This window comes from Nostoc sp. ChiQUE01b, assembly GCF_034531255.1.
Classification (GTDB): Bacteria; Cyanobacteriota; Cyanobacteriia; order Cyanobacteriales; family Nostocaceae; genus Nostoc.
Map to the genome: position 1 here is coordinate 1 of NZ_JAVRBM010000081.1, position 42,035 is coordinate 42,035.

A 42,035-nucleotide genomic window follows, 5' to 3' on the forward strand; every position below is an offset into this window, starting at 1 on the left:
TATTGAATTCGGGCGGTCGTTTATTGAATTCGGGCGGTCGTTTATTGAATTCGGGTGGTCGTTTATTGAATTTAAGCAGTGGTTAGGGTGGGGTAAAACCCAAATTCTTGAGCCACTTCAGACTTGTGTATACACCGTAGCCTTAATAAGGGGGGAATAAGAGTCTTAAAGTCCCCCAATTTATCGGGGAGCCACTGCGTTGGGCGGCTCTGCCGACTTGAAGCACGTGGCGTGGATTTAGGGGGATCTCCAAGGGTTAGGTGTATATAAAAAACTTTTCAACCCAATCCCTAATCCCCATTACCCCTTATCCCCAGAGGGGGCCCCACCTTCCCCAGTCCCTTTTACACATCCTCTAAGAAATTGGTTCAAAAACCATTTGCGGAATCAACACTTCGTCTTGTAATTGTCCAATACCTAAAAAGCGAGTCTCTTCTTGATAAACTCGCACTATCCCAGTCACATCAGAATTTAGAGGAACTCGCTGACCTTGACACCATTTTTGAGCAGATGTTGCTGGTAAAGTCACAGATGACAAATGTTGTAAGGCTGTATCAGGGGCAAGAGGTTGAAATATCCCGCCTTGCAGCTTAGTTTCTAAGTCGGTGAAAGTGAGACTATCTGTTAAATCGAAACCACTGCTTTGAGTGCGGATCAAAGCCGCAAGAGTGCCACCAGTTTTTAAGATTGCACCTAAGTCACGAGCGATCGCTCTAATATATGTACCACCACCACAGGCGATCGCTACATCCAATTCGGGAAAATCTCCTTCTCTCCAGTCCAAAATATCTATCTGAAAAACTTCCACTGTTCGCACTGGAACTTCCACCGTTTTACCTTGGCGTGCTAAGTCGTAGAGGCGTTTACCATCCACTTGGATTGCACTGTAACTAGGTGGTATTTGCTCAATCTTGCCTTCAAATTGTGCCAGTGCAGGTTTCACCTCTGCTAAACTCAATCCAGCACAAGGTTGAGAAGTGATGATTTCACCTTGTAAATCATCGGTTGTAGTCCGCACACCCAGCCGAATGGTGGCAATGTACGCTTTGTTTTCTGGCAGATATTGCAATAATCTTGTAGCTTTCCCAAGGGCGATCGGTAAAACTCCTGTAGCAGCCGGATCTAAGGTTCCTGCGTGTCCTACACGTTTGAGGCGCAACAATTTTCGCACCCGCGCCACGCAATCGTGAGAAGTCCAGTCAAATGGTTTGTTTAAGTTGAGAAAACCTTGAAATAACACAAAATCATTAGTTAAGTAGGTCGGTGCAATTAAAGATAACTGGCGATCGCGTAGCGTCTTTGACAGGAGAGGGGTGTCATTTGTCATTTGTCATTTGTCATTTGTCATTGGTCATTTGTCATTTGTCATTTGTCATTTGTCATCTGTCATCTGTCATTTGTCATCTGTCATCTGTCATTTGTAATTCTCCTCTGCTCCCCTGCTCCCTGCACCCCTGCTTATTTACCCCTCTTTTGTCACTCTCCGAAAACATTTACCATTTCTGAATTCTAGAGCTTTTGTATAGCAAGCGTAGGCGTAGCCCGCCGCAGGCATCGCGCGATTCTTTTCTAATAACAAATACAAGACCCATTTTTTCCTAATAATATAGCTTGTATTGATTGCCTCATGAGGCTTAAGCGCGATCGCCCTCCCGGAAAGTGACAGAAGAGGGGTATATATCCTTTAGGGGGGCTGCTATTTGTTGTAGAAACATGATAAAGAGTTTATGTTACTAAAATTTGGCATGAAGTTGGCAAAATATATATAGATTGTAATTATTTCTGCTTAAGGCTTTCTTGCTGAACGGATCTGCAAGATTCTTTGGTCGGGCGTTACCTGACTATTACGGTAAATGAGGTTAAGGTAGTGTCGCTAAAGAGCTTTTTGTGACCAATGGAAATATGAAGGCACTGGTGCAAATACGCTCGGCAGATGTCGAAGAAACCGTTGATCGCACGCACTTCTCACTGGGTACTACCAAAACAGTAAAAGGAAAATAATGTCAGCATTTCAGTTTCTTTTGCTCGAAGCCAATTTAACCGATGCAGAAGTCGTGCAAGCCACGCTGAGAGAGGGCGGGATTGACTGTGAACTACTGCGGGTAGAGACTCGCGCTGATTTTATTAGAACACTGGAAACCGACGAAATCAACCTGATTTTAGCAGACTATGCCTTGTCTAGTTTTGATGAGATTGCGGCACTAACGATCGCCTGTCGCCTACGTCCTGATACGCCGTTTATTTTCATCTCTGGCAGTTTGGGCGAAGAATTGGCGATTGAAGCGATCAAACAGGGCGCGACAGATTATGTACTGAAGCAGCGGTTAGGGCGGTTAGTGCCATCGGTACAACGGGCATTGCAGGAAGTACCGGAACTTGACAAAGACACGATTGATCGCAAACAAGCTTTATCAGCTATCGAGTCAGACCTGAAAGATACGCAACTACTGCACGAACTGAGCGCGAGGCTTGTAACCGAGGGCGACATTCAGACGCTTTACCAGGAGATTATAGCTGCTGCGATCGCTCTGACGCGGGCGGATGCCGGAACAGTACAAATTCTCGACGAAGCGACGCAAGAATTGTTGCTGCTTGCCACGCAGGGCTTTGAGCGGAATATGACCGAGTATTTCTACCGCGTGAGTGCGAGTTCCAACACACCTTGCGGCATCGCGCTGAAGAACGGCGATGCTCCTAGAGAACGGCTTCGCCAACGCACCTTCGTTGATTTCGATGTGCCAGAAAGCGAAGACCCCGACGGCTCAATGCGAATGCACGTTGATGCCGGATATCTCTCGGCGCAGTCAACCCCGCTGATCGCTCGATCGGGCAAATTGATCGGCATGGTTTCGACCCACTGGCGCAAACACCGCCGACCGAGCGATTGCGAACTGCGCTTTCTCGATTTACTCGCCCGCCAAGCGGCTGATCTAATTGAGCACCGGCAAACCCAAGTTGCCCTGCGCGAATCGGAAGAGCGATTGCGGCTGGCGACCGAAGCGGCAAATATGTATGCCTGGGACTTTAATTTACGAACGAACATCCCGACGTTTTCGGAAAACGTTGAGCAAGTCACAGGCCATGTGCCGACCAACAATTTTGAGGAGAATCTAGAACAGATTCACCCGGACGATCGCGCCATCGTTCGTCAAGCCTTCCAAGATGCGCAAACGAACGGCGATCGCTTTGATTACGAAATGCGATCGTTCACCCAAGACAGTCAACTCCAATGGTTTCGGGTTACAGGTTCCCTGATCCGCGATTCGCAAGCTGTTCCGGTGCGGGCGATCGGCATTTGCCAAAACATCACCGAACGCAAACAAGCCGAGCAAGCGTTGCAAAAAGCCAATGAGCGGTTCCGAATTGCTGAATCTGCCGCGAATGGATTCGTTTACGACTGGGAGATACAGATTGGCATCGTCACGCGCAGCGAAGGCTTCAACCAAGTTTTAGGCTATGCACCGGGCGAAATTGCCCAAACGCCCGACGGCTGGATTGACCTGATTCACCCGGACGATCGCCAAGTGCTGCAAGTCGCTTCACCTGCGGCAATGCGTGAAGCCCAGAATGCTTTCGCCCTCGAATACCGCGTCCGCCACAAAGTAGGGCATTACATCAACGTACTCGATCGCGCCTTGATCTTGCGCGACGCATCGGGTACTGTCGGTCGCATTGTCGGCTCAACCGTTGATGTTAGCGATCGCAAACGCGCCGAAGCAGCCTTGCGCGAGTCGGAGGAACGGTTTCGCACGCTGGCGAACACGGCTCCTGCTCTCATCTGGTTTAACGACGCGCAGGGCAATAATCGTTTCATCAATCAACATTTTTTGGACTTCACGGGCAAGAGCGCAGAACAGATTCGCGGTGAGGGTTGGCAGGAGCTGGTTCATCCAGATGATGTCGAACTTTACATCGCCGATTATTTTGTGGCAGTCCGCGAACAGCGATCGTGGCACAACCGCAACCGCATCCGTCGGCATGATGGGGTGTGGCGTTGGCACGACAATTATGCTCAACCGCTCTTAGGTGCCGATGGCATTTATCTCGGTCACGTTGGCGTGACGATCGATAATACGGATGCCATCGAAGCCGAAATTGCCCTGCGCGAATCGGAAGCCAAATATCGATCGCTGTTTGAGTCGATGGACGAGGGTTATATTCTCGTTGACGCGATCTTTGACGAGAACGACCAGCCGATTGACCTCCTCTATTTAGAAGCAAATCCGGCAGCGGTAAAGATGACGGGAACCGAACTCGTCGGACGACGAACCCTGGAGATTGATCCCAACTTTGAATCGCGTTGGTTTGAAACCTTTGGCAGAGTTGCGAAAACGGGCATCGGTGAACGCCACGAGTTTTACACCGCACCGCTTGATGTTTGGTATAACTTCTACGTTTTCAAAGTGGGTGAGCCAAACCAGACGCGAGTTGCTGCTGTTTATCAGGATGTCACCGATCGCAAACAAGCCGAAGCCACCCTGTACCGGAATATGAACGAATTGAAGCGGTTGAACCGCGCGATGGTGAACCGCGAGTTACGGATGATCGAGTTGAAAAAAGAAGTCAACGACCTTTGCAAACGGCAACGTGAAGCCGAGCGGTATCCGCTTCAATTTGAACAGGGAGGGAAGAACGATGTCTAAATCGAAGGACAGCAAAAACCGCTCACACTCAAACGTTGAAGCGAACACTGCAGCTTCAGACTTGATGCAGCAGCAACTGCAAGTAGAGGTCGAGCAGCGGTTCGGCGTTTTGCCCAATTTCTTTCGGCTTGCACCCGAAGCGCCCGAAATCACCGTCAACCTGTGGGGCTTTGCCAGTTTTGCCTATCTCGATAATCCGCTGCCCTCCCTGTTTAAGGAAAGACTGTTCGTTTACCTCTCCCGCTTTTGCGACGTGCGTTACTGCATCACGCGGCACCTTGGCTTTCTGATCGGCTTGGGGTTTCCTGCGGGCGATCGCAACGCTCCCGTCCAATCCATCGAACAGGTAATCGACCTACTTGAGCGTCCACTGCCACACCTGGAACAGATAGCGCCGTTTATCGCCCAGCTTCAGCAATGCGAATCGCCGCTGACTGAATTACCAAAAGCAGATTCACCGCTGGAAGCAGCCATCTTTGCCTGTGCCACCCACGCTTTCCTGCAAACGTTGGATGCGCCCAAATGCCTCGCTGCGCTCAAGCGGGTCTTAGACGCAGCCACCTTTCAATATCTGTTGGTTTTCCTCACGTTCATTCAGACGGCACACTACTGGACGAAAATTCAAACGGATCTGCATCTCGAAGCCGACCTTGAGCAGCTGCTGGCAACTCATGACAAACTTGCCGAACTGTTAATGAACGATTCAGAGGCAATGACGTGCGAAACCAGTCAAGCGCTGATGGACGAATTAATCTCGCTGCGCCAGGAAAAGGAACGCAGCGACGAGCGATCGCGCGTGCAGCAGCAGCTCCAGGAAACGAACGAACACCTGCTCCACCAGACCCGCACCGAACTGATTGATCGCATGGGTGAGCTGCAACAGGCAAACGAAGAACTCAGCGATTCCCGCCGCGCTGCCCTCAACGTGATGGAAGATGCCATCCAGTCGAGTGAAGCGTTGCGGGAATCGGAAGAAAAATACCGATCGCTGTTTGAGTCGATGGACGAGGGTTATATTCTCGTTGATGTGATTTTTGACGAGAATGACCAGCCAATAGACATCCTCTATTTAGAAGCAAATCCGGCGGCGGTGAAAATGATGGGAACCGAACTCGTCGGACGACGAACCCTGGAGATTAACCCCAACTTTGAATCGCGTTGGTTTGAAACCTTTGGCAGAGTTGCGAAAACGGGCATCGGTGAACGCCACGAGTTTTACACCGCACCGCTTGATGCTTGGTATAACTTCTACGTTTTCAAAGTGGATGAGCCAAACCAGACGCGAGTTGCTGCTGTTTATCAGGACGTAAGCGATCGCAAACGGCACGATGCAAATCTCGTCTTTTTAGCCGAAGTCAGCCAAGACCTTGCGCGTCTGACGAACATTGACGAGACGATGAATGCGCTGGGCGAAAAAACCGGCAGACATTTCGACTTGTCAGCATGCGCCTTTGCCGAACTTTATGAGTCGGCTGAAATTGCAGTCATCGACCACAGCTGGCATCGCAGCGACGTGCCGAGCCTGCTTGGCACGTATCGTATGCAAGAGTTTTTAACACCCGAAGTTCTGCAACTTTGTCTCGCCGGAGAAGATGTCGTCATCCGTGACGTGTTCGACGACCCCCTGACCGATGGCGAGCAGTTTGCGGCTCTGAATATCGGCTCCTTCCTCAGCATACCGCTTGTACGCGATGGCGAGTGGCGCTTCCTGCTCGTCATCTATCATACCGAACCCCATGACTGGCGCGACGACGAAATCGAACTGACCCGCGAACTCGCCAACCGCATCTGGACGCGGCTTGAACGCGCCCGTGCTGAAGAAGATTTGCGCGAATCGGAAGCAAAATATCGATCACTGTTCGATTCGATGAACGAGGGTCTCGCGATCAACGAGCTTGTCCGCGACGAGAGTGGTCGCCCTGTGGATGTCCGATATCTTGAACTCAACCCAGCCTTTGAGAGACAGACAGGATTTGACCGGAGCAGCGCCCTCGGCCGGTTAGCGAGTGAAGTCTTTCCAGACTATCGCTCCTGGTTGGAGATTGTTGAGCGCGTCCTCAGAACTCGACAGCCGGAACGCTTTGAACGTTTCGTGCCGGACAATGAGACGTGGTTTGCTTTCCACGTTACTCCTTTTGGCCCAGCAGACGGCTTCACGATGCTTTACGACGACATCACCGAGCGCAAGCGGCAAGAACAACAACAGGCGTTTCTGCTCAAGCTCAGCGATGCATTGCGCCCGATTGCCGATCCGGTCGAGGTTCTGCGAATCGCAATGGATCATGTGGCGGATCATTTAGGCGTCGATAGCGCGGTCTATCACGAGTTCGATGCGGACGGTGACCACGTTGTGACGCGCGAGGGACGCACGAACTCGCGCATCGCGATGCCGCCCGTGTGGCGGCTGCGGGACTTCGGGTCGTGCTTTTATGATGATTTGAATGCCGGACGGACGATCTATTACGACGACACGGAAACCGACCCACGGCTGCAAGCCAACCGCGCGGTCTATCGCGCGACGGGAATCCGAGCGGGCGTGGGTGTCGCCTTGATGAAACGCGGACGGCTGGCCGCCGCGCTCGGGATAACTCACAGCGAACCGCACCACTGGGTCGACGCCGAATTGCGGCTGCTCGAAGAGGTGGCCGAGCGCACCTGGGCGGCGGTCGAACGCGCCCGCGCCGAGGCAGCCCTGCGCGAATCGGAAATTGGGCGAGTTCGAGAACAATCTGCCCGCGAACAAGAACGTCAACGCGCAGAGACCCTCTCAGAACTCGATCGCGCCAAAACCCTCTTCTTTAGCAACGTCTCGCACGAATTCCGCACGCCGCTAACGTTGATACTCGCTCCGGTGCAAGATGCCTTGAGCGATTCGGTAAATCCCCTAACTTCTTCACAACGGGAACAGCTACAACTAGCACATCGCAATAGCTTGCGTTTGCTGAAACTGGTCAACACCCTGCTCGACTTCTCCCGCATCGAAGCCGATCGCCTGAAGGCAAACTACGAACCCACCGACTTATCCACCTACACGGCAGAACTGGCAAGTGTTTTCCGCTCGGCGATTGAGAATGCCAATTTGCAGTTAGTCGTCGATTGTCCCCCTTTGCCCGATCCCATTTACGTAGATCGCGAGATGTGGGAAAAGATTGTGTTGAATCTGCTCTCCAATGCCTTAAAATTTACCTTCGAGGGTATGATTTCTGTCTCGCTCAAACCCAAAGCAAACACAGTTGAATTGATGGTCAGCGACACGGGTGTAGGTATTTCCGGTTCCGAACTGCCTCACCTCTTTGAGAGGTTCTATCAAGTCAAAGGCGCGAAGGGGCGCAGCTATGAAGGCTCAGGCATTGGCTTGTCTCTGGTGCAGGAACTCGTCAAGCGGCACGGCGGCGCGATCGCGGTTACGAGCGCAGTAGACCAAGGCACAACCTTCACCGTCACCATCCCCACTGGCATCGCCCATCTACCCGCCGACCAAATTTGGGTTGCCTCGACACTGGCATCGACGGCTGTAACTGCAAATGCTTTTGTTGAAGAAGCCTTACGTTGGCTACCTGAACAAGAGGAAGGGGGCAGGGGGCAGGGGGCAGGGGGAACTGCCCTTGACGAAAGCTCAGAATTTCAACTTCAAAGCTCTAAGGTTCCGGCAGAAAGCTTGCAGGTTCCGGCAGAAAGCTTTGAGGTTCAGGCACAAACCTCGGAAGTTCAAGCTCCGTCCCAGTCTTCCCCCTTGCTCCCTGCTCCCTGCTCCCCTGCCTCTTATGACGCTCAAGGCTCCAAGAGGGCGCGTATTCTCCTAGTGGATGACAACGCCGATATGCGCGGCTATCTCAGGCGGTTGTTAAACCAGTACTACGAGGTGGAAGCTGTAAATGATGGGTTAGCCGCACTGAGGGCGATCCGGCGTGGTGGAAGTGTCACCTATGACTTGGTGTTAGCAGATGTGATGATGCCGAGAATGGATGGATTTGAGTTGCTGCGATCGCTACGGGCTTCACTAAATACCCAGACAATCCCGATTATTTTGCTCTCTGCCCGTGCCGGCGAAGAATCACGGGTGGAGGGTTTAGAAACTGGGGCAGATGACTACTTAATTAAACCCTTCTCGGCACGAGAACTGTTAGCGCGAGTCAATGTCAACCTCCAATTGGCACAGATGCGACGCGAAGCAGTCTACCGCGAACAGGTGATGCAAGCGGTACAAACACTCAATGAACGCTTGGAGCAACAAGTGAAAGCCCGGACGGCTCAACTAGAAGCCATCAACCAAGAACTAGAGGCGTTCTCTTCCTCGGTATCTCACGACTTGCGAACGCCGCTACGCTACATCAGCAGCTTTGCCGAACGGTTGCAAGGCAAGCTCAATCCCACCCTCGTCGATGCATCCAGTTTGCAAACTCTCAACATTATCACGAAATCTGCTCTTGAGGCAGAAAAAATGGTAGACGACCTGCTGGAATTTTCCCGCCTGGGGCAGACAGAAATTGATTTGACTACTGTTAAGATCAGTCAATTGGTGCAGCAGGTACGAGAACAATTGCAGCCAGAACTAATCGGGCGATCGCTCCACTGGCAAATTGAGCCATTGCCAACCGTAGAAGGCGATCCAGCATTGCTGCTGCTAGTACTACAAAATTTGTTGTCGAATGCCATCAAGTACACCCACAATAACCCCGAAGCTGCCATCAAAATTGGTAGCATTGAACAGGAGCAAGAAGTGATTTTCTTTGTCAAAGATAATGGTGCAGGCTTCGACATGAAATACCATGAGCGACTATTCACTATGTTTCAACGGCTACATCCGCAGGAGGAGTTTCCTGGCACGGGAGTCGGGCTTGCCACTGTCCGGCGGATCATTCATCGACATGGGGGACGCATCTGGGCAGAAGGCGCAATCGACCAGGGCGCAACGTTCTACTTTTCGCTGCCAAAACATGAGGCAGAATAATTATGACAGGACTGCGGTTTCTTTTGCTCGAAGACAATCCCCTTGACGCAGAGGTGATAAATGTCACCCTGACCGATGGCGGCGCTAATTTTGAACTGCTTCGGGTGGAAACTCGCGCTGAGTTTGTGAAGGCATTAGAAACCAATGCGTTTGATTTGATTTTGGCAGACTATGCCTTGCCCGGTTTTGATGGCATTTCCGCCTTGAAAATTGCCCAAAAGCTGTGTCCTGACACGCCCTTTATTTTCGTCTCTGGCAGTATGGGCGAAGAATTGGTGATTGAAGCGTTGAAACTGGGAGCCACCGACTATGTGCTGAAGCGCAACCTACGGCGGTTGATTCCTTGTGTCCAACGAGCGCTGCGAGAAGCCAAAGAAAAGCGCGATCGCCAACTTGCCGAAACCCGCCTGCGTCAAGTCGCAGCCAACCTGCCTCATGGCGCTGTGTTCATTGTGGATCGGGATTTGCGCTACCAGCTGGCAGAAGGCGAAGCGCTGGAGCGAGTCGGCATGACTACTGAAAACTTTGTTGGCAAAACACTCTGGGAAGCCCTCGAACCCGCCTTAGCAGCCACCTACGAACCTAACTACCGTCAAGCTCTCAATGGCGAATCGTTTACCGCAGAACACAACAGCCACGGTCGGTACTACATATCTCATGGCATACCCTTACGCAACGATCGCGGTGAAGTTGATGCTGTGCTCGCAATGTCCTACGACATTACCGCTCGCAAACAAATCGAAATTGCCCTCAAACAAAGTGAAGCTCGCTTTCGGTTAATGATGGCAAGTGCAAAAGAATATGCTATTTTGACCGTTGATCCCAACGCTATGATCACCAGTTGGAGTGCTGGTGCCGAAGACTTGTTCAAGTATTCAGAAGCAGAAATCATTGGCCGTGACTGTCACAGCCTTTACACCCGCGAAGACAACCTAAAAGACCGCGTTGGCTGGGAATTCGAGACCGCCCAAACTCAAGGACAGGCAGAAAATGAGTGCTGGCATATCCGAAAGGACGGTAGCCGCTTTTGGGGTAGTGGCTTTGTAATGCCCTTACGCGATGAAGCCGACGACGTGCAAGGATTTATTAAAATCATGCGCGATGTCACCTCACAGAGGCAAGCTGATGAACGTTTTCGGTTGCTCTATGACATCACCAGCGATCTCCTGGCGGTCGAGCAACCGATGACGCTGATGCACAATTTATTCAGCAAACTCGCACCCCTGCTAGGGTTGGACTTTTACTACAACTACATCGTCGAGTCAAAAGACAACTGCTCCATCTTGCATTTGAAAAACTATGAGGGCGTGACTCAAGAGGTGGCTGAGGCGCTCGAGTGGATTGAGTTTGGTGAATGCGTCTGTGGCTGGGCAGCCCAAGAACGACAGCAAATCGTTCTCGACCACGCCGAAATTGCCACTGATCCTCGTGCCCAAACTGTCCGCGACCAGAATGGCACCGCTTATATCAGTCAACCGTTAATTGTCCAAGAACGCTTATTAGGAACCATCTCGTTTGGTAGCTGCACCCGCACTAGCTTTACCTCAGAAGAAATCGATTTGCTGCAATTAATGTCTGAGCAGATAGCGATCGCCCTCGACCGAGCCAACCTCATTGTCTCGATTCAGCAACACGCAGAACAATTGCAACGAGCTAACCAGATTAAAGACGAGTTTTTAGCGGTGCTGTCTCATGAGTTGCGATCGCCCCTCAACCCGATCTTAGGCTGGGCACAACTGCTGCGAAAAGGCAAGCTCAACGCCGCCCGTCAAAGCGAAGCACTGCTAACGATTGAGCGCAACGCCAAACTGCAATCACAATTAATTGAAGACTTACTCGACGTTTCGCGGATTATGCGGGGCAAGCTGTCCTTAACAGTGGCTCCGATTAATTTAATCTCTGTTATTTCTGCTGCCCTGGAAACGGTGCGTTTAGCAGCAGAAGCAAAGAATATTAACTTACGGATTGATCTCGATCCGACTGCACCTATCTCTGGTGACGCTGCCCGCTTGCAGCAAGTGGTGTGGAACTTGCTGACCAATGCCGTCAAATTTACACCAGATGACGGACAAGTAATCATTGAATTAAGGCAAATTGCAGGACAGGTTCAGATCCGGGTGATCGATACAGGCATTGGCATTCAACCGCAATTTCTACCACATGTGTTTGAGTATTTCCGGCAAGAAGATAGCTCGACGACACGCAGATTTGGTGGCTTGGGTTTGGGGCTAGCGATCGTCCGCCAAATTGTCGAACTGCACGGTGGCACAGTCAAGGCAGAAAGCTTGGGTGAGAATCAGGGTGCAACCTTTATAGTTCAAATACCGATCTTGAACCAATCAGCACTAATTGTACTTGAGCGAACCGATGCTGAAACAGCAAGCGCCGAAACTCCCTTAAGCAATCTGCAAATTTTGCTCGTAGATGATGATAGTGATACGCGCGAGTTTGAAACATTTTTGCTAGAACAAAATGGCGCAAAAGTGACAGCCGTAACGTCTGGGCTAGAAGCATTGCAAGTACTTGATAGTTTCATTCCTGATGTAATTATCAGTGATATCGGCATGGCTGATATAGATGGCTACATGCTGATCCGGCAAATTCGTTCGCGCCCACCCAATCAAGGAGGAACGATTCCGGCGATCGCACTTACCGCTTATGCCGCAGATATTGATCAGGAAAAAGCACTGACTGCTGGGTTTCAAGCTCACATTACCAAACCATTAGAACCAGAGGAGTTAGTGAGGAAGATTCTAAACCTGCTAGAACACAACTAATACCAATTCAAAATTCACGCATTCAAAATTTAAAATTAAGAAATCCAGATTTATAGCAGTCGAAACATAGGTTAGGACTATGTTGGTTGCTGAAACCTTTGATAATACTCAGCACTCAGCACTCAGCACGGGCTAAACGCCCCGCTTCCGCTAACAGCACTCAGCACTTTGCTATATAGCAAAAGCCTTGGTGGTTAGGACATCAAGAGATGATAAAACTTAGACACCAAAAGACTTTTCACCCAGTCCCCAGTCCCTTGCTATAGCATTGGTTTCAAAGTTGGCATCTGTCGCACAACAGGCAGCCCTCGTTTAACTGGCAAAGCAGGTTTGGGTTTATCGATTGTGAAACACCTAACCGAAGGTATGGAAGGCAAAATTGCCATCCTTTCAAAGCCAGGTTATGTTAGCACTTTTATTCTCACATTACAAAGAAGGCAGGAGGCAGAGGGCAGGAGGCAGGAGAAAAGAAGTATGAATAAAAACTGTCTTTTCTGGGTCATTGCCCAGTTTAAAACAGGAATTGTATCAAGCGGAAAGTGCCGCGAGATACAAAGCGTCCAAGATCCAATCCCACGTTTTAAAACGTGGGTTCCTCCTGCCTCCTGCCTCCTATCTCCTGCCTGCTTAACTGCTTTAGGAGCAAAAATATGACAGCACATATTCTTTTGGTGGAAGATGAAGTCAAACTGGCGCGATTTGTCGAATTAGAACTTAATAGCGAAGGATATCGGGTAAGTGTCGCCCATGATGGCATCGCAGGCTTGACTTTGGCGCGAGACTCATCACCAGATTTAGTAATTCTAGATTGGATGCTTCCAGGGTTGACAGGTTTGGAAATTTGTCGGCGTTTGCGAGCAACAGGGAGTACAGTACCAGTGATTTTGTTGACAGCAAAAGATGAAGTGAGCGATCGCGTGGCAGGATTAGATGCAGGAGCTGATGATTATGTAGTTAAGCCCTTCAGCATTGAGGAACTATTAGCTAGAATTCGTGCTCATCTGCGCCGCACGCAAGAAACAGACGAGGATTTGTTGCAATTTGAAGATTTAAGCTTAAATCGGCGCACCCGTGAAGTATTTCGGGGAAAACGAAGCATTCAGTTAACAGCAAAAGAATTTGACTTATTAGAATATCTCCTTTCACATCCCCGTCAAGTATTTACTAGAGATCAAATTTTAGAGAAAGTTTGGGGTTACGATTTCATGGGTGATTCTAATATTATTGAGGTTTATATTCGTTATTTGCGACTCAAGTTAGAAGAAAATAATGAAAAACGTTTGATTCATACAGTCCGTGGTGTAGGCTATGCACTACGGGAGTAATCGTAATGACTTGGTGATTTCAAGAAAAAGCAACATATTAAAGATAAAAGAAAATTATGAAGAAAAAATGGGCTGTTAAACGACTGACAGTAAATCTCACAACCGAGGAAATGAAGAAACTTGAACAATACTGTACTCTCACAGGAAGGCCAGCAACAGATGTAATTCGAGAATTGCTCCGAGGTCTTGAGTTTGACAATGCTGAAAACTCTGAGATGGGAACAGTAAACTCAACAATCACTGTTGGCAGTGGATCAAAATCACAGTAACTATCGACTCGAATATAGCGTTTCCTAATCAGAATCAGCTACAGCTTAACCTCACCCCCAACTCCTCTTTTTACCAAAGAGAGGAGTTGGGGGTGAGATTTTAATATGTACTTCATGCACTTGGTAACTTCTATAGGAATCCGGTTTGATTTTTGAACAAAATTAGGTATTTGTAGGGTGCGTTAGCGTTTTGCGTAACGCACCATTCTTAAGGATTCGGTGCCGTACTTTCTGCGCTAACGCAACGCCAGTTGCTACAACGGAGGGAACCTCCGCAACTGGCTCCCCTACGTATCTTTTCAAAAATCAAATAGTAGTCCTATATATCCCGTCAAATTAACATCTTTACGTCTTTTGCCTTTTTGATGTTTTCACAAGCATCGATTATGGGCATCATAATCCCAGTCCGAATACATTAGCTAGCAGCCAGAAAACTATTTGGCAGCAAGTTTTTCATTTACAAATATAGTATCAACCGATGGTATATATTTTTAGACCTTATCTCTTTGTTTCTCGATATAGTTTATACACTGTATTTCTTTTGGGATACTTACAAATTCAATTAGGAGTAATCTGTAGCGTAGGTATTTGGATATTATCAGAAGCTAAATTACAAGCAGCCCAAGCACATCAGACCTGGAAATCACCTTCAGAATTGACTGAGCAAATCACCACAATAAATCCTGAGTCAGCAGAGCAATACTCAAAACCACTCCCTTATCGATTAAAATCAACACCTATTTTGCTGGCAGCACCCGAAAACTTCAATCCTGATTTGCGATTACCACCATCGCTACCCGAACCGCAGCAGAATTCTAGTCCACCAACAACTTCCACCGAACCAACACCGCAGAATTCTAGTCCACCAACAACTTCCACCGAACCACCACCGCAGAATTCTAGTCCACCAACAACTTCCACCGAACCAACACCGCAGAATTCTAGTCCACCAACAACTTCCACCAAACCAAAAACGCCGGATGCAGTTTTGGAAAGTATTGATACGGACTATCACTATGAGACAGACAACTTTGGCCAAACTAATTTTTTCCTTGAGCCAACAGTTCAGTTTCGATTGAGAAATGGCAATAAAATATTTTTCAAGACAGGTTTTAACTTATTTGAGCAACGGGGTGTTGAATCAGTAACTAATTTTCCCTTGCAAGTTGGATGGCAAGGAAAAATTGGACAAGCGACTCTACAAACAGCAGTTGGAGTCGATGTATTCAATCGTTTACCCACAGCTATCAATCTCAATGCTAAGGTGGAGGCTTCCATTTCGCCGCCGCGAGTTTCGTCATCAGGTCGATTGCTATCGGTAGTAGTACTATCAGGTAATTTAGAACAAGGGCCTTATAAATCCAATGCTCGGACTTTAGACAATCAAATTACTGTTTGGCGATTTGGGCCTGATTTATACTGGCAGATTGACCGTGATACCAGCTTGTTTTCGTCATTGCGTTTGGGTAATTACAACGATGGTAATTCCGATGTGCAGTCTTTTAGTAGGTTAGAGCGCAAATTCGGACAATTTTCTTTGGCAGCTAACTTATTTACTTGGAGTTACGATCGCGATTTAGAACGCACAAGCGGTTATTTTTCTCCACCAGATTTTCTAGTTTACAACGGTGAGGTAGCTTGGGAGGGAAATATTACTAATTTCTTACGCTGTCGCCTCGCTGCCAATTTAGGACGGCAGCGACTTAAAGGAGAATTTGACAACGCTAATACTTATCAAACACGCTGTACGGTAAAACTGTCGCCCAGTATAGAAGCAGACTTGGGCTATAGCTTTAGTAATGTCCGCAATCAAGAAACCGGGGGAAGTACCTACGGTGGTAATTCCTTTACAGGACAGTTGCGGATCAAATTTTAATAAAAAAGAATTCAGGAGTCAGAATGGGCTAAACCTTAGCTATCCGCTAACAGGAGTCAGAATTCAGAATGAATATAGAATCAAGCGCTATATATTTTTTGATTTTTTGATTTTTTGAAAATTATAAACTTTGATAATCAAAGTATTCTTAATTTTAACTTCTAACTTCTAACTCCTGGATTCTGAATTCAGAATTCTGAATTCTGTTTTTAAAATCAAAAATGGTATAAAGCCGAAGAATGAAAGCACCATTACCTGATAACGAAACACAGCGAATCGAATCTCTTTTGGAGTATAAGATTCTCGATACTCCTTCGGAAACTGCCTTTGACGACCTCACCCGTTTAGCCTCATATATTTGTGGAACTCCCATTGCCTTAATCAGCTTAATTGATACTAATCGTCAGTGGTTCAAGTCAAAAGTTGGTTTGGATGCCGTGGAAACACCCCGCGATTTGGCATTCTGCGCCCATGCTATTCTGCAACCTGAAGTTTTTGTTGTGCCTGATGCAACAGTTGACGAAAGGTTTGCCACAAATCCGTTTGTCACCTCTGACGCGAATATTCGGTTTTATGCTGGTGTACCACTGACTAATCCTGAAGGATATGCGTTAGGAACACTTTGTGTAGTTGACCATGTACCAAGAACCCTTTCCCCAGAACAATTGGAAGCATTACGAATTCTCGGTCGCCAGGTAATTAAACAACTAGAAATGCGGCGCACTTTAGCAAGTTTAGTTTTGGCGAGTGATACACGCAAACAGGTACAGAAGGGACGCAAACAATTTTTTCAAAGAATAGCTGGAGGGTTTGGGTTAGCATCAGCAATTTTAGTTTTGATTGGTCTGATTTCTTATCAAAATACACGCATATTGATTGATAATAATAATCAGGTACAAAAAACCCAAGAGAAAATCAATAAACTAGAAGAATTACTGTCCGAAATGAAGGATGCTGAGACTGGACAACGCGGTTACATCCTCACTGGACAAGAAAGTTATCTAGAACCTTATCAAGTAGTAATTGGAAACATCGATCGCAAAATTGTAGAACTGAAAAATTTAATCGCAGATCAACCTAACCAACAAAAGCAGCTCGCAACCCTTGAACCTCTGATAGCTGCAAAACTTGTCATACTCAAGCAGACTATATACCTGCGTCAAAATCAGGGATTCGAGGCAGCGTTGCAGGTAATCGAGACAAATCAAGGAAAACATCTCATGGATGATATCCGTAAGATCATCCATGAGATAGAGAATGAGGATAAAAGGTTGCTTCAACAGCAGTCACAAGCTGCAAAAGCCAGTGCTAACAACACGCTTTTGACACTGGCGATCGCTATTTGCCTAAGTTTTCTGATTCTGGCTATAGTCTACTACTTTATTTATCGTGAGGGAAAAGAGCGGAAATTAACAGAGGAAATACTGAATCAAGAACGCAACTTTATCTCAGCAGTCCTTGATACAACCAGCGCTTTGGTGATAGTTCTTGACTCTAAAGGGCAAATTGTTCGCTTCAATCAAGCTTGTGAACAAATTACTGGTTACTCATTTGATGAGGTCAAAGGAAGGCATTTCTGGAATCTGTTTTTACTTCCTGAACAGGTAGAGCCGATTAAAGCAGTTTTTGAGCAGTTGCGAGCTGGTGAAGCGCCCAAAGAATACGAAAACTATTGGGTAACTAAGGATGGCAGTCGGCGGCTGATTGCCTGGACTAACACTACTTTACAAGACTATGAGGGTTACGTTGAATACATCGTAGCCACAGGTATCGACATCAGCGATGTCTACGAAGAACTTCGCTTACGCCAACGAACTGAACAGCATCTCAAAGCAGAGTATGTTACAACCCGCATCTTAGCAGAGTCAACCACAATCAACGAAGCCATGCCCCAAATTCTGCAAGGAATCTGCGAAAGTTTGGGATGGGATTTAAGTGAATTTTGGATGGTAGACCAGCGAGCAAATTTACTGTCTTTGCTAAATTCATGGTATAAAATCTCCTTCCAGATGCAAGAATTTGACATCCTCAGTCGGCAGATTACCTTTACACCAGGAATTGGGCTGCCTGGTCGTGTCTGGGCTAGTCTTGAACCTGTTTGGATCGCTGATGTCGTTAAAGATCAAAGTTTTATCCGCTCTCAAATCGCTGCCGAAGCAGAACTGCACGGAGCTTTCGGTTTTCCGATCCGTAGTGAGAAAAAAGTCATCGGTGTTATTACCTGCTTTAGCCATGAAATCCAGCAAGCTGATCCAGATTTGGCAAAAGTGATGAATTCGATTGGTGAGCAAGTAGGGCAGTTTATTGAGCGCAAACAGGCGGAAGAACAACTTCAACGCCAAAACTTGCGATCGCAACTATTTACTGAAATCACCCTCAAAATTCGTCAGTCTTTGCAAATCAAAGAAATTCTCCAAATCACTGTCACCGAAGTTCAAAAAATTCTCCATAGCGACCGAGTTTTGATTTATCAGCCAAAGGCTGATGGCTCTGGAGCCACCGTGGTTGAGGCAGTAATTTCTGGCTGGCTGGCAATTAAAGACAAAGAGCTAGTCGATGCTTACTTTCAAGCCGAATACATCCAGCAGTACTATCTACAACAGTACCGTCAAAAACCGAATCTGGGGCTTGCTGACTTGGATATAGCTGAAGTCCAAAAAAACCATTTTGAATTACTGCAACAATTTGGAGTCCAGTGTAATTTAGTCATACCCATTCTTGTCAAAGAAGAACTTTGCGGTTTGCTGATTGTCCATCAGTGCGGCAGTTCTCGCCAATGGTCTAGCTTTGAAACTCATCTTTTACAGCAAATAGCTGACCAAGTAGGTATTGCCTTAGCCCAAGCCCAAATGTTAGATGCAGAAACTCAACAGCGACGAGAACTCGAAATTGCTCGTCACCAAGCTGAATTAGCTTCTCAAACCAAAAGTGCCTTTTTGGCTAACATGAGCCATGAAATTCGGACTCCCATGAATGCTGTCTTGGGAATGACAAGCTTAATGTTAGAAACTCCCCTAAACTTCGAGCAGCGGGATTTTATGGAAACAATTCGCATTAGTGGTGATGCTCTCTTAAGCCTGATTAACGAAATTTTGGATCTGTCCAAACTTGAGGCTGGGGAAATGGCACTAGAAACTCTAGATTTTGACTTATCTACCTGTGTAGAAGAGGTGTTGGAATTATTGGCTCCCTCAGCTCATCATAAAGGATTAGAAATTGCAGGATTAATTTATAGCAACGTCCCCACCCAACTCCAAGGCGATGCTGGCCGCTTGCGACAAATTCTCATGAACTTGATTAGCAATGCGATCAAGTTCACCAGCAATGGAGAGGTAGTATTACGAGCAGAATTGCGTACGCTTTCCCCCACTACAGCCACCATCTATTTTGCCATTACAGATACCGGTCTTGGCATTACCCCTGAAGATCAATGCAAACTCTTTAAGCCATTTACTCAAGTAGATGCTTCCACCACTCGTAAATATGGCGGTACAGGTTTGGGATTAGCCATCTGCAAGCAACTGGTAAGCTTGATGGGAGGAGAAATGGGCGTAGAAAGTCGCTTAGGGAAAGGATCTAAGTTTTGGTTTGAAGTAACTCTCGCCAAGCAACTTGACCCTATTTCCTTAGAAGGCGAAGGCGAACTTTTGCTGAATCGACGCTTGTTAGTGGTGGATGATAATGCTACTAATCGCAAAATCATCCACCATCAAGCTACCCGTTGGGGGATGCTGGTGGATCAGGCTGCTTCGGCTACTACTGCTCTGAAAGCTATTCAGGAAGCCGCCAAGCAAAAAAATTTCTATGACGTTGCTGTGATTGATATGCAGATGCCAGAAATAGATGGCATGACTTTAGGAGAACAAATTAAGGCAAATTCAGCGATCGCTGGGCTACCTTTGATTATGCTTACCTCTACTGATCGACGCGATGAAATCCAGCGATCGCTAAAAATAGGATTTGCAGCTTATTTAGTCAAACCTATTAAGCCGTCCCGACTCTTCGATACCATCATGACTATTTTAGGAACGCAGCCAGAAGAAGAGTCAGAAGTCAGAATTCAGGAGTTAGAAGTCAAAAGTCAGAATTTAAAACTGAAAAATTCTGAAAACAACCGCAACTATTATTTTCCTGACTTACCCAAACTGAGAATTCTCTTAGCTGAAGATAATTTGGTGAATCAAAAAGTTGCCTTGAAGCAACTCCAAAGCCTGGGTTATAGTGCTGATGTTGCTGGTAATGGGAAAGAAGTTTTGCAGCTATTAGAAAAAATTCCCTACGATTTAATTCTGATGGATTGCCAAATGCCAGTTCTCGACGGTTTAGAAACCACAAAAGAAATTCATCGTTGGCAAGAAAGCGACTTTGCCAGTGGTTATCGTCCTGTGGTAATTGCAATGACAGCTAATGCCATGAAAGAAGACCAACAAATGTGTCTAGATGCCGGAATGGATGACTATTTGAGCAAGCCAGTAATCAAAGAAAAATTGGCGGGAGCACTAGAGCGTTGGGGAAATGTGATATTCGAGGCAAAAGAAACAACTGCCACAGAGCAAACAGTTTGTAGAACAGATGTCGGTGTAGTTAACCTCCCAATTGATTGGGAACGCTTACACCAACTCTCAGAAAATAACCCAGAATTTGAATTGGAACTACTGCAAATATTTGTTGAGGATATTCAACCTCGTCTAGAGTTAATTAAAATAGCGATCGCAACTCATGACTTTGAGCAAATAGCGCTCCAAGGGCATCAAATTAAAGGTGCTAGTGCCAATATGGGAGTTACAACCATGCATCTGGCAGCAGAAAAACTAGAACAACTAGCGATAAACCAAGAGCGTCGAGGTACAACTAACTTAATCTTAGAGTTAGAAGACTTTGTTAAACGCATCCAAGAATTTTTGAACTGTAAAGATAGTAACGCCAAAAACTGAAAAAATAATAATATTTATTAATAAACTAACGGCAGCAGTTTTTTCTGAGTAAGTTATGAAAAACACTTATCTTCCATTTTTCACTACTTATTTCCTATTTTACAGATATATAGGACTAATATTTGATTTTTAAGGGAGCTAGGTACACCTTTATTCCTTCTTCCCAGTCCCCAGTTTCTACGATTAATTCACCAAATCAAATCGGATTGCTATAAATTGTGAACGATTGGGAATAATAACAAAGTATATTCATTCGGTGAGTTAGCCGCATCATAAGCTAAGGATTTTTAGCCTAAATGTCAGTTAAATGCATTACCTCTTATATCAAGTTCGGCAAATCACTTACGATATGTCATTGCGTTGGCGTTAGCCTTCCTGCAGGGTATGTAACGTACTCCTTTCCTACGGAACGCTCCGCGAACAAAGAAGCAAGCTACGCGGCAGCGTCTCGTAGAGAAGTGGAATGTTCGCCTTTAGCGTTCCCGAACGCGAGTGCGTCTTTGTCAGGAGAAGGGTAGCAATTCGCTTGCGTTTTGGGATTGCCGCGCTTCTCCTAGCAAAAACGTTGCGCGAACGTTCGCAATGACACAAGTATTAAGTTGAACATGATATTATTCCAATTGATTCCCGAAAAGCGAGGTTTTCCTAATGAGTCAGATGAGTAGAGACGATGTACGAGAAAGACTTGGCAATATCGATCAGATCCGCGATATTATTCTTGGAACACAGCTAAGAGAGTACGAAAATCGATTTAGCAAACTGGAGTCAGATATATCTCTCCTGCAACAACAGACGCGATTGCATGTCGAGCAACTCAAGTCCAACTTTTCGGCTGAACTAAAAGTGGGGTTTGAGTCGCTGGATAAAAAGCTGAAGTCACTTAACATGGCAACTCAAGAAGAAACTCTTGACTTACGACAACAGGTTGATAGACTTAATAAAAAGTTCTCTAGCAGCGTTCAGTCGCTTGATGAAACCCTAGATAGCCAAACTACCTCGATTCGAAATGAAATCTTTCAAAATAAAGTCCAATTACAAGATGATGTTACCGCATTACGGGATCTGATTTTAGAAGAAATAGATCGACGCTTTTCGCAGTTGACAGACACGAAAGTTTCTAAAGACGATATGGCTGAAACTTTGTTTGCTTTAGGAATGCGTCTGAAAGAAACTGAATTTATTCCTAAATTACGAGAAGCAGCCAATGAACGCAGCGACGAATATACTGCTGTACCGCTTCTAGAAACTACAAAGTTGTCAAAAGTCAGTGTTAACTCACTCTAACAGTACCGCAGAATTACATTCGTAATTAAGTCAAAAGGCAAAGAGAGATGAGGAAAATGAGGGAGATCAGGGAGATGAGGGAGATAATGACTCCTAACTCCTAACTCCTAACTCAGCACTCTTAATCAGCACTCTCAAAAGGATGACTCAGGTGGAAAATTCGGTTCCTCAATCTGTTGAGTTGAAGTCAGAAACAGCTGTGCAGCTTGACAACTTACTGCATTTGCTTATCGATCTCAAAATTATCGAATCACCTGAGCAATCTCCTGTATTACCATCAGAAATTGATAATAGTAATGAGTATGTTCCAGAAGAAACTGAATTACTGCAACTTCCTCCAGTAACATTAGAAGTATATGAAGCTTATTTAGAGTCTGATTTTAATTTGACTCAAGATATATCTAATTACTCACAAACTACTCAAGAAGAATTAGAAGAATCTATTGAAATATTTACAGAATTTGAGGAGAAATTAGAAAATTCAGAGGATGCATTGCAAAAATTACGGGAGATATTAGTCGGATATGAGCTAACAGAAATAAACAATAGTACAGATAAAATCGAACAAAAATTAACAAAAATAGAGCAGCAAATTTACGATCCTAAAGAGCTAATAAATCTATTACTACCGTGGATTGCTGAACTTTTAAGGCTGAAGATTACAGAGTCGAAAGAGGAAATTGTTAAGATAATTGCTCCGATCATTGATGAGACTATCCGCAGTCGCACTGAACAGGATAAAGTTAGCATGGGTACAGCGATCGCACCTGTAATTCCTCTAGCTATTTCCCAACAAATTATTATAGCTCCACAAGAAGTTTCAGATGCGATCGCTCCGGCAATGGGACGAGCCATAAAAAAGCAAATTGAAATTGAGCAGAATATTGTGGTGGATGCACTCTACCCAATTATTGGTAGTACCATAGCCAAATATATGGCAGAGACAATCCGTGCTATTAATCGACAAGTTGAAGAAACCCTCAGTGTTGAAGGCGTTAAACGTAAAATTCGTGCCAAGCTACAGGGAGTTTCGGAAGCAGAATTAATTCTTAAAGAAGCTCTACCATTTACAATTCAAGCTATTTTCTTGATTCATAAAGCATCTGGTTTAGTGATCTCAGATATTCAGCATTCTGATGCAGAGCAGCTAGTAGCTGAAATGGTAGCAGGAATGCTGACAGCAATTCGCAGCTTTGCCAATGATTGCATCAATCAATCTGGAAGCATAACAGAATTAGATGCAATTGAATATGGGACATCCAAAATAATTTTAGAAGTTGCAGGATACTGTTATTTAGCGATAGTTGTACGCGGAGATGCGAACAAAAATTTTATTTTTAAAATGCGGCAAGTCTTTAGTATAATTGTTAAAAAATATGGCGATTTAATTGCAGAATTCGACGGCGATCCTGATTCAATTCCTATTGAAATTCATACACTTCTAGAAGAACTGAAAAATTCAGGTATTCAGAAGAAAAAGAAAACAAAAATATCACCATTACAGATATTAGTCTTAACAGTTATCAGTACCATTATAATTCCTTGGAGTATTTGGCAATACCGTAGTGGAGTTATACATTCCATTGAAAATCAAACTTCGCTGGCTCTAACTTCTGTTCCAGAACTAGCCGTATATCGGCTTACTGTACAAGTAGAACACAATAAATTAAAATTAACAGGACGATTACCTAATCAACTTCTTCGCCAGAAAGCCGAGCAAATTGTCAAAATCACCTCTCCTAATTGGTTGATTGACAATCAAATTTTATTAGTAGAAGTACCAGCAGACCCCGTATTAGCTGCTGCTGAAGTCAAACGAGTCACAGCAGTTTTAAATCAGACTGACGATATAGCAATTTCCGCTCAATACATCGCTGGTAAAGTAGCTGTTGAAGGAACTGTCAACCGAATTGCAGATGCTCAGATTATTACTAATGCATTTGAACAAATTCCCGGCGTAAAATCTGTGTCTAGCGCGGTGCGAGTAGAACCCCCACAGATTGAAGTTCGATTTTACTTTCAACCTAACTCAGCAAGTTTAATGAAAGCAGATTTAGTGTACAAGGTTCAACAGGTCAAGTTTTTCCTCAATCAGCACCCAAATAAGCATTTAAAAATCATTGGTTATAGTGACCTTACTGGCGCGAACAAGTCTCAAAAATTGGCACTGGCGCGAGCAAAGACTGTACAACAAGCACTGATTAAATTAGGTATCGAGTCATCTCGCCTACAGGTCATTGGTAAAACAAATTTACCACCAGGAATTGATGTAACTCAACCCTTGTGGTTAAGCCGCTGTGTCGCTTTAGAAGCGATAAACAAGCAATTTTAAATTTATAATAGCGATGATTTTGATCAAACATTTTATAATTTTTTCCAATTATGTCTACAATATCTAAAAAAATATGCTTATTTGGTGATTTTGGTGTTGGTAAAACTAGTTTGATTCGCCAATTCGTAGAATCTCAGTTTAGTGATAAATATCTTTCAACTGTAGGAGTAAAAATCTCTCGTAAATTGGTTAGTCTTTCAGAAACAAATCTACTTAGCGAACAAAATTTACAGTTAATAATTTGGGATATTGAAGGTAGTAATAAGTTTAAGGCAGTTGCTAAAAATTATTTTCAAGGTTCTAAAGGTGCTGTGATAGTCGGTGATGTGACACAAGCAGAAACGCTCAATCATATCCAGGAGCATATTCAAACTTTTTTAGCTGTTAATCCTAACAGCTATATTGTTGTTGCACTGAACAAATCAGATATGATTGCAGGCGAATATTTAGAAAAAATTCGTCAAATGTATCAATTCAGCAATCAAGCTAATATATTAGACACTTATGTAACTTCAGCTAAAACTGGCAATAATGTTGATAAAATCTTTCAAGCTTTAGCCACTCGTTTAATTTAATTAAGATGAATTTATTTTTAACAAACCTATTATCTGTATGTGGAATTGAATATTTGATAATTGATGAGAACTTCAAGATTCTAGAGATGTCTTTGGAGTTAAATAATTTTGCCGATATTCTTAATGAAGCAAAGCTCGGTCAGGATGTTAGGATTGTATTTCCCGAATTAGAAGGAATTGAAGATGTTTTTGATGCAATTCGACAGGGGGAGCAAGATAATTTTGAATTAAAAGGAATTAGGCGATCGCCAGATACAGCTTCTCCTTTGTATATTGATATTCGTATTATTAATAATTTCCAAGAAGACCATTTTAGCAATCGACTAACCATTGTTGTCGAAGATGCAACAGAACGGATGGTGCTTGAGCAATCTTTGTTTCAAGGTGCAAATGAAGCAAATCTTTTGCTACGTAACTTAAAGGCTTCTAAACAATATATTGACCAAATTGTGACATCAATGGCGGACGCCTTGTTAGTGACAACGCTATCAGGCGAGATCAAAAAAATGAATTATGCCGCACAAATTTTATTGCAATATAACGAAATAGAACTCATCGGTCAACCGATCACAAAAATTATTAGAGAAGTCAATAAGTATCAATTGACAATTGATGATACTGATATATCCCACAGTCAAGACATAAATCCTTTAATAAAAGAAGTAGAAACCGTTTGTTATCCCAAAAGTGGTAAAACAATTCCCATAGCTTTTTCATCCTCAATCGTCAAGACAGAAATTGAACATTTTCAAGGTTATGTTTACATTTTGCGAGACATGACTGAACGAAAGCAGGCAGAACTTGCTAAACAAGAATTCTTAGCGATGATTAGCCATGAAGTTCGGACTCCGATCGCATCGGTAATTGGTATGGCCGGTTTGTTGCAATATACTGAATTGACTGCTGAACAGCAAGACTTTGTTGAAACCATCTACACCAGTGGAAATTCTTTACTCAAAATTATTAACGATTTCCTTGACTTCTCCAAAATACAATCGGGCAACTTAGAACTGGAAGCGGAGCCTTTTGGTTTGCGAAATTGCATTCATGAGGCTCTTTATATGCTTGCGCCTACAGCTAAAGAAAAAAGTTTAAAACTTACATTTTTAGATAGTCCTGAACTTCCTACTAGGATTGTGGGAGATATCACCAGACTGCGCCAAGTCTTGATTAATTTAATCAGTAATGCGATTAAATTTACCGAAACTGGAACCATAGAAATTTCAGTTGTAACCCGCAAGAATAGCGATATTAATCATTCTTTTGCTGCCAATACTGACGAAATTCAGTTTAGTATTAAAGATACAGGCATCGGAATTCCACGCGATCGCCTGGAGCGTTTATTTAAAGCCTTCAGTCAAGTTAACTCGTCCATTACTCGACAATATGGCGGTACTGGCTTAGGTCTTGCCATCTGCAAGCAACTGTGCGAGTTAATGGGTGGCAGAATTTGGGTTGAAAGTGAATTTAATGCAGGTAGTACATTTTACTTTACGATTGCCGCTTCTGTTATTCCAGAAGAGTCAGCAGCAGCCAGTGTGGTCTTCTCCCAACAGCAGATACCAAAAGCGATCGAGTCTCCCCAAGTGGAGCAACAGGCGCTCAAGAGTCAGGAGTTATTCAGCCTCCCCGCATCTTCTCCGTCTCCTGACTTACATAAATTAAGAATTCTTTTAACTGAAGATAATCTGGTGAATCAGAAAATAGCCTTGAACCAACTCAAAAGTCTGGGCTACAGTGCTGATATCGCTAATAATGGGAAAGAAGCGTTGCAGCTATTAGAAAAAATTCCCTATGATTTGATTCTAATGGATTGCCAAATGCCAGTTCTTGACGGTTTGGAAACCACAAAACAAATTCATCGTTGGCAAGAAAGCAGCTTTGCTAGTGGTCGTCGTCCTGTAGTAATTGCGATGACAGCTAATGCGATGAAACAAGACAAACAAATGTGTTTAGATGCTGGAATGGACGACTATTTGAGCAAGCCAGTAATCAAAGAAAAATTGGCTGCGACGCTAGAGTATTGGGGAAATGTGATATTCAGAGCAAAAGAAACAGCTGCCACAGAGCAGACAGTTTCTACAACAGATGTCGCTTCAGTTGACCTCCCAATTGATTGGGAACGCTTGCATCAACTTTCAGAAAATAACCCAGAATTTGAATTGGAGCTACTACAAATATTTGTTGAAGATATTCAACCTCGTTTAGAAACCATTAAAATCGCGATCGCAGCTCATGACTTTGAGCAACTAGCACTCCAAGTCCATCAAATTAAAGGTGCTAGTGCCAATATGGGAGTTACAACCATGCATCTAGCAGCAGAAAAACTAGAACAATTAGCGATCAACCAAGAGCCTCAAGGTACTACTAACTTAATCCTAGAGTTAGAAGAGTTTATTAAACGTATCCAAGAGTTTTTAATCAGTAGTAAGTAGTCACTATCTCCCCACTCCCTACTCCGATCGTTCTTTGTAAGATTTACTAATAAATAAACAGTAACGATTATCTACTGTCGGCTCATAGCTCAATTTGTCGGCAATGGCGGACATGATTTTTAAACCCCGCCCACGCTCTTGCTCGTTATCCTCAAATTCAGATGTTTGGCGCAACTGCTCTTCTAAGTCAAATGGTTCACCTTGAGACCAAATGCGAATTTCTATGTATTCATCTAACCGCACAGCCTCGATCTCAATCGGAGTTTCAATAGGTAAATTTTTGTGGGCATGTTCAACAATGTTAGTAAAGCCTTCCATCATCAGCGTTTGACATTGCCACCAAATTTGTTTATTGAGAATAGGTGGTTGATTCATCTGCTCGAACCAAGACAAAACTTGAGGTGAAGCTGTCAGGTCTGTATTGACTTTGAGATAAATTTTATGATTCACTTTTTAACTAAGAAAATATTTTGAAATCATCATATTCGTTAATTAGTTTATTTAATTTGAGTATTTTTACTATACATTAAAAACTAAATTGCATATAACTTAAATTAAAGCAACTATTTATCGAACATTTTACTTAGAAAACTGTAATTTATGTTTAAAATTCTGGTTATTGATGATGACCCGACAGTACGAGCAGTACTGAAAAGCACACTCCAAAGACAGGGTTATGAGACTACTGTAGCCAGCAACGGCGAAGAAGGAATTAGACAAGCACAACTGCTACATCCGGCCCTGATTATCTGTGACTGGATGATGTCCCAAGTAGATGGGCTAGAAGTGTGTCGTCGAATTAGAACAGATCCACAGTTAGCAACTACTTTTTTTATTCTATTGACGGCTAGGGGAGCAGCTCGAGGAGAGGAGGAAGATAGAGTTAGAGGACTAGATGCGGGAGCGGATGAGTTTATCTCTAAACCGATAGAAATGAATGAATTGAAAGCACGAGTAAGAGCAGGACTAAGGTTACACCAGCTAAATCAGGATTTACAAAGTCAAAAGCAAGCTTTGGAGACACTAAATCAGGATTTGCAAACTCAAAAGCAAATTTTGGAAGCAGAATTGGCTGAGGCCGCTGATTATGTGCGATCGCTTTTACCCTCACCGCTTGTCGGAGCAGTAACTACAGAAAATCTGTTTATTCCCTCAGCCCAGCTAGGAGGCGATTGCTTTGACCATCATTGGATTGACGAGGATCATTTGGCAATTTATTTGTTAGATGTATCTGGTCATGGGGTAGGTTCTGCCCTCCTATCGGTATCCGTGCTGAATGTTTTGCGATCGCAATCTCTACCAAACACTAACTTTTCTCAACCAAGTGAAGTCCTAAAAGCCCTCAATCATGCCTTCCAAATGACCAAGCACGGTGATAAATACTTTACAATCTGGTATGGAGTTTATCACCGCCTGAAACGTCAACTCATTTATGCCAATGCCGGACATCCACCAGCTTTACTGTTATCTAATACCTCCACGAACACCATCGAAGTTAAACAGCTAACTTCTTTAGATTTACCAATTGGCTTTTTGCCGGAAGTTAAATTTGAAGATGCTGTTTTCGAGGTCGAAGAAAACAGCACTTTATACATCTTTAGTGATGGTGCTTATGAAATTAATCAGTCAGATGGTAAAATTTGGGGAATCGATGCATTCATTGACTTACTAACCAAATATAGTCAGAATACCTGTAACCTCAATCAACTTTTAGCAAAGATTCTCACCTTAAATACTCAAGATAATCTTGATGATGACTTATCTTTAGTAAAAGTGAACTTTGGTTAGAATAGTCAATTATGCATAGTTAAGTTTGGATTGGATAATAGCTTATTGCGTTGCCAAGATTTGGCGATGAAATTCATCTTTGTCAGCAAATGTTTGAAAAATCCTATCCATTTTAGTCAGTTCAAACAACATCCTGACTTGATCGCTGATCGAACAAACAAACAGTTTAGCGTTAGCAGTTCGTACCATTTGCATTGCTGATACTAAAGCACCTAAGCCAGAGCTATCAATAAACTTTACTTCTTTCATATCGATCAACAAAATATCGGCTCCGTTTGCTAGCATACCGCTAACTTCACGACGTAATTCGTTACCTCTAATCCCATCTAAAATTCCAGATAATTCTAGTACTTTTACACTCAAATTCATGGTTTTATTTTCCGATTGTTTGGCTTGAAAACTATGTAGTTATATTTTGGCATTGACCTAATTAAACCGCAATAGATAAAATCTGCAATTAGCTTTGTTTTAATACTTGCTGATTACTATTATTTGCTATAGCGGTAAAAAAGCTAGCATCAACCCATTGCCGAGAAATTTCAAAAGCTTCAAAATAGCCGTCTTTTTGACCTAACTCTCGTGCCCAAAAGCGAGACAGAACAAGTATGGCATCAAGTTGCATAAATGTTTTGTTTAACTCCGATTCATAACAACCGATCGCTGCAACTTTTTCCTCAATTACAGAGGTGATATCTACAAAAAAGTTGGGTTCAAAACCCCGCAAAAAAACAGGTGGTGCTGAATACCACAAGGGTATATTTTTGCGGGTAGCAACATTAGAAACTGCGATCGCACACACTTCATGATCTCTATGCCCATATTTTTCAGGTTGTGGTGCGTGAGTAATAATCAGATCCGGTTGCCAACGCCCAAGAGCTTCTTCAGTAACTTTAATCACTGCTTGTGTGGAGAAATTGCACTCCTCAAGTGCATGAAACTCGTAAGTTGCACCGATGATTTTACCAGCTGCATCTGCTTCTTGATGACGTGTACCCTTCACAGGCGAACTAGAAAGACCGCCATCAGTCAAAATTAAGCAACGAACATTCCATCCTGCTTGAGACATCAGACTGAGAGTACCAGCAGCAGGTAAAACTTCATCATCAGCATGAGCATAGATTGTTAAGACATTTCGCTGACCAAAATTTTTTGAGTCTGAATGAGTGTTCATAGCTGTTTTCTTTCTAGACTGGATTTACTAGTTAAGAGTTAGGAGTTAGAAGTTATGAGTTAGGAATTAAAAATTATCTTCTTTGTCCTTCTTCTTTGAAGTTCTAAGCGCCGATTTCTGGCACTTAGAATTCTCTCCTTGTCCCCCTTGTTCCCTCTACCTCTCAGACCTCTTTTGGAGGCTGCCAAACAGATGCACGGATGATACCTGACAAAAGTAACAAGTTATAAATAGCCCATGCACCATTGAGTAGGTGAACCAAAGGATTATTTAGATTGCCAATTGCAAAGCGGTAAAGGCTCCATAATATTCCTAGAATAGTGAGGACACAAATAATCAGTTGGGGCCAAACCAATTGGAGATAAGTTCCAGATTGCCGCTGCTTAGGTGTTACTTGGAATTTGAGGCTACCCCCAAAAAACACACTTAATACGGCTTGAATGAATAAGGGAAATAAGGCGATCGCATATTGTTCAGCTCGCCAAACTTCTCTAGCAGGAATGCCCCAAGTAGCGGTGATAAAAGTTAAACGGTTGATAATAAAAGCCGGGAAAAAGTGTAGGGCAAAATCAGGTCCGTAGGTTTTAACTGGAACGATATCTGTGAAGAAATAGATGATTGGGCAACAAATAAAAACAACAGTCGCAAAACCAGAAAAATAGCTATACATTGTCTTAAAGTAATGCAATCGTTGCCAAAACGTTAGCCCTGGTTTTGCCAATGGATTTTCTCTCATTAGCACTTGGATAGTACCTTGTGCCCAACGTAGTCGCTGTTTCAGGGTAGATTTTAAGTCATCTGGTGCTAAACCTTCTGCTAAAAGTTCATGATGATAAACAGATTTCCAGCCAGCACCATGCAGACGCATGGCTGTATTCATATCTTCGGTAATACTATTACTGGATACACCACCAACTAATTGAAATTCATCTAAACGTTTTTCATTTTTGGCATACTCATCAGCAAAATATTGCAGCCCAACACTAATCAGTGCTTCACGCCTTAATACTGCATCTGTACCTGTATAGAAGGCGGCATTCATGCCATCTTTACCCTGTTGGAGTGGGCCATAAAATAAATGTGCTTGATGCCCAAACGGATCGCCTGGAGGAATGTTGTAAAAATCCTGGGGTGTCTGTACAAAAGCAATTTGATTCTGCTCATATTTCCCTGTTAAAAGATTATAGGTGGAGAAATAAGGCAGAACTCGCTTGAGAAATTGTGGTCTGGGAATGTGGTCAGCATCTAGGGTAAGAATAAACTGTCCTGAAGTTTCCCCAGAAAAAATCGCGTAATTGAGATTACCCGCTTTAGCGTGGTGGGGTACACCAGCTGGTTTGGGACGAGCAATGTAGCGAAAACGAGCGAGTTCAACTAGTTCCAGTTCTTTCTTGCAAATAGCTTCTTCTAAGGCTTTCCGTTCGATAATTAGGCGATCGCGTAGCGTTTTTGCAGGAGAATCGCTTATACTTTGATGAGCTGGAGGTAACCAAAGTATAAGCGATCGCAAACTTTGCACAAATCCAGCCGCAGGCTGGTTCACCACTAATTCTGATGATGTTTGCAGCCATTGTTCGGCAGTTTGAGTATTAGGTGTCAGATTTTCCAGCTGCTTCAAGCGCTCCAACAAACTAGAATGTTCTGCATCAATCCGTTCCGCTTCTAGTTGTAATTGTGGTGAGAGCAAATCTTCAATACACAATCTTTCTGTCATCGCTCGCATATCAGCCGAGTTACCATCATCCAGCACATAAACGCGTAACTTTGTTGGTGGGTAATCCATTGCTAGAGCGGCTTTGGCAGTTTCTTCGACAATTTCTGTTGGCTCGTTGTAGCAAGTGACAAATACATCCACTGTTGGCCAGTCGGCTTTGGGTAGAGGTGGGGTCATCTGGTCGAGAGACTTAATTTGTCTGATTAAAGGTCGCCACAACCCAATTACAAACATTACACCACCGAAATAGCTGTAAATCTCTGCTATCAGCAAAGGAATCGAGATCCACAGGGCATCAAAATTGATGGAATGGGTGACGCGCCATTGCAAATACCAGATACCAAAAATTAAATTGATTTCTGCCAGGTAGCGAAATAACAGCGTTCTTTTTTTGAGTATTGAGCGGCTGTTACCAGAAAAGTTTGTAAGAGAAATTGAAGTCATTTTAGTACCGATAGTTAATGTATCTGCATTCCCATCAAAATAAGTATTCCCTAGTTAGATTTGTGGCTAACAAATTTTTCTTGATCAACCCAAAATTAGCGTTGCTCTATTGAACTACGTCTCTACAAGGATTTTGGTATTACTAGGATTTATGCAAAATTACACACTGTAGTAGCGTGACCGGGCTAAAATAGTGCAATAGAAAATGTTCGTAGTTGTGCTTTAGCGCTAAACAAAGCTAAAATCTATCGCAACATTTAAGACTTGACACGCCAGTAGGGGCAATTTATTAATCATTTGGTGTCAACTTAAGCTGAAATCTTTTGACTGTATGAGTTTTGCCCTCATCCCCAGCCCCTCTCTCTCCCAAAATTGGAAGAGGGGAGCAAATTCTCTACTTTATACCAATTTGAAAAAAGAATGTGACAGATACATACGGACATACCTTTGTTCTGTCTGGCTTTCTTAATGCGTGAATTTTGAATTTTGAATTGGTATTAGTTCCCCTTCTCCAATATGGGAGAAGGGGTTAGGGCGTGTTTTCAAACTACTGGTTTAGCCCTCTAACTTTTTAGATCCCCCTAAATCCCCCGATAAATTGGGGGACTTTAAGAGACTCTTAGCCCCCCTTTTTAAGGGGGGTTGGGGGGATCTAAGACTTTGAAAACACGCCCAAGGGGATGAGGGCAACCCTAGAACACAGGGTTTCAGTTATCTTATTTTGTGCCAGTTACTAGGTGAGTCTTTTCACTATCTGAAACCCAGTAACTTCCAGAACTATCAGAAGTTAACTTGGTTTGTTGTGTGGCGCTGTTTGGTAGACCTCGCCCAGAATCTCCCTTGGTAACTGTCTGCCACCAAAGAGAGTTCATAGTGGTAATCGGACGAATTAAGGGTTGTCGATTTGTCACATTGTATAGCAAGGATTGCAAAATCATACTGTTGGTGCTGCTGGTGAAACCAACTGCTGTTTTGCCGGTGGTTTCATAGAAGCCCTCATAAAATCCAACTAATGGATTATATAAGTCAGTCGTTCCTTCCTGTAACTGTTGACTATACTTATTGTCTGGAAGCAGGGCATTATAGGCAAAAGCTACTGCTGTACTTACCAATCGCCCTTTTGGTACTGGTTGACCGTCATCTCCTAAAGCTACCCAAGACTTCCCTTGTCCAGTAATTGTACTGTGGACAGTGTAAGGTTTACGATCGATCAAGGTGGTGGCTGAGGCTGTGAGAGTGCCGGTGCGACGGTAACGTTCAGCTTGTGCTTGAAAAATTGGTTCAAAGAGCGATCGCATTTTTGGATCTAGTCCAAACTCCAATCCATAGAGTACAAAAGGATTGCTAACTGTGTATTGGTTAACTTTGGAATTAGTATCTGTGCGATGGCGTTGAATTGGGACTTTCAATCCCTCCACTGAGGCAGTTTGATATTCACCCCCAACAGCAGAACGAGCGAGATTAAACCCCCATAATTGAAAAGCACGAGCGGCATATTCCTCATAACCCAAGCGGGTTTCGGGGTTAACGCGGGTCAGATATCGCCCATCTTGTTCTTTGGTAACGGTGGCACTAGAAAGAATACCTTCGCGCACCACACGCAAGTATGACCAATCCAAGACAATTTTATCTACGGCAGCCGTGTATTCTGGATGACAGCTTTTTAAGTTGTAAAGTGCTGCCAGCATTCTACCTAAATCTAAAGCTGACCAACCGTTTCCTTCTGAAACTGGATTTCCACCATAATCGACTGGTTGGAGAGTTCTGGTATCATAACCTCGACTCGGCAATTCCCCAGCAAACAACGGTAACTTTGTCAAGGCTGCTAAGAGATGGCGGGTGCGCTGGTCAAATTCTTTAGGGGTAATTGTATCGAGCGATCGCGCTGCGTGGAGTGCAGCAAGATAATCTCCCAATCCCCAGAGGGTTGCACCTTTGAAATCACTGCGATCGTCTATCAGCCCACTCTTGGAGTGATAATTTGCTTGAAAGTATCGCCAAGCCGCCTCTGCATAGCGCCGTTCAACAGGCGTCAGTGGTCGAGCTAGTTTCAGGTTAGATGATGACTGGGGACTATCTACTGGTGGAATAGGTGCAACGGTCACTTCTATAGGTTTAGAAGTATCCGCAGAGGTTGCGATCGGAGTAGTAACAGTAGAATTCGGTTGATTTGCAGGTGTTGCACTAGAAGCATTTTCACTCGGCTTACCAGTAGAATTCGGTTGATTTGAGGGTGTTGCACTAGAAGCATTTTCACTCGGCTTACCAGTAGAATTCGGTTGATTTGAGGGTGTTGCACTAGAAGCATTTTCACTCGGCTTACCAGTAGACACACTCGCAGAAGTAGAAGCAATTAACGGGTGATTTCCCCTAGCTTTGTAGTATAAAATCTCCAAAATTAACCCATTAGTATTACCTGTCAAAGCTTTGTTGGGTTGTTTTGATTCTTCATAGATACCAGCATAGTAACCACTATCATCAGGACTGCGGAGATCCTTGACTGCATCAAAAACTTTTTGGGCATAAGCATTATCTGGAAACAGATAGCGCCAGCCAAAAGCAGCTTTTGTACTGATGCTGCGAAACTGGGGATAAGGTTGATTGGCATCGGTAATAGTTGCCCAATTTGCACCGTTGGCGTAAACGGTGTTGTAGAGAAAATAAGGTGCTTGGTCGATATTATCTTCTGTTACCGCAGTTAACTGACCTGTGGTATCAAAACGCCGTTTTTGCACATCTAAAACCCTGGCAGCAAAATCAGCTAACTCACCTTGCAAGCCAAATTCAATTCCATCAAGGATATAAGACTCACTCACAACGTAATTATTAGCGTTGGTACTTTGAAAGTCACGGCTATCAACCGGAATTTGTACACCATTAATTTCAACTAGCTTAAACGGTTCTAAAGCAATAGCCTTGGGTGCTGAGAAACCCCAAAGTTGATAACCCCTAGCGCCGTATTCTTCGTAGCCGAGTCGTCCTTCTTGCACTAGTAAGGTTTTTTTGTCAGGGAGAACAGTAGCACCAAAAAGTTGTCCATCTTTGAGCGATCGCGCCACCTGCCACTTCGCTACAATTCCTTTGAGCCACTCATTATATTGAGGATGACAGGTACGGATGACATCAAACGCAGCCAGTATTCGCCCAACATCCAAAGCAGACCAACCAATACCCTGTTCTAGTGGATTGTTGCCATAATCAACCATCTGCGCGGTGGCTGCGTTATAGACTTTATTGGGCAAAGCATCTTCAAATAACTTCAAGCTGTTGAGAGTTGTCAAAAACTTATTGAGGCGGGAATCAAAATCTGCTTGATCGGTAAGATTCAACCATCGTGCAGCATTCAATGCCATCAGGTAGTTACCCATATCCCAGAGTGTACCTGAAGGATAACCCCCTGTAGAATTGGTAAATCCCGTTGCTGGCTGATAATTTTTGACAAAATACTGCCAAGCAGCACGAGCATAAGTTTGTTCTTCAGATGTGAGCGGGGTTGTAATATTGCTACAGCTATTGGAATTTTGAGATAAGACTGGTGTCGGGATGTAAAACAAAAATTGCAGAAATGTTCCAATTAGGAACAATGCAACCCATCTCAACAGCTTTTGTTGACGGGGTTTGTATATCATAATGTCAAGAAAGAGTTAACAGCGTCGATGTAATTCGTAATTGATAATTCGTAATTCGTAGTTACAATCAGTCGGGGCTTCTACTCTCCGCTGATTGGCGTTTTTCCATAGTTTGATATCCAGAAAAAATCTGCATAGTATCTGACTACAGGATGATAGTCGTAAAAATTCTGAATATCAGGGTGGATTATACGTAAATTTTATATATTTTTTTCTAAATGGGGTCTGTATACGCAAACAGTTTGTATATTTCCCAAAAAAGAAATGTTATGGAGAAAGTTTCTCCGATAAATTAAGTAAATACACGGGCAAAGTTGAGTGTGTTTTCCATTATGTTGATAACAGTTCTGTATATTATTAAGTAAGTACGATATGGCTAATGACAAGACGCTTTTTGAGCAAGGAATAGCATTTTTGCAAAATAATCCTGTCGTAGCAGGAATCATGTTGATTGCTGTTGTTGTCACTGGTCTAGCAACGTTTACAAATGCAATTAGAGATTTAGGAAAAATACTGAGTAGGCTTGTGATATCTTTTACAGTAGTTGTTGGTTCTGAAGATAAGCCAACTCGCCTGTCATCCGAGCAAATCAGAAAGCTGCTTGTGGGTAAAGTTGAATATGGAAAACTTATTGAGCCTACAATTCCAGAAATGGAAGGTAATTTAGGCACTTGGTACGATGCATATTACTATAGCGATGGAACAATGCTCTATCGTCGCACAGCCTCCGAGTTTAATACTGAAAAGTGGGTTTGGTCTTTGGATGATAGAGGAAGTTTGTGCAGAGGGACATCTAATGAACAGATGGTCTGTCGGAGCATAGAGTCTATTGGTGAAAACTGGTATCAGGCAGTTGGTTTTAGAACAGGAACAGTTCGATGTAGATTTCAACTTAAGTCTGGTAAGCCAAATGATCTTGTGTAGCCTAATTCATAACTTTTTCATAGGGTAATATGAAGTTAGTTTTAGAGAAGCATTGAGATTATGACTCTGGCATCAAATGGGCAAGCAGCTATTATTCGCACAGAACGCGGACTGACGATCGCCGGAACACGTATCACTTTGTATGACGTGATGGATTATGTGACAGAACAGTATCCACCTAAGTTTATCCGAGGCTTGTTCGATCTGACAGAAGAACAAATTAATGCTGCCCTAGCTTATATTGAGACAAATCGTGCCGATGTTGAAGCTGAGTATCAAATAGTTCTCAAGTCAGCTGAAGAGCTTCAGCAGTACTATGAAGAGAAAAATCGTGATCTCATTGCCCGGATTGCCCTAAAGCCTCCAAAGCCTGGAACTGAAGCGGCTTGGGAAAAACTTCAGGCAGCTAGGGCAAAGCGTGAATCTAAAGCATGATTTTTTTGATCGACCACAATCTCAAAGGACATGCACTGGTTTTCTTTGGTGCGATCGCTAGTCAAGGTTGGCTTGATACTGTATCGATTCAATTTGTCACATTTGCTCAGATGGAGTTGTCAATCAATAGTGATGACAGGGTAGTTTGGCGAGTAGCTCAGGAAAACCAGATGATTTTGCTCACAGCCAATCGTAGTATGAAAGGGAAGGATTCACTAGAGCAAGTCATGCGTGAAGAAAACACTGCAATATCTTTGCCTGTGATTACGATTGGAAATAGCGATCGACTGCTAAATGATTCCAAATATCGTGAACGGTGCGTTGAACGTTTGATTGAGATTGTGCTTAATATTGACGACTATAGAGGTTCGATGCGGATTTTTATTCCGTAAAGAGTTACCAATAATTTGCACCCCCTACGAATTATTAGGAGATTAAGCTAGGCTTGTTTTCGTAGGATGATTCTTGTATTTCAGGGCGGGCGAGACGCCCTGAAATACAAGGGACGGGCTTTTCGGCCCATCCCACAAAACTAGCAAAATCATCCCGCAAATATGCAACGCCAAAAAAAGACTTGGCGATCGCTTTAGTCAATAACGCTCAACTATTTCCACCGCAGAGATGCCACCTCTGCTAATCTGTCGGCTAGTACTGTAGAAAGTCAAGATAGCGAAAATGGAATCTGGTGCGATCGCAGCTAAGATACTCCAAATTATTTTTAAACTAAACCGTTTAGTTTAAAATAGTTATTAGTGAATTTTTGACTTAATAATGACTTATAACTTCTTGAGAAGTTACGATAAAATCACAATCGAATTTCAATTGAGACATTTCCTTTTAGGCAAATAAAAGCATCAAACAGCAATGCCTCTTTTGTCGAATTTCACCAATTTATAGTAAATCTCACTTACCAAATCCCATGCCAAATCGTCATTATCCTCCCGCCTACTTACGCTATCTCAAAGCCAGGTTATGGAATCTAGGGCGGCCTGGTTTTTGGGGAACTGCGATTTTTTTATCTGTAGTTGGGCTAGCAACCTGGGAATACTGGTCAAACCCAGATATTTTCGTTTATAAGCAAAAAAAACCAGTCGTTTTACAAAAGTCTGCTGATTCTTCCCTATCAGAAGAAAACAAAGCTATTGCAGCAGATATTGATAACCTACCAGTTTTATTTAATGACTTTGAGCAAGCAACTCCCTCATTAACCGCAAATGCGCCTGAAGAAAAGACTGAGGCAAAAAAGAGCAAAGGCTTATTAGATGATGTAATTAACAAACAAAAGTCTGCTAATAATACCAAATTAAATCCTGGTTTAGGTGTTAACGGCGACACCTCCCCAGCCTTGAAAAATCCTTTTGTCGTCCAAACAGACAATTTATTGCGTACTGGAACAGTTGATAGTAGTAACCAGTTTCTAGGTCTTAAAACCTTAAATGCGGCGTCTGAACCAACAGGGGCAGACCAAACATCCTCTAGCCTGGGTGTTGGATTCACTAATCAAACCAATAAAAATCAAAATTCTCTCTCTATCAACCCTCTGCAAGCAGCGCTTAATCAATCGACAAATCAGAAATTGTCTGACTTCAATGGTACCACTGCAACTCAGACAAATGCTTCAGGTCAAGTCTTTGCTCCAGGAACAACGCTAATGCCACCCATCAACAGCTTAACCAGTCAGAATTCTTTACCAAACACTGGGTTAACTGCTGGGACAGGCAACACGTCAACGGGTACGAACTTACCACAAAATACCTACCCACAAAATCCCTACACTAATTTAAATAACGGTCAAGTAGCGCCTAATAATGGGTTAACTACGGGTACGAACTTACCGCAAAATCCCTACAATAATTTAAATAACGGTCAAGTAGTGCCTAACGTAGCACCAAGTAATACTGTACCTTACTCTAGCCAAAGTCCGAGTCAAAGTGTTGTCACACCCACAAATCCTGTGGTGTATGGGAATTATGGTTTACAGCAGCCGATTATGCAACCACCACAATCTAATTATGGAAATTATGGCTTGCAACAACCAACCCAATTACCACAATCTAATTATGGGAATTATGGCTTGCAGCAACCGACCCAACCACCACAATCTAATTATGGAAATAATGTGTCGCAGCAACCAACACAGTCTAATTCCTTATATCTTCTTCGCCAACTTCGAGACAAGTATAGAAGTCCGGGTCAAAACTGATTTGGAGTACGTTGGCTAGAAAAAGTCTATAGGACTCATATTTGATTTTTGCGAAGCTAGGTACACCTTTATTCCTTCTTCCCAGTCCCCAGTCCCTAGTCTCTACGAGTAATTCACGCCCATCAAATCGGATTGCTATAGTTAAGGTGATTGTGGGCTATTTGGAATCATCGGAACTTCTGGTGTTTCGGGTTGTTGCTGTTGTCGTTGCAAATATTTACTCAATACATAAGCCATATCCCCACGGGTTACGGGTTTTAATGGAGAAATATTGCCTTGAGCATCTGTATTCAGAAATCCCTCAGTAGCGACTGTAGCGATCGCTTTTCTAGCCCAAGTTGGGATAGATTTTTCATCTGGATGTGAAGCCAGAATCTCATTCACAGCAGCATCGGGAAACTGAAATACACCATAAGCCTGGGCGAAAATAGCCAGAGCTTCTGCCCTTGTCACCTTTTGGTTAGGGAAGAATTCATTGCCTCGATAACCTTTCATGATGTCAGTTTTTAAGACTGTCTGTATATCATTAAATGCCCAATAAGAACGAGGAACATCTGGAATAGTTAAATTTTCTTTGGTAACAGCTTCTCTTTTATCTAGGCGAAATGCTTTTACCATAATCGAGGCTAATTCTGCCCGACTCACTAACCTTTCAGGATAAAATTTGCCATCGGGAAAATTTGTCATCCATTTGACAGCAGTTACTTGTTGAATGGAATCAGCTGGTATTCCAGAAGTAGATTCTGGTACTTGAGCAATTGCTGGCAAGCTTTGTAGTAGTGCCATTAAAGATAGAGTAATTGAAAGCTGACGCATCATGATAAGCACTTTTAACTGCTAACGTGAATTTAAAAAACTACGTTACTGAGGTTAACGCAAAATTTAATCTTACGTTAATGACGAATTTGGGCTAGGCAATGTTGCTCCCGCTACGTAGTGCATTAGCTGGTTTTGATCATCAAGGGAGTAGAAATCAGCAAAAACTTGTTTTTTCCCTTTGATATTTTGGCGTTATCCGCCCACTACTATGGACTATAGTCAGTTTTTCAGGAGTTTTGGGAATGACAGCAGCAGCAGATCCCGTAAAGTTGATGAAGCAAGAAGTTGGCAAAGCCGCCGCCGCCCTAGTCAAGTCGGGTTCCATTGTCGGGTTGGGTACGGGGTCAACTACAGCATATACGATTCAGTTTTTGGGCGATCGCCTCAAGTCTGGTGAACTCAAAGATATCATTGGTATACCTACCTCGTTTCAGTCAGAAGTGCTGGCGAAGCAGTATGGTGTTCCTCTCGCCACCTTAGATGCTATTGACCGCATCGATATTGCCATTGATGGCGCAGATGAAGTCGATCCGCAGAAGAATTTGATTAAAGGCGGTGGTGCAGCACATACCCGCGAAAAAGTCGTAGACTACCTAGCAGAACAGTTCATCGTTGTGGTAGACAGTGGCAAGTTAGTAGACCGCTTAGGTTCTACTTTCGCTGTACCTGTGGAAGTGATTCCAATGGCAATTACTCCTGTTACCAATGCCATCAAAAAACTCGGTGGTAAACCAGAACTCCGCATGGGTGTAAAAAAAGCTGGGCCAGTAATCACTGACCAAGGGAACTTTGTCTTAGATGTCAGATTTGACTCTATTGAAGATCCAGTTAGCCTAGAAAAAACATTGAATAACATTCCTGGCGTCCTGGAAAATGGTATCTTCGTTAACTGTGTCGATTTAGTTTTAATTGGTGAAGTCAAAGATGGTCAGCCATTAGTGCGGCAACTGTAATAATTTTAGATTTTGGATTTTAGATTTTAGAGACATCTAAAATCCAAAATTAAGTAAGATTCTAGTGAGTTGAAACAGAAATTTGAAACCAGTGTGTTACGCGATCATTTAATATGATGTCCGGGTAATTAACCATAATAACCGGAACCCCACCCCGCAAAAGCTGCGCTTTAGCTCCCCTCCTCGCTTGCGGGGAGGGGTTGGGGGTGGGGTTCTTTTATTATGGGTGATTTGGCGGACATGATATAACTTTGAAGACAGTCGCTACAGACTAGAATTTAGCGCTAGACGATGACGTTAGTACCAACTACCAGATTTGTAGCCGTGAAATTATCCAAAGTCACCAAGACGTACAAAGAAGAAAGATTACCAAGGACTTCAACTAGTGTAGAAGTACCCGATTGCACAAACTGTAGATAACCATCTGAGATGGGATTACTGCTACTGTAGCCTCTACTCTTAAACAAGTCAGTAAGGATTAATTTATCCTCGCTTTTATTAAACAGGACTTACGCAACTGGCACAGGGCGATCGCAAATTGGTAGTACCAATGT

At 43.6% G+C, this 42,035-nt stretch carries 24 protein-coding genes and 2 pseudogenes; 18 read left to right on the top strand and 8 right to left on the bottom strand.

The genetic code is table 11. The features are described 5' to 3' along the window. Nucleotides 1-355: 355 nt before the first annotated feature. Complete coding sequence (gene truB, locus RMY63_RS33340; RefSeq protein WP_322732828.1) at nucleotides 356-1,240, bottom strand: tRNA pseudouridine(55) synthase TruB; 885 nt, start codon at nucleotides 1,238-1,240, stop codon at nucleotides 356-358. A 760-nt stretch (nucleotides 1,241-2,000) separates the two neighbouring features. Here truB and RMY63_RS33345 point away from each other — a divergent pair. The 12 genes and pseudogenes from RMY63_RS33345 to RMY63_RS41985 all read left to right on the top strand — a co-directional run. After that, nucleotides 2,001-4,643: a PAS domain S-box protein gene (locus RMY63_RS33345; protein ID WP_322732805.1), complete on the top strand. Its 2,643-nt coding sequence runs from the start codon at nucleotides 2,001-2,003 to the stop codon at nucleotides 4,641-4,643. Continuing rightward, nucleotides 4,636-9,594 carry an ATP-binding protein gene (locus tag RMY63_RS33350; RefSeq protein ID WP_322732806.1) on the top strand — a complete coding sequence of 1,653 codons (4,959 nt, stop codon included), beginning with the start codon at nucleotides 4,636-4,638 and terminating at the stop codon, nucleotides 9,592-9,594. The genes RMY63_RS33345 and RMY63_RS33350 overlap by 8 nt, the downstream gene beginning before the upstream one ends. Before the next feature lie 2 nt (nucleotides 9,595-9,596). Beyond that, nucleotides 9,597-12,371 (top strand): response regulator, encoded by a 2,775-nt coding sequence (locus RMY63_RS33355; RefSeq protein WP_322732807.1) that lies wholly within the window; start codon nucleotides 9,597-9,599, stop codon nucleotides 12,369-12,371. 650 nt (nucleotides 12,372-13,021) lie between these two features. After that, nucleotides 13,022-13,696, top strand: coding sequence for a response regulator transcription factor (locus RMY63_RS33360; RefSeq protein ID WP_322732808.1), 675 nt, complete (start codon nucleotides 13,022-13,024; stop codon nucleotides 13,694-13,696). A gap of 56 nt (nucleotides 13,697-13,752) precedes the next feature. Further along, entirely contained in the window at nucleotides 13,753-13,965 is a 213-nt protein-coding gene (locus tag RMY63_RS33365) for a CopG family transcriptional regulator (protein ID WP_322732809.1), read from the top strand. A 478-nt stretch (nucleotides 13,966-14,443) separates the two neighbouring features. After that, nucleotides 14,444-15,841 (top strand): hypothetical protein, encoded by a 1,398-nt coding sequence (locus tag RMY63_RS33370; RefSeq protein ID WP_322732810.1) that lies wholly within the window; start codon nucleotides 14,444-14,446, stop codon nucleotides 15,839-15,841. A gap of 239 nt (nucleotides 15,842-16,080) precedes the next feature. Continuing rightward, nucleotides 16,081-20,775: a response regulator gene (locus tag RMY63_RS33375; protein WP_322732811.1), complete on the top strand. Its 4,695-nt coding sequence runs from the start codon at nucleotides 16,081-16,083 to the stop codon at nucleotides 20,773-20,775. 648 nt (nucleotides 20,776-21,423) lie between these two features. Beyond that, entirely contained in the window at nucleotides 21,424-22,059 is a 636-nt protein-coding gene (locus RMY63_RS33380; RefSeq protein WP_322732812.1) for a hypothetical protein, read from the top strand. A gap of 142 nt (nucleotides 22,060-22,201) precedes the next feature. After that, complete coding sequence (locus RMY63_RS33385) at nucleotides 22,202-24,391, top strand: OmpA family protein (RefSeq protein WP_322732813.1); 2,190 nt, start codon at nucleotides 22,202-22,204, stop codon at nucleotides 24,389-24,391. Between the two features lie 50 nt (nucleotides 24,392-24,441). After that, complete coding sequence (locus RMY63_RS33390) at nucleotides 24,442-24,966, top strand: Rab family GTPase (RefSeq protein ID WP_322732814.1); 525 nt, start codon at nucleotides 24,442-24,444, stop codon at nucleotides 24,964-24,966. Between the two features lie 458 nt (nucleotides 24,967-25,424). Next, nucleotides 25,425-25,907: pseudogene (locus tag RMY63_RS41980) on the top strand (histidine kinase dimerization/phospho-acceptor domain-containing protein); the annotation flags it as partial. Between the two features lie 219 nt (nucleotides 25,908-26,126). Then, nucleotides 26,127-27,401 (top strand): annotated as a pseudogene (locus RMY63_RS41985) (ATP-binding protein); the annotation flags it as partial. 18 nt (nucleotides 27,402-27,419) lie between these two features. On the opposite strand, the gene RMY63_RS33400 reads toward RMY63_RS41985, so the two are convergent. Next, the gene (locus RMY63_RS33400) at nucleotides 27,420-27,851 is read right to left on the bottom strand and encodes an anti-sigma regulatory factor (protein ID WP_322732816.1); all 432 of its coding nucleotides are present in this window, start codon (nucleotides 27,849-27,851) and stop codon (nucleotides 27,420-27,422) included. Between the two features lie 150 nt (nucleotides 27,852-28,001). On the opposite strand from RMY63_RS33400, the gene RMY63_RS33405 reads away from it, so the two are divergent. Then, complete coding sequence (locus tag RMY63_RS33405) at nucleotides 28,002-29,189, top strand: SpoIIE family protein phosphatase (protein ID WP_322732817.1); 1,188 nt, start codon at nucleotides 28,002-28,004, stop codon at nucleotides 29,187-29,189. A 42-nt stretch (nucleotides 29,190-29,231) separates the two neighbouring features. Here the strand turns inward: RMY63_RS33405 and RMY63_RS33410 are convergent, their stop codons facing one another. From RMY63_RS33410 to RMY63_RS33425, 4 genes are all read right to left on the bottom strand, one after another. Continuing rightward, on the bottom strand, nucleotides 29,232-29,558 hold the full coding sequence (locus tag RMY63_RS33410; protein WP_322732818.1) for an STAS domain-containing protein: 327 nt from the start codon (nucleotides 29,556-29,558) through the stop codon (nucleotides 29,232-29,234). Nucleotides 29,559-29,646: 88 nt separating this feature from the next. Further along, nucleotides 29,647-30,360, bottom strand: a complete 714-nt coding sequence (locus RMY63_RS33415) for a PIG-L deacetylase family protein (RefSeq protein WP_322732819.1) — start codon at nucleotides 30,358-30,360, stop codon at nucleotides 29,647-29,649. Nucleotides 30,361-30,523: 163 nt separating this feature from the next. Further along, nucleotides 30,524-32,518 (bottom strand): glycosyltransferase family 2 protein, encoded by a 1,995-nt coding sequence (locus RMY63_RS33420; protein ID WP_322732820.1) that lies wholly within the window; start codon nucleotides 32,516-32,518, stop codon nucleotides 30,524-30,526. Nucleotides 32,519-33,234: 716 nt separating this feature from the next. Then, a complete protein-coding gene (locus tag RMY63_RS33425) occupies nucleotides 33,235-36,147 on the bottom strand; it encodes a DUF3131 domain-containing protein (protein WP_322732821.1) in 2,913 nt (970 codons plus the stop codon). A 372-nt stretch (nucleotides 36,148-36,519) separates the two neighbouring features. Here RMY63_RS33425 and RMY63_RS33430 point away from each other — a divergent pair, with 372 nt between their 5' ends. The 4 genes from RMY63_RS33430 (at nucleotide 36,520) to RMY63_RS33445 (ending at nucleotide 39,709) form a co-directional block, all read left to right on the top strand. Further along, nucleotides 36,520-37,071: a hypothetical protein gene (locus RMY63_RS33430; protein WP_322732822.1), complete on the top strand. Its 552-nt coding sequence runs from the start codon at nucleotides 36,520-36,522 to the stop codon at nucleotides 37,069-37,071. 60 nt (nucleotides 37,072-37,131) lie between these two features. Continuing rightward, nucleotides 37,132-37,506 carry a DUF433 domain-containing protein gene (locus RMY63_RS33435; protein WP_322732823.1) on the top strand — a complete coding sequence of 125 codons (375 nt, stop codon included), beginning with the start codon at nucleotides 37,132-37,134 and terminating at the stop codon, nucleotides 37,504-37,506. Beyond that, nucleotides 37,503-37,898 (top strand): ACP S-malonyltransferase, encoded by a 396-nt coding sequence (locus tag RMY63_RS33440; protein WP_322732824.1) that lies wholly within the window; start codon nucleotides 37,503-37,505, stop codon nucleotides 37,896-37,898. Before RMY63_RS33435 ends, RMY63_RS33440 begins: the two co-directional genes overlap by 4 nt. 527 nt (nucleotides 37,899-38,425) lie before the next feature. Next, a complete protein-coding gene (locus RMY63_RS33445; protein WP_322732825.1) occupies nucleotides 38,426-39,709 on the top strand; it encodes a hypothetical protein in 1,284 nt (427 codons plus the stop codon). A gap of 141 nt (nucleotides 39,710-39,850) precedes the next feature. Here RMY63_RS33445 and RMY63_RS33450 read toward each other — a convergent pair whose 3' ends face one another. Beyond that, the gene (locus RMY63_RS33450; RefSeq protein WP_322732829.1) at nucleotides 39,851-40,525 is read right to left on the bottom strand and encodes an S-layer homology domain-containing protein; all 675 of its coding nucleotides are present in this window, start codon (nucleotides 40,523-40,525) and stop codon (nucleotides 39,851-39,853) included. Between the two features lie 245 nt (nucleotides 40,526-40,770). Between RMY63_RS33450 and rpiA the strand changes: the two genes are divergently transcribed. Beyond that, entirely contained in the window at nucleotides 40,771-41,481 is a 711-nt protein-coding gene (gene rpiA / locus RMY63_RS33455; protein WP_322732826.1) for a ribose-5-phosphate isomerase RpiA, read from the top strand. 284 nt (nucleotides 41,482-41,765) lie between these two features. On the opposite strand, the gene RMY63_RS33460 is transcribed toward rpiA, so the two are convergent. Beyond that, complete coding sequence (locus tag RMY63_RS33460; protein ID WP_322732827.1) at nucleotides 41,766-41,948, bottom strand: hypothetical protein; 183 nt, start codon at nucleotides 41,946-41,948, stop codon at nucleotides 41,766-41,768. Nucleotides 41,949-42,035 lie beyond the last annotated feature (87 nt).

What these genes read in the sequence shown, in the direction of transcription:
- RMY63_RS33445 (WP_322732825.1), top strand. Translation starts at nt 38,426, where the DNA reads ATGCCAAATCGTCATTATCCTCCCGCCTACTTACGCTATCTCAAAGCC.
- RMY63_RS33350 (WP_322732806.1), top strand. Translation starts at nt 4,636, where the DNA reads ATGTCTAAATCGAAGGACAGCAAAAACCGCTCACACTCAAACGTTGAA.
- RMY63_RS33360 (WP_322732808.1), top strand. Translation starts at nt 13,022, where the DNA reads ATGACAGCACATATTCTTTTGGTGGAAGATGAAGTCAAACTGGCGCGA.
- RMY63_RS33410 (WP_322732818.1), bottom strand. Translation starts at nt 29,558, where the DNA reads ATGAATTTGAGTGTAAAAGTACTAGAATTATCTGGAATTTTAGATGGG.
- RMY63_RS33380 (WP_322732812.1), top strand. Translation starts at nt 21,424, where the DNA reads ATGAGTCAGATGAGTAGAGACGATGTACGAGAAAGACTTGGCAATATC.
- RMY63_RS33370 (WP_322732810.1), top strand. Translation starts at nt 14,444, where the DNA reads ATGGTATATATTTTTAGACCTTATCTCTTTGTTTCTCGATATAGTTTA.
- RMY63_RS33415 (WP_322732819.1), bottom strand. Translation starts at nt 30,360, where the DNA reads ATGAACACTCATTCAGACTCAAAAAATTTTGGTCAGCGAAATGTCTTA.
- RMY63_RS33425 (WP_322732821.1), bottom strand. Translation starts at nt 36,147, where the DNA reads ATGATATACAAACCCCGTCAACAAAAGCTGTTGAGATGGGTTGCATTG.
- RMY63_RS33450 (WP_322732829.1), bottom strand. Translation starts at nt 40,525, where the DNA reads ATGCGTCAGCTTTCAATTACTCTATCTTTAATGGCACTACTACAAAGC.
- rpiA (WP_322732826.1), top strand. Translation starts at nt 40,771, where the DNA reads ATGACAGCAGCAGCAGATCCCGTAAAGTTGATGAAGCAAGAAGTTGGC.
- RMY63_RS33430 (WP_322732822.1), top strand. Translation starts at nt 36,520, where the DNA reads ATGGCTAATGACAAGACGCTTTTTGAGCAAGGAATAGCATTTTTGCAA.
- RMY63_RS33355 (WP_322732807.1), top strand. Translation starts at nt 9,597, where the DNA reads ATGACAGGACTGCGGTTTCTTTTGCTCGAAGACAATCCCCTTGACGCA.
- RMY63_RS33375 (WP_322732811.1), top strand. Translation starts at nt 16,081, where the DNA reads ATGAAAGCACCATTACCTGATAACGAAACACAGCGAATCGAATCTCTT.
- RMY63_RS33435 (WP_322732823.1), top strand. Translation starts at nt 37,132, where the DNA reads ATGACTCTGGCATCAAATGGGCAAGCAGCTATTATTCGCACAGAACGC.
- RMY63_RS33385 (WP_322732813.1), top strand. Translation starts at nt 22,202, where the DNA reads ATGACTCAGGTGGAAAATTCGGTTCCTCAATCTGTTGAGTTGAAGTCA.
- RMY63_RS33420 (WP_322732820.1), bottom strand. Translation starts at nt 32,518, where the DNA reads ATGACTTCAATTTCTCTTACAAACTTTTCTGGTAACAGCCGCTCAATA.
- RMY63_RS33365 (WP_322732809.1), top strand. Translation starts at nt 13,753, where the DNA reads ATGAAGAAAAAATGGGCTGTTAAACGACTGACAGTAAATCTCACAACC.
- RMY63_RS33440 (WP_322732824.1), top strand. Translation starts at nt 37,503, where the DNA reads ATGATTTTTTTGATCGACCACAATCTCAAAGGACATGCACTGGTTTTC.
- RMY63_RS33390 (WP_322732814.1), top strand. Translation starts at nt 24,442, where the DNA reads ATGTCTACAATATCTAAAAAAATATGCTTATTTGGTGATTTTGGTGTT.
- RMY63_RS33345 (WP_322732805.1), top strand. Translation starts at nt 2,001, where the DNA reads ATGTCAGCATTTCAGTTTCTTTTGCTCGAAGCCAATTTAACCGATGCA.
- RMY63_RS33405 (WP_322732817.1), top strand. Translation starts at nt 28,002, where the DNA reads ATGTTTAAAATTCTGGTTATTGATGATGACCCGACAGTACGAGCAGTA.